This is a genomic window from Vibrio sp. TRT 29B02 (genome assembly GCF_050113655.1).
Taxonomy (GTDB): domain Bacteria; phylum Pseudomonadota; class Gammaproteobacteria; order Enterobacterales; family Vibrionaceae; genus Vibrio.
Genome location: NZ_JBNJOJ010000011.1, coordinates 57,672 through 112,857 on the forward strand (window position 1 = coordinate 57,672; position 55,186 = coordinate 112,857).

Sequence of the window (55,186 nt, forward strand, 5' to 3'; positions counted from 1 at the left end):
CTTTAAACGCCCCGCATCCTTATCGGATCATGGATTATATGAGCCTCCCGTTTTCGACTTCCATTAATTATAGAGATGGTGCCTTGGCCTTAATGTCTGCTATTAAGGCAGGGTATCCACTGGACTCTTTGGAAATCATGCTAATGATTTGGGAGCGTGATAACACATTCCCTCAATTTACCGAAGTCGCAAACATGTTAGGGTTGGGCGCATTCTTCCTTAACTTATGTCCACTTATCTTTAACATCCAAAAAGCTCCGATGTTTACGTTTGAATCGAGTGCATGTAATGAGGTTAGAGCATTCGATATTCAAAGCGGAGTCGACACTAGTTTTGTTCAGACACCGTCACCGTTTTCATATTTCCATATCGAAGATGCTGGTGGTCTTACTCTGCATGATCCAGTAAGTGGCTATCATGAGTTAGATGGCTTCTATATGAGCGAGAACACTGACACTTGGTTTACTCATAGTCCTCAGTTGCTGGCCGCTCTTGGTTTGGATTCAAGTAAGCCATATCGTGTAATTACTTTTTGTTTTACTGGAAAACCTATCGATACCATTGCCAATGATACGTTGGTGAAATACGACTTCTATTTGCAAGATGGCTTGGAAATAGGAGAGCTGTTGGAGCGCTACTGTGCTTGGCATACAGGTAAGCTAGCTTTCTCAGAGAAGAAAGACGAAGGTTATGTTCATACTCAAGATAACAAGATGCTCAATTCTGAAGAGATTGATAACGAACACAACCTGCAGCTACTTCGCCACGCCATTAACTACCTTTGTTACTTGAACTTTGCAGAGTTCCGCAAGCGCGAAGTCAAACATCGTTCAATTGCTCTTGATGGCATCATGAAAAAGAGTGAGAAAAAGCGACGTAAAGAAGGTAAGAACTTAGCTGGGAAGTCCGATTCAATCGTAATTTCAAGTACCAACAATGTCTTTTCTGGTAGTGGTGCCTCTGGTGTCATAGGTTACAAGGTAACGCCTCACTTTCGTCGTGGGTTCCTGCGCAATCAACGTTACGGTAGTGGGGATAATGTTCATCATCGCCCTAAATACATTGCTCCGACAATTGTTGGCCAGCATGGGGGGGATGAAACACCTGTTCGCCCAAAACCATACAAAGTGAAGTAGGTTAAGGTAGGGGCTTATGAAGTCGACCCTAGTTAAATACTCTATCCGTATCGATTTATGATAAGCAATATCGTGGTGAGCTTATATCACTAACCAAGTGACGAGGGAAATTCAGACTATGGCAACACTCCATTTAACTCTAAAAAAGAAGTGGTTTGAACTCATCAAGTCAGGACATAAAACCGAGGAGTATAGAGATATCAAACCTTATTGGGATCGCCGTTTAATGGCGGGGAAGTCATTCGATACCATTACTTTCAAAAATGGATATGCGAAGAACGCTCCAACTTTCACCATCGAGCTTAAAGAGATTGTTAGTGGTCTTGGGGTTGTAGAGTGGGGAGCGCCGGAAAATCAGCCCGTTTATATTTTGAAACTCGGTTCAATTGTTAAGTAGAGGCCCAATTATGCTTAATAGTGACTTTTATGAAATGGTGCGTACCTATGCTTATACATCTGTAGCTTTGGGGAAGAAGCCAGTGCCAAAATTCATCCGAAAGTTAGTAGCCAAGACGATGCTACATCGTGCTTGGTTACAAGGTCATACTGGCAGCTTTTTGTTGTCTGTATTGGATAGAAGCTAGGTATGGGAGTTGAGTTTTGAGTCAACCAAGGCTTAATGGGGGGATAGCCCTCTGTCCAAAACACAATAAGATTCATTAGATGTAGAGCATGCGATGAAAAAGAACACACACCAACCAATAGTAGCATTTTCGACGATATTCACATTGGCCGCAATTCTTATGGTGTGGGATGGAGTTGTCCTTATAGGCAGAGAAATGTTCATATTTGCGTTTGTTGTTGGAATGCTGAGTTGTTCAGCTGCGGTCACGATTAGGTTACGTAAAGGATATGTATTAAAAAAAGAAGGTGCGAGCTTCTACGTAGTGAGAGCAGGAGCGATGATTTTGGCTATACCGCTTTTTGTTAGTCTAATTGAAGCTGAACCTAATGCCTCAATACTAATTGAATCGAACATATTCCCAATATCGGTCTTGGTAATTGTGATTGTTCTCATATCTTCGCTTGCGTTGGTTTTAACTGAACGCGATATCCAATCTGAGGTAAAGGGTCGTGATTAAATACATACTAGAAGATTTCGACTATGAAAATCAGTGCTGGGTTCTTGTGGCTATGGCCAAAGATAAAAATGTTCTTTCCTCTGACGAAGTTCAAGAACTAGTAGGAGAAGGTTACGACAGTCAAAACAATACGCGCATAAGAAGAATCTTTGTGAGTGAGTGACGTTACTCGATGCGCTTTACTAACAGGGCGCATCCGGTAAGTTTTCTTACTCAAGGGGAAAAGCCAGATGATCACTAGCGGGTACACGTTGGAGGTAATTTGTGACTGTGCCAAGTGCAAAGGCGCTGACAATTATCACGTAATTGAAAGGGCAGAATACATGGGGCAAACGTACTCAGAGTGTGCGGCACAAGCCCGTCAAGACGGTTGGACTCTTTCACGTTGCAAACGCTATTGCTCAGCACCGAATCATGGCAAGGCGATTAAAGAATAAATTTTGGAGACACGAGAATGATCAAAGGAACGCTATTTGAGTAAGCGTAGCGCGTTCGTCCTGTTCTGGAAAGCTTCAGCCAATTTTGGAGTTTTTCAGAGTAGATTACAGTAGTAATTATGAAACTCACGTTTTTCTGGAAAACCTGCGAATCGTCGGCTTGACCTACCTTTCCAGTCATCTTCCAGATAAGGATATGAAGGGTAGAACGTTATGGGCAAACAATTAAACAAAGACATTGCTAAGTTTAACGCCCTTACTGTTGCCTCATTGCTGCTTGAAAAAGTCGATATTGATGAGGAGTTAGGCGACTTTCTGGACAGAGAAGATTTAGCTGAATTTGTACCACTCATTCAAGACGAAATGAAGCGCTTAACTAAATCTATCGTTAACAGGGCTGAGAGTCTAAACGCTAAATATAAAGGCAAGATACCAGACTTTGCTAACGCTTCGCTTGAAACAGAAGCGATTCAAGATATTTGCGAAAAAATGTATTAGGGGAAAAGAAGGTCTTATGAAAAAGCAACTAAGCATAGCGCTATCTGTAGGTTTCTTTGTTTTGTCTTTAATTCTTAAGGACACTTCCATTATGGGAGCATTGCTAATGTGTGTAGGTGCAACAGGGTTGCTATATGACGGATTAACAAAGTATGGGGAATAGAAGTCTATGGATATCGAGCAAATCAAAGCAGATGCGCCAGAAGATGCGGCCTATTGGTCGCCTGTTGTCGAGCAATACTTCAACCGTCAATTTATGAGTCTCGCCCCTGCTTTCAAAGACATACTGATCCAAGTTGAAAAGCAGTTTCGCGGTGAGCTTATCTCACTAAACAAACAACGAGGGTAGTTCGTAGCACTTAATGGACTACTTAACAGGCTATCTTGATGGTTGTGATGACAAACAAAGTGGCCGCTTGTCACCTTCAAAAGATTACGACAATTCAGATAGTTTGGACGGTTGGCTAGATGCGGCAGTCGAAGCCACTGATAAAGCAAATTAAGGGGAATAGATGCTAATTATTGAGGCTGTACGCATCCAAGAATATGACGATGATGTGCATATATCTGGCTTGGGCTTTAGCGCACCAAACACACTGTGCGGAATCACTGATGCTGGCAGTAAAGAGCCAACGGACGAAACTCCAAACTGCCACGACTGCGTTGAGGTTTATGAGTCGATAAAAAACCATCGACCACGCTTTAAATTCAAAAAATAAGGGAATAGATATGGTTCGCAAGCATTTCAGTGCTAGCTAACCTGTTTTGACTAGCGAATGTTAGTTTTTCTGGAAAACCTGCATATCATTGGCCTTGCCTACCTTTCCAGTGATAGTCCAAATCAGGACATAAAGACGGTCTCAATCAATCAGCCTGTTCGCACTCAGGCTGATTGAGGCATTTAAGGGGAAGGTTATCTAGCTTAGACTTCTTCGCATTTGAGCAATTCTTTGTCAATAAACCCTTTTACTTGTTCGCTCTTGTGGGTGATGGTATTCACTCTATAGGAAAAAACGTACCAATCGCGCCCTCGGTCTGCTTGCAAAGACCATCCGAAGAGTTTATTTCCATCCCCCTTATGCAAATAGAACACTGCGCTGCTGTTCGTGCTTGGTTCCTCCCTAAACGTCACATACGTTTTTTCTGTCCAGCAAACAACAGGGACTTTGTGGGCAGGAACAATGCTCTTTATGTATAGAGCACCCTCTGACTCAAAAGGTTTCCAGCCAAAAAACATGAAGATGGGGGCAATAGTTCCAGCTGTCGCAATGCCTTTCGACAACATAGTAAGTATATATACGAGCCCCCTGTAGCATTTACTAAGCCAGTGAATGAAACGGTTGCTGTCTAAGAAAATGTGTCTGTTTGGGTCAAGATTCAACCACAGGGTAGGGCGGTCCAAATACCTGATAAGGGTAATTGCAGTGGTGCAAACTAAGTGTGCAAGGTCAGCGATCAATTTCATTTTATTCCCCTAAAATTACTTTCAACTGCATGATGACGCTGTATCTAACCTAATAGCTCGCACAGGCAATCATCACGGCTAACAGCACTAACTAGGTGTGTTAGCAGAAGGATTCAAATATCACGAGCTAATTTCTTAGCCGTGACTCAAATTTCAGTCGACTGATCATCCTAAATGTCAGCCGCCTCCTTGAAGGTAATCCGCTAGGACGGAATAAAATAAAAAGGTCTCTAGTCAAATATCTAGAAGACCTTTTTATATTAGCTATATTTTTGGAAGACTTTCAATTGATAACTGGTCATACCACGTTTATTTTAACCAGCTAGAATTTGGTTATTTATGAAAAAGGTGTCTTGCAAGTACGCTTAAGTTCAGTAAACTTGAACGTGATTAGGTCATTAACCCTCGCGTTACTGGACAGTCATACCGCTATGTTTCGGTAGCCCGCTCACCCTATCTTTGGATTGAAGATATTGTGGCCAAATAAGCATATCAATCAGCGACAACTTTATATTCCATACAAGTAATCCCAACATTCGGGTCACATGTATAGAGAAATCGGGTGAGACTATATTTGTGATGAATTGAATAAATAGGATTCAGTATGAAGGATGTATCCCAACACCTCCGCGATTACGTTACCAATCAACAAGCCTTTGAGGATCTTAAAGAGTGGTTTAGAGACTATCTCAATGAGCAGTTCGATCTTGCTGTTGGTGAGCGTAAGATTAATCATAAAACGGCAGCATTACTCGGTTTTGACAATTATAATCAATGTAAAGCTTATCTAGATGGTCAGACGGATTATGATACTAAGAGACTTAGTATTGAGGACACTGTCAAATCGCTAGGCCTGTTATACGCCGTTACTCAGACCCAAATAATTGAAGCCTCTAGTCCCCAGCATAAACTTGAGTTACTCACCAATTACGTTTCTACAGTTGTGGCAAAGGTACACTCGATAGAACCCCAAGAGCTTAATCATGCGCAGGTTTTTGACGTACTTACAGCCTTGCGCATTGACGGTCTTGAAACTGATATGGCTAGTGACCATTGGAGCGTAAACGATCTTTTAGATTTTATAGGCACAACAGGGCTTCCTGTCATTACCGAGAGCGATGATGATCTCTGGTTCTGCACTTCGGATATTGCAGTACATCACCAGCGCATCAAAGGGAATATGTACGCAACAGTTTCGGCGTTCAACCGTTCGGAGCTTGATGAGCATGATATGGCGGTAATGGTTAGGCAGATAAACTCGCTATGGCAAGACTTCGATTGTCGGGACAAGTACGATAGCGAAAATTTAAGTAGCGAGTTTGTAGGTAACTGGACGTGGCCAAAGCGCAATAACCAGACGATCAGCTATTCATCGTCATTTCGTGGGAAGCTAGATTTTTCACCTGAGATAAGGACAATCACAGTGATTAACCCACGCCATCAAACCATCGAAAACGAGTCAGTGGTCTATCGAGGACTGAGCACCCTGTATGAACTAACGGAGTGCTCTCACATAGAGTCGCTTACTTTAGATGTAGGACTGTCGTTTTGTTTTGATGGAGAGGCAAAATTGAAACAAAGTCGAGCACCAGTGTTCTTATTCAACGACGAGCCCATTATCGGAAGTGCGATACTAATGCGCAGTGATGACGATGGGGATTTGATTGATTCTACGACCGACGATTTGAACTTAATTCGTAGTCTGGTTCGCTTCCCATAACCATGTGAACAGTTTCCATTAATAAGTGCATTTCAGATTTATCGGAAATGTACTTATTTTATATTTTATGGTAAATGGAATTTATGTTTAATCGTGAGATTTTTAACTGGATACTCCTGCGTAAGTCATTGTAATTTAACATAATAATGATAATACGCACTGATATTGTAGGTGCAATTTAGCAATGTCCGGTTTGAGCAATTTAAAAATGTCCTCTCGAATCAGCGTATCGTTCACTAAAACCTCGGTGCGTTTTTACCTCTTCAATTACATCCTCTCCTGCATATATAAGCGCTACTCTTTTCGGTAGTTGCGACATTAACCAAACTCTTTAGTGTAGATACTGTTAACACATTTTCTAGATCGCGGTTCAGAACTGAGCTAAGAGGTTTAATTAGCATGTTGACGTTAAGAGCTGGCAGCGTTGACAACACTTGAAAACTGGCTTCATAACGTTACAGTCAAAAAACGCCGCCTAGTTGAGACATTTTTTATAACAAGCATGAACCTTAGTTAGATTATGATGAACCCCAATCACGAATACGTAAATTATGGAAATTCTTGAAATGCAAGTTAACCATGCAAAAAGACCCCAGCGGCAACTGAGGTCATTTTGCAACAAACTACCTATGGAGGGTATATGTTAGAAACAATAATTGCGGTCCTACACCTAATCATTGCGGTAGTACAACTACTTGAAATCATAACGAGGTAAGTAATCATACGGCCACTGGCTCCTGCAAGAGTAGTGGCCTTCTCAGTTAGTTATCATGTTATATAACTAACCAAGTATATCATATTCGCTGATTCCAACATTTGAAAGGTATAGTAGTAAAAATTCTATTTCCCTCCCCCTTTCGTCGTCACCCAGCCCCTCCATTTTCTTCCTCGCAGCCTCCGCAATGGCGTAGCATGATGAGGGGATGATTTCTTTTCTGGCTGTGGAGGATTACTTAAACCAGTAGGACATTTTTAGTGGGATTGGCAATTGGAACATACTGAGGCTGCTAGCTAGCATTCGGTCGCTATGCCAATACCTAAAAAACCTGCTAGATCTTGTGCCTGTTTTTCATCAATCAAGTCAAGCCAATAGTTTGTGCCGTTGTATGTCATTGTTAGCCTATAGCACTCTGATGCAATGTCGCATATCGTGAATGTTGGCTCGGCATCTTCTTCTAAACTAATGCACCCAGCTTGGCCTAGATTAAGCGTCCAAATTGGCATGACAGCATTAGGTTTTATCAACAATATACTTTGGCAGTCTTGCCCTTTGAGGAATAATGTAATTCGCTCAAGACCAACATCATCAAAAGCCTTCTTGTCCTGCACTTTAGCCGAGGCTCTGGCAAACTCAGTGTCACTCATCTCTCCAAGAGCTTTAATCGTTTTATCTAATCTGTTTGGATCGAAGGTATCAATTAGTTTGTCTATCTTTTTGTCATCCATTTGCATTAGTCCCATCTAGGTTGTGAGCAGTACAATTACATCATCATTTTACTTCATCAAGACAGTGCTTTGAACATGTAGCATTTTGCTACATGTTAGCTTGGAAAACTCGTATCATTTGATTCTGGCCAGACGCAAAAGGCAATTAATGATCGCTTTCAGTTCTTCATTACTCACTCTTCGTTTGATGTCCAGCCATCTGCTCCTGATTATTGCTCACTTAAATCACTGTTTGTAAGGCCTGCAAACGGTCTCAATCACCGGTGCGTTCTTTGCCGTAATGGTATTTGAAATACTTTGCGTACATTTTTGGTCGTATTGGTCGATAAATGTAAATAGAGTAACGGTGGTATCGATACTTGTCCTTACTTCCTCTATTGCTAACACGCGCTTTGCTAATGGTTTAGCATTCGTGATTTGAATGTCATTAACCGAACTATGGCTCGCACAACCCGTTACAGCCAAAGCAATTACGATAGTGGTGTATCTATTCATGATTAATTAGCTCCTTACTTACGATTTCTAGGCCACGGCGTTTGAAGCGCACCTCCCTACTCCCTAACTCATACGCATATGCCCAGCATGTTTTAGGAATGCGTTCAAACAGCGTCTCTGGGAATGGATTCTTAGCCCTTTCGATACCGTGCTTCATCTCGTCGTGATAACCCAGCCGTTGCGCCTCCTGTGTGAATACTTTGAATACATGCAATAGCGATGCTTGATTCATCATCGCGTGGTACTGACCACCAATGTACGCTCCTGATTTAATGCATCGCCATAACGGATATCGAGTAGCTGATGCGAATAGGATCAACTCATACTGTGCTGACTGTTTCAGTTCATTAATATCCAGCTGTATTGCTTCGCAATGGTTTGGCGCTCTTCTTAATAAAAGAGGTTCGTATTTATACTGAGTATTAGGCATGACTTTCATATTCACCCTTAAACAAAAAGTGCATAATTAAATTGAAAGAATAACTTAATTATACACACTTTAATATCCAGTCATTGTTTTACTGAAAAACCCCATTTGTTTTCGGGGCTTCCTCAATCACTCAAATATTATTTATTTTTGTCTCCTTTCAATACCCATAAAGGATAAGCAAAAGCCCTTGGGACAAGATACGAAAGCAGAGCAAAAACAATGACGTCCGTCCCTACCAAAAACGGAGTTTCAATAAACGTTTCTGTAATGACCTTTAGCAGAGTTTCTATAGGGGCTTGTGTCAGATCTACATTTAGGTATCTCGCTCCCTGAGCATACTTGTCAGTCACATTCTTGCTAACAACGTTAAACCATAATGCCAACTGCTGAACTATGTATGCTCCGATACCACCCGCGAACATGCCTATCGCGTTACTCGCCTTTTCGTTGAAGTAGCTTTCCGCTATCTTAGCCGCAGCCAGTGTGAATATACTCATAACCACAAATATTCCCACAGAAAACTGCCAAATAGTTGAGTTGGCAAAAATAGTAATCACGCATGCAACAAACCACACTGCTTCAAATGAACCTCTAATATCTGAAAAACTCATTTTACTAATTTTAATAATTGGTTTCATAAACATTCTCCTTATTTAATCATATTATAAACCTTTTATTTTCCTGACTTATGTCAGACTATTGATAATATCAAAATATAATTTACATTTCAAGAGGAATATTATTGACAGATGATTTTAGTTGTTATTCTAATATATTTTAATGAGAGCGTTTGATTTATTCTTGTATATTTTACCGTATATATTGCGTGACTATATCGAGAAAGTTACGTAGTGGTTTTACTGTAAAATCTGCGCAATAGTAATAACTCTCTGAATGTAGCTGGTGGATAAGTAGGTGCGAGCCAATAGCCACTCTCCAGCATTAGCTGAGTGCGATAACTGCGTAGGAATGATTGCTGTATATCCATACATACCCATGCTATACTTAATATACGTCTGAGAACTCGAATTCTCCGACGTATTGATTTCCAAGGTATGAAAACTATGACTGAATTAATTACATCTGTTACGCATGACTTTGAATCTATAGGGCCAGACGAGTTTGCGGTACGCTTGTCAGAAGCCAGACGCAAAGGGGCGAACGTGGAAAATCACCCTTTAGTTCTATCGGCCATTCATCACTACCAGCAAGAGTTTTTCAAGCGCTCAGGGAGCTTAAGGCCAAGCAGCCTTAAGAGACTTCAATTTGCTTGGTCTGGCTTCGTTGCATGGTGTGCTAAGCATAAGCTGTGTGAACTTCCAAGCTCCCACCAAACTGTCGAACGCTATTTGATCGATGAATCCAATAGGTTACGCCGTAACTCTTTAAAGGTTCAGTTATGGGCGATATCTAAGACGCATAAAATCTCTGGCTGTCCTGACCCCACTATACACGCCAATGTAAAAGCTCAGCTAGCGCAAATCATTAATTCGAAGGTTGCAAGCCGTGAGTTCATAAAACAGGCTCCGGCATTTCGTGATAATGACTTGGCCAAGTTAACTGAGCTATGGGGACACGAGAAAGCGACGTTAACTCAATTGCGCGATCTTGTTACTTTGTCGGTTTGCTATGACTCAATGTTGCGTAAAGAAAACATCGAGAGACTGTTACTTGAAGATGTCGTGTTCATGCCTGATGGTTCTGCGGTCATTCATGTATACATCACAAAAACCAACAAAACAGGTGAGGTTGAGTATCGATATCTCACACCAGACACAGTTACCCTCATTAAGCGCTATCTAAGAAAGCCTACCGTATCTAATGAGAAGAAAGCCTACCTCATTCAACGAACTAAGTTATCGAGCGCGGAGGTTAAAGGGAAGTCTTTTGGTGAAGCGGCGCAGAAACCTGTTTCTGAAAAAATGATAATTAGGACATTTGAACGAGCCGCAAAAATACTCGGCACGACCAGTGATAGATTGTTCACAGGTCATAGTGCCCGAGTTGGTGCAACTCAAGACCTACTTTCCGAAGGATGGTCAACTGCCCAGATTCAGCAAGCTGCGGGTTGGAGTTCAGAAGAAATGGTGCTGCGGTATGGTGGTTTGGTGATGGCGTCAGACTCGGTAATGGCACAACGTTACAACAAGAAAAAGCGTTAGGAGCACGGATGGTCTCAATTCGTCATAGGTATAACAACGGCAATGTGATACTCAATGCTAAAGGATTGGCTTTCGAAACTAGTGCGCTATGCCAAGACTCCTTACCAGCCAAAGTTAAGGACGGTCAGCTGTTGTATAAAAGGTTTGGTGGGTTCTTTGATGTTGATTGCGTTATGAGCTACGTTCAGAAAGTTAAACTGGTCAATATCAACGGTTTTACGAAAGATGAGGATGGAATTACGGGCTGGATTGAAATACCCCCATTGCATTATGTAGTCGGAGTATTCATGCACGATCGTTACTATGTTCTGCTTAGAAATGGCATACCGGTTAGCCATCCTTTGCAACCGGCATCGTCGTAGGGTTTATCTACTGGTGTCGGTGGACATTAAAGTTTGAAACTTTTCTACTTCCGAAGTGCGTTACTATCGTGGCTAGCAGAACCCAATGTTGACAATAAAGATCAATACTTAGACTCAATCAACGCGGCTATCCAACGAAAGTGGACAAAAGTGTTTTAGGTCTGTCGTTCTAAAACACTTGTTCCAGATTAGAAAAAGTATCTTGATACCTTAAATGCTTGTTATGTATTTTGTTCCCTCAAATGCAACAAGGAACATGCAACGTAATAAACAAGACTAATAGACTTGAGACTGTTTAACTCACTGCCATATTTGTCTGAGCTACCATGAACAATCAAATGACGATTCAAAAAACGTTTATCTTCATCTGTTGGTTCATTAATGGTTTCAGTCACTTTGCTCTTTACAGCAAGTGGTTTTAAAACCATTTCATGGAAAACTTCCAAACCATCAACTTGTTCTATAACCTTATTAAATGCAGGCTGTTTATTAACCTTTGCATATAAACCTACCCCATAAAGGTCTCTTCCAATCCCTTCAGACAAAGCTAGAAATGTTGGTATTGAGCAATAATATAACTCGGCGTCATGAGCCTTAAAAGCATCGTCTATTTGCGCAGATCTATTGGGAAATTCTTCAATTAAAAACCGTCTGATCTTGCAAGCGTAATTTCTTGTATATGATGTCAGATAACTATCTTGGCTTTCTTCAGATTTATTAATAAGAGCAGAACGCTTCTCTTGGAAATGATCAGTATCATCGTCAAGAAAGTAAATGAACCATCCCCGCTCCATCAATTCAATAGTAGCTTCAGCTATGTCATTAGGAAGGTCATTGACGAAATAGTTCATTTCATTATGGAGCTGTTTTAGACCCTCTATGAACTCAGGGTCGCTCATTACTTCATTCAAGCCATGAGCAAAAGCACTTAGTTTTTGCATTAAATCACTCATTAATTACTCCTCTGCCAATGAAATACATAACGCTTGTTAGACGACAAATTGTCGTCTTTCATCTTTCGGCAGTGCAATCATTCTCATATTAACTCAACTTATAATCAATAAGTTATGACACATGACAGGAAGTTAGGCTGCAAAATGTCGCCTAATTACGAGAATGAACAGTTATCGACTCAATCGAATAAGTTTTAGTCGGGTAAACGCACGCCCTCACAATTATGTAGAGTACTTAATCTAAATGTTTTTGGGGCAAAACCTTCTTAGAGTAAAAGCCAAACTACGACAAAAAACATCGAAAAGTTACGAACTTTAATGTCCACCGACAACTATAGAGGGGTCTATCGGCTGGTGGGAATATCCGCAATCGTTAAAGCCACTCTAGCTTTGAGTACTGCTACTAAGGTTTGAGCGTCCTTAAGGGCGTCTACAGGATCACGTTTCTTAGTCGCTTCAAACTGCTCTCTGAGCCAGAACGAGGTCGATGGGTCATTCGCCAACGCCTGCTCTCGCTCGCCAACTTTTACTTCCCCACCTACCGAGCATAATTCATTCGTTTTCATCTATTTGCCTTTATTCGTTTTTAATCTTTCAATCGTGGTTTCAGCAACATCTCTTAATGTTTTATCAAAAAAACATCCTGTATTGCTGACAGCTACGGTTTAGTATGCAAGTCTACCAATTCAGAAATGTACTGCTTACCAGCGTCGCTATCGAGAAACTTCTCTTGCTGCTCCATGTATTGGTGCCGAACTTCTATTGGGTCAAAATTGGTATCATGCATTTTGTTGTAGTCTTTAACAGCTTCTTCTAAAGCAGCATCCCATTCTTGATATGGGGCACCGCAACCATGCAATGCGGTGAATTGTTGATCCGCTGCTTTTACCGCTTTTATGACCTGTGTGTAGTCTGGCTCGGTTTTTTGCTCAGCTGACAATTGGGAAAGCTTATGGCCATCATCAAGTTCTGGGCATTCTGGGTCTAGTATTTTGGCTATGCTGTCGTTGATGCACATCAGCGTTGCAAATGAGTTGTTCTCGGTAAGGTTAATTCCAACTAAAGCTCCAGTACCGTGCCCGTCTTCCACAACACCACTCTCTGATTTTACGATTGCGCTGTGTAGTTCCTTCCACTTAATGTCTTTACCAGCGACGATGCCACTTGATAGTTGGCCATGCAGCCCTATTGCGTTAAGTCCGAGCTTAAACATCTCACTGCAAGCTAGCTGTGCTGCCTGCTTTAGCGACAATTCACAGTCTGCTGGCCCTGAAAGATAGACTGGCTGGTTATCAAGTAGCACGGCGGCATTGTCCGACGTCATAACGCTTAACGTCGGTTTGTAGGTTCCAAAGGTGAGAGTTGAAATTTTAAGTAAGTGTGATAGCTGAGTTTGGTAGGTATTCATGACGTGCTCCATTGCGATAGTCACCAAAAGATCGCTCCCTTGGTTGATTTAATGTTAACTGACCAGATAATACTAGCACACCAATGATTAAATATTCAACATCCTAAATCGCATTACCTTTAAAGAAAAAAGACCATCTGTTGATGGTCTCTTTAGTATTCTGTATATCGTCTTGGTTATCTAGGTATGTAGACAGCTACTTTCATAATTCGCGCTGTAATGGTTCCTGTTTTACTGGTGCTACGGCAGTCACCTCTACTGCGTCTTGCCGATTCATAATGCACGGTTTTGTCTGGTGCAGTTATTCGGCCATTAGCTTCTGCTGTGCCATAGATGGTCGCACTGTATGGGTAGGTTCCGCAGCTATAAGGACTATCGTATTTAGTAATAGTGAAAGCTCGCTGGTATCCAATCGGGCTAGTTACAACCGAGCTACCAAATGTGATAGTAGCATTTGTCATTACCTTCACATAGGCCGATGGAATGGTATAGGCGGTCGTTCCCGTCGAGTTGCTATACAGCGTTTTCCAGTAGTAAGATTTCGGTGGCTCACCTCCACCTACTGAACCACCGTTTCCAACTGCCTTTTTAATTTCAGCACAAAGTGTCTTGTATGCAGGGTGTTCACAGTTAATCGGTTTCAACGAGTTATCAGGTTTTTGCAGCCCATTCCCCAAGTCCGGTCGAGTGCCACTATCACGTTTTTGCACTGAATCATCGTGATTGACAAATGCTCTAGGCGTATAGACCTTGTCTCTTACTGTCGAGTAATCGGCGAACTCGCTGTTCTGTTTTGGGCGTTTCTGAATGGTAGCACGAGGTGGCTTAATATCTGCCTCGCTAGTGCCGTCGTTATTTGCTGGGCTAGCTTGAGCTACCGACGATAAACCAATAGCGCAAGCAAGAATAGTGAATGCAAGCCTCATAAAGCCTCTGCTCCCTAAAAGTGGTGAAAGTTTCTAAGCCATACAAAGTTACATACGAACATTATTATTATACATCACCTGTACCAATGCAAGCGCAACCATATCCACGTTACATTTAGAGTACAAACTAACATATGTCATTTAAAGAAAAAGGGGCGCTGTAACCCCTTCAATTTCATAACCATTCCACTCGTTATACGTACAGAATTTTCTTTTTTCTTTTTTTTATTTTTTCTCGCGCGCTGCGCGGGTCATCCACGGAATCTGAGGGGGACGACGGGCATTCCTACCCTTGTTAGTTTGTACTCTAATGCGCGAGTTTTTCGGAAAAACCTATTATGTGCGTCGCGTTAGGTACGTGACAATGTCACTCAGTATCGAGTCGTCAATAATAAGACTGAGATACACAGCACGTTCAATTTGTTCCGCTTTTTCTGGCTTATCGCTGAAATACACCACCAGCAAATTCATTAAAGCACTTTGATCGATTTCAACTCGGTAGTAAGCAATTAGATCTGCCATTATTGCCCTAACCGCTTTTTCTCCAATGACAGGTTTCGTACAATCTCTTTGCAACTTAGTAAACTCAGATACTAACGTTGCTTGTGGCTGAGCTTGACTCTGCAGCAATGTCGCGAACCTACTAATCAATTTTTCACTGGTAAGGTTTGTGATGATACAAGAATTTCCAGTCTCACTATCTGTTACCGTAACCACTCCGTTATTGATCTCGACACCGAGTTTACGTTCGGGTTGACGCGCATTTACTTCATGGTCGTTTTCAATGATGCTCATTAGCTTCGCAGACAATTCATTCCAATGAGTCGGCGCATCATGATTTGGTGATACTCCTGCAAATTGGAACACAAGATGGCGAATTGCTTTAATGTACAATTCGTTTGCTTCTGCCCGAACACAGATTAGGTATCCAAATAGCTCAATCTTAATTTCATGCGGGTTATCCAAATGAAATTCGACACCTTCTCGATGCTTCTTCCCAGCTTTTTGCACAACTTTTAAAAATTCGACTGTCTCCATACCCAGATAATTATGTAGGAACTGATTCAGACCAGTGGTCATTTCAGAGTCACCAGAGTTCTTAGTTTTCAACTCTTTGTTTGCTCTAAGTTTCAGGTATAGAACTACGAGCGTTGCATCTAGAGTCAGTAAGTTCTGCGGTAACGCGAGCAGTGATTTTGAGTTGATGATTGAGTTGAATAGTTCATCATCCCACTCTATGACAAATATATTTGCATCATAGAAAGCTGTTTTGGCTTCCTCGTCTGTGTTTGGCAGAGTGTTTAAAATTGCATCACAATTAAACACTCTGCGTCGGATGCTGGCCGCTTCTTCAGTATCTGTCTCGCCAGTTATATCAGTGATATTTCCGATAAAGTCGTACACAGTGTCGCGGGTAACGTCTAGTGCTTCGCGTATACTCATCGCTGTACCTACGTTTCTTGGTTTTTGTAAGGCTTGGCGAAGTGCGCTAATTGAAAGCACAGTCTTGTTCGGCGGGGTACTTATTCGGTTGTGGTTGTAATACGGCAGTCGATATCTGTGATATGCGTAGGTTAAGTACACTGCTGCTAGAATTACCACTGCATCTTTTACCGCGACAATTCGTTTATTGGAGGTTTTGATCGTTACCCAATCAGTCGGACTTACTCGTTGTACGTCATTTGTTTTTTCACTTGATCTCGCAAAGCTGAGGAACTTAGTCACTTCCGCAGATGTGACAGGCATTGTTGCAGTGATTGATTTGCTATACCCCATGCCTTTAGCAGCTTCGTTTTCCTTTACTACTATGTTTGGTTTTGTAGTATCAACCCTTTCTTCTGGCTGGTGAGGGATATTGCCTGACAGAGCTTTGTAATCTAGCGAATAGCATGTTGCCCATTTATGTGCTTGATTTTGTTCTGAGCGGAAAGGGATTTTTTTTATGAATCTAGATAGTGGTTCTTTTGTAAACGCTCGTCTCAGATAGTTATCTCCAGACTTGCCTATCCTGTTTAGGATCTCATCGAGTTCGATCACTGAGTGGGGTTCAGTATTTTGATGAAGCTCATTGAGTTCCAATAGCAACTTCTTTTGTGCTTTTACACGATTGAACTGTGTTAGAACTTCCTCACTGATTGGTGATGGCCTATCGTGAGTGAAATAGAACGATGCTCTTGATGTTCTTTCAATGTTTATCATGTGATGTATAAAAAAGTTGCTACTAAAAATTATTGATGCTTGATTTTACGCTGCAACGTCATTCTAGACAAACATTCCATACCAAACAACAAGATCTTTCGATCTATTATCAATAATAAAGATCTTATTTTCTATTATATTTCTATTAATGTTCTATTGATCTTATCTTCTATAATAGAACATTAATATTATACTAACTTACTGGTTTTAAAGAACATTTTAGCTATCATATTGCGGTGTACCATTGCTCTTTTTAGCTGTACCATCGCATAAATTCACCGTACCATTGCGATCTATCTACCGTACCATTGCGATCTTTTTAGTGTACCGTTGCGTTTTCCATCTGTACCGTTGCCTTTAGATCACACGTTATCCTCTATTATCAGCCTACTTATACAGTTTTTTCCACAGGCTTTATTTGGTTATTCACAAGCTACTTCAGTGTTTACCCACTAAATCGGTGGATAGTTTATTAATAGTTGTGATCCTTCACGTAATGCTCTCATAATACGGTATAATATTCTCAAATATTGAGAAGGATTAAATTTAATCCTTTATTTAGATGGTACAGAAGGTGGTATTAATGGTATTCAGCCTTGAAAAGTTCGTTGCTCTCTATTTTGAGGGTGATATCAGTCGGTATGCAGAGTTCTGCGGTGTCAATTATAAAAGCTGCTCTCGTCATATAAACGATCCTAGAATGCATGTTGAAGTGACGCCACATGGTATTCGCCGCTTTAAGCTTGAGCAAGAGTTACCAGCTCGCGCTTATGATGTGCGGTACGATCATTTCAATCCTCATTTTATCAAATTCTCTTTTTGTGGTGTTAGTTACTCTCTATTGCAATCTGGTAGCAGTTATCTGTTAAAGAGTCTTGAACTCGACGAGGGCTCATTGCCACTAGAACTAGTAGTCCAGCAACCTGATTCATGCTCATTTACTTCATTTGTATTCCGTGTGTCTGCGAATAAGTCCCCTATCCTTGAGGTAATTACCGACGTGCATGGTTCGTTCGTAATTTTAGACAAGCCTTCTGACTATATATTTTGGAAAGGTGGGGTGATGGTTCCTGAACTCAAGGCTGTTGACTTTAATGAGGCAATCCGAGTTTGTTTGTCTAAAGGTGTCCAGCTGCGATTAAATAACACCCTTATTTTTGATGGAGGGGTATTGTTCTAGTTTTATAGAAAAACATCCGAGTTAACTGTACCGTTGCGTTTTTTGGTACAGTTACTCATGTGTATCATATTTGTATACTTGGAGTGTCTCTAATATAGCTGTCCTTTCTACTCTCTTTTTGTTTCGGTTTGGCTGGATTCCGTTGAGCAAATTCAGTTCTGATAGCTGCCTGTACTCGATCAAGTCTTTGTCCTGCATTATAAGAAGAGGTATCACAGCTCGTACAGGATTTAACTGTTGGCGTTTGCCTCCCTCTTCTATTGTTACTCTATAGCGAGGGTTAACTTTGGCTGGAACCAGACGATAGAATTTCTCGTGATTACCCAACCTATTCTCATCTCTGTTGTTTAAGTCGGTTACATTCAATTCTGGATTTCTCGCGGCTATGGTGTCGTTAGTCGTATGAATTAGCCTAACAACATCATCTCGATTAAGAATCTTTTGTGTGTATCCATTTACTAGCCATGAGAAATGAACTCGTTGAGTGTTGAGTGGAGCTAAGGGAATTAACCTTGTAATGCTCTTTGGAACCACGTCAGGTAGTAGTTTCCGGTAAAAATGGCGGGAGCGTTTCATTGCGTCTGGATACAAGAACGCCAAATCCTCTCCAATTGATTTCTTTTGCTGATTGATACTTTCCACCAGCTGCACTATTTCCTCTCTCCTTCCCTGTACAACGGCATGTAAGTGAATTACTCCTACCGTGCGTCTAGCTGCGATCTGTGAAATAGTTAAATTTGTTGAGGGGCTTTTCTCGTGTCGAGGTTGGAAGCGTAGCTGGGAAAGGTACTGCTCAAAAGCAGCAACTCCCTCGCTTCGGATAAGATTAATTTCTTCAACGTCCTCAAAAACAGAGTCCTTACCTTCGCTATCGACAAATGCAAGAGGCAAGCTAGCGACGTCACAATGATGCCGCTGGCAGTTTCTAAGTAGAGATATGAGCTTTTCTAACTGGTCTTTGAGTCCGCATATACGGTCATAGACTAAGTCTGGTGTTAACTCAATATTTCGAAGATTTTGACTGGTACTTGTTTTTTCCATAGTGTCGGTTTTATATTTTGAAGCTTACTTACATGGCTCGCGTATATACCTGCGTTATTAGCAATATGTTCTGCAATACTTTCAGCAGCTTTGAAGCTTAGATACTGCGCCATTGTATACGTTCCATCGATATTAAACTTAGGGTTTATGTATTCAATTGTACTTGTCCCTTTGTCATCTAGCTCATCACTTACCCTATGGACGACCACCCCGCTGTTTGTTGCAACTTTGATATGGTCGCCCTCTATATCAACGTAGAACTCCTTCCGGCGGTTACTGGCATCATGGAAGCCACTTACTTTTAGTTTTGGGGCCGTCATGGATAGAGCATTATGGATTGTCTGCCAATGTTGCTTGAAACTATCCATAGCAAGACGTTGGCGTTTCTCTTTTTGCGCTTCCGAAATTGCATTGGTTGTCTGGCTATAGTCTTTCACATTTACTGATTTAGCCGCTCTTGTTCTTACGTTGCTATGTTGCTTTTTCGTACCTTCAAATGTGGGCTTAGTTTTTTCACACCATTTCTTATAAGCAATGATGTCGTTTGCATCACAATCCAACTGAGCAGATTTATGTGTAATTGAGCGGTATAATCCTTCGAGCAGAGATACACCGTATAGCTCCGCAACCTTATTTTTCTGATAAGGACTTGGACTATAATGCGATTCCGTAATAGGTTCCCACTTATCAGCTTCTACCAAAACTTCGATGTCAATTAAAGGAAGTACAGCGTCTAGCTCTTCATAGTGGTTTTTGACACCAAAGAGATCACACAATCTGCCCTCTTCACCATCGCTTAACAGTGTCGAGAACGGTTGAACTCCATTTGCTCGCAGAAACTCAACAAAGCAGTTCGTAGCTCCAAGGTTAACGGCGCAGAAAATAGTCCATTCCGCTTCGCTTTTAAGTTTGATGCGCCACATTGGTTGGTTTATTTGGAATAGCCCTTTATTGAGCAATACTCGTGGTTGTGTGCCATCAAATGTAACCTTGGCATATCCGCCCTTTTGCATTTCAAAAGCTATCTGGGACTGGCCGTCAGAATTGGTTCTGTTTGCTACTACATCAGTGCGTTCTGCTTCTGAAATTTTGGCCACGCTGACATTACGTTTCTCTATGTCTTTCACGAGATACTCTAGGTTTCTCAATCCAGTTTCGACGAAACGTAATTCGCGGTATTTTTCTCCATCAGCAGTGCCGTGTGTAAATGGTGCTTTGAATCGTCTCCATGTATAAGCCGAAACTCCGTAAAGCGTATTGATTGCATCTCGCCAAATTCCTTTACTAAGAAGTTCTGGTGAGGTTGATTCAATAGTTTTGAATAGACTAGTAAATTCGTCTATACAGTAGTCTTCTTCTCGCTTGTTTATTTCTAACCAAGTTTGCTTGCTTTTAGAATCAATTCTAAAAATGGCCGCATTTCCGGCTTCAGTTTCTAAGAACCGGTAGACTTCTTTTCGTCTTGGATAAGATGCGATGTTCGTAAACTTTGAATCTACTGTAAGTACGGCTTTCTTTGCCTTGTTCGGATGCTCGCCATTGGTGATTAGGTAGATATAGCTACCGGACGATTTAGTGGCTTTCGAATCGTTACCGTCGTACTTTAAAATTATCATGATTCACCTTGTTCAGATTCGTTTGGTGATAAGTTGTTTTTCTTCATCACGGACATAATATACGTTGAAGAACTGTCCGTTAGGCTGTTAATTCCAGCCTTATCTTTGGTCATAGCGACCCCTGCCCGATGAGCAAGTTCGCTGTCTATTTTTAGCAGAGATAGTGTTTTTACTCGGATTTTAGCTACTTCTTCACTTGTTTCGTAATCTTTAGTGCGCTCAAACGCTTGAGTAGAACGATATGGGGCGAAAGCTGCTAGTCCACACCCTACCATTAAGCTTGAAAGGCGTTTTAAATAGTTGTCGTCATTTACATCGTAATGTCGAACAATTGTGTATGCTTTGGCTAGCGTATAAACCCCAAGGGCTGTGAAAAATACGTAACTCAGGATGGTCCAGTTTGATGATGTGCTTAACCACTCTTCCACTGTTAGCCAGTAGAGATCTACATGCAGTTGTTGAATATCAGTTACTGCTAACGCCAGAATATATTTGAGTTCGTTTCCAAAGCCATAACTCAGCACCATGCAGACAGCAATAGAAGCTAGAATCCAATTGGATTTACTCATCACTTTTTTAATAAAACCAGTCATCTTCAATCTCCTATTATTTAGACTTTACTGCCTATAAGCAGGAAAGGCTGCGGCTTTTAATATACTGAGAGTTTCACTTACGCTCTGCTTATAGCCCTGACTGTTTAGCGTTAGTTGCGACACAGCTATTGCTAGTAGCTTGTAGCGATACTCAGGATAGAATGTTACGGAGTAACTTTTTTCTAGACCTCGCCTACTGTGATTCTCGCTACTAAGAATTATGTTCATCGTTTCGTTAGTATTAATGTTGATAAACATAGCTTCGGCGTACTTGCCGTTTTCTGTATTTCCTTTAATGGAGGCTTTGTGCTTTAGCCCCATTAGCGCTTGACAGAGAGCGGTTAGTCCATGCTCTTCCAAGCGCATTTCCTTCTTGTTACTGTAATTCGGCTTTCCATCTAACAATTTCGAAAGTGTCACAATAACAGTGTGAAGAGGTTTATTCTTTCTATTTATCGTGATGCGCTGCAATTGCAATACAGCGTCTTGGGTGTAGACCTCGACCACTTCGCCGAAAGGCGACTCTTGATTGCTCATATCATGTTATCCAAATAGTGCTGCTGCCATTTTATGTTTATTTTGCATTACACTACTACTTAGTTTTTCCTTGATAGGCTTATCGGCCAAATACCGAAGAGTTGAGCATTGAGATATATCTAAGCTCGACTTCGCGCGAGTTAGCGCCACGTAGAGCAAGCTAGCTTCTTGCTGTAGTAGTTTTCCTGAGCTGCGTGAAATAAACTTATCAAAGTCAGGCCCTATCACTACGTTGTCATGTTCAATTCCTTTTGTTGAATGAGCGGTAGCGAATATGTACTGAGCCGATTCTTTTGGTGTCTCTGCCGCTTGGCTGATGACTGTTCTCATCTTATCAAATCCATATAGCTCAATCGAATTGATAAACGATTTAAACTCTCCACCTTGAGTAGATCTTGCGTGTTCTTCAAACTCTTGCCAGTTGTTGAACACACGAAGAGCGCCTCGAAGTACTTTATTTCCGTTTCTAAGTTCTTGGGCGTCATCAATGAGCTTTAATGATTCCTCTGCTTTCTTTAACAGTTTGCACTTGTAGCCTGCCTCGAATTTTTCAATAAGCGAAGACATTAGCTCTGCATTTGTTCTAAAAAGCATGAGCGATTGGTCATGCGGTTCATGGTTAGCAGATGAATGAATGACGGATTTTTTGTCTGGATTGCCTTTAAACTGAGGATTCGTTCCATAGTATTTTTCAATGAGAGCATTAGCAACGTTAGCAATAGGTTGCCCAAAACGATAACATGTAGTCAGTCGCGTGGTAACGTTATTGCTTTTGATATAGCTTTCCATGACGTTGACAGCATTTCGCCATTCGTAGATGGACTGATACTTGTCACCAACAATAACACCTTTAGCATTGAGTAGTTCAAACATTTGTTTGACTACAGGAACAGTATCTTGTCCCTCATCCAACACTACTACATCGTAGTCTATCGTTACCTCGCCAGCTTCCAGAAGTAGAACAAACTCCTTCAAGTATACGTCGTGAGTTATCGGGCATGACGACTCTCTGTCCGTCATTATTGCCCACAGAATTTTGCAGTTTCGTACAAGTTCTTCTTTCAGACTGTATTCATGGACATTGAGTATGTTTGTCATGTTTAGTGCCATGAACTCGGATATAGAACTTGCATCCGACACGCAATACTTATTGATGATTTTTAGTACTTTTTCAGAAAAAGTGGCACTTCCCATGCTATCTATTTTACTTGGAAGCTTAAGAATATTTTGAACTACTCGTATTGTAAGCGGAGTGTTTAGACGCTCTTCGCGATATGGCTTTGTGTGTTTTCGAGCAAACGAGTGCGAAGTTGTTACGTCGCAGTTGTTTGGAAATGCATCTTTCATTTCTTCTACGATGATTGAGTTGTATGCAAGCACTAATACTCTTAGTTGAGCGCATAGATTTGAAACAATCGCATTACAGGTAAATGTTTTACTGGCCCCCGCACCAGCATCAATGACAAGCAACTTGTTTTCGGGCAGATTAACAAATGCGCTAAGTGATTCCATTTGCTCGGGTGATAGTTTATAGCCTTTGAAGTTCATCAGTACCTACCAGTTTTTATCGGTTTCTACTGCCTGAACAGTAGGCTGCTACACTGTAGCAGGTGTTGTATTTCTATTGCCTGCTACACTGTAGCAGGTATGGGACTTTGTCAGGCTGCTACACTGTAGCAGCTCATATACGTTTACACCGCCGAAAGAATTTCGCTACCATCATCGATGACAATACCAGCTGTCTCTTCATAGATTCTCTCTAGCTTATTCTTTATCGTATCTTTCACTTTTGGATCATTAATAGCTTCTTTTGTTAACTCCACCAGCTCATTCTTTCGTAGCTTCATTTCAGTAGCATTGTTATTTAACTGAGCCTTCACTACGGCATCTTGAATACTGATAGCACGACCTATGTAGTCAGCATTCTCATCAATTGTATCTGGCGTAACTTGCGAGTTGGGAACTTGGCGTTCTGGTTCTAGTTCGGTCTCTTCTCGGGGAGGGGAGCTAGGCTCACTAATAGTGCCGATATATCCATTTATCTCAGCATGAGTGTCTTCTGGACTCGCGCCATGTATTAAGTCATATAGCTCATTGTGGCAAAGGTCGCGTATTATCATGCTCTCCAAGCGTTTTCTTGGGCTTGTGACCCAAGTGTGGTCAAGCTGTTTTAGAGAGTCATCTACGCTACTCAAACTCCTAATAGACGTAACGTCGCTACGGTTTGGGTCTAAGAATTGCACTGTGACAGAAACAGCCAACTCATTTTCAATATCAGTCTCCCAAAGCTTAGTGTAAATCTTGTCTTGCGTTACGTTTGGAACGCTAACACTGAATCGTCCTTTTACTGCACTCCATTCACCAGATTCTGTAATGCTGACCTTTGCAACTTCATTGGAGTTTGAAAGTGCTAGTCGGTACACACTACCCGTATGGTCCAATCGGCCATAATTGTCGATGTAAGACTGCGATAGCATATACTCGGGGTTGATACCCCACGCATCTCCTTTGCAAAGCAATGCGTAGACCGTACCAACGTCCCCACGAAACTGCATGTTAGTGAACTGGCAGTTTTTTAAAATCTCGGCCAATTTCATCATGGTTTCAATGTATTCTGGGTTCATCCATTTTTTCATAGTCTCACCCTGCCTTTAGGCTAGCAAATGATGGCATTTCGAATTCATCGTTGACGGATTCGTATGCTTGTTTGCTTGATTTATTGGCAATTCTTTGTAGACGTTGCTCCGTTTGCGCCAACCATCGTTCTTCGGCTCGAACTTGAAAAACGGGAACGTCAATTTCTTCCACTTCATCAAAGCCGTCGTAGTGAGCTGTAGATTGCCACATCTCGGTAAGTAGTGTGGCTTGCGTGGCCATGCGAGCAGCACGTTCGATATGCGAAAGCTTGAAAGAGTCGACACGAATACGAACTGGCTTAGAGGCTTCTTCGCCCAATTTTGGAGCATCTTTCTCAATAAAGATAAAAATGAATTTTGTTAGCTCTTGAGCACCGCTTGGGAGGCTTTTCATAATTTCATTGAAGCCTTTCTCGTAGATGCCATTTTGCAGATGGTATGTGTATTTACTCGCATCGCGTTGCAAAGCGTCAAATTCCACTGTGCTCATAAACTTTACATCAGCGATAAAGTTCACGGCCAGATTTAGGACATCAAGTTTACCTTTCCACAACACACGACGCTGGGTTGGATTTCCATCTAGGGCTTCGCTATCAGCATCGTCGAGTTCAGTAAACCAGTCCGCCTCTAAGACCTCATTCCAAAACATGCTAACCTCATACATGTTTCCTTCATGACGAAGGATAGGGCCCGCTTTCTCATGTTGTAGAGCTGCATCCACTATACGTTTAGCGTGAGCATAGATTTCAGGAGAGATGAGAGTTTTATGTTCGCGAATTGCTGTTCGCTCTTCTTCATCAACAAGTAAAGTTTTAAGAACAGGGGCGCCACCATAGACTCGCTTTACTTCTTGAAGAACTTCAGAAGCTGTGTACTCTTCTGTGTCGCTTTTTTTACCACCAACGTTGAACATTTTATTGAAGATTTGAGGGCATGACTCTTTGTATTCTTCGAGCACACTAGCATACTCAGTTTTCTCCAGTTGTGAGTACATATCTTCAACAGCCGCATTTTCATTTAGCTTGTGCTCTGCAGATTGCTCGCTCAGAGTTTTATTGAAAAACTTCACAGCGTCATCTTTGACCTTTTTGGATAGCTCATCACTCACCCAAGTTTTGGGTAGGCGATCTAATTTATGTGCATCTTCCAATAGCTCCCAAGCTGAACGAAGAGAGGGCATCATAGTGTTCAGCATATCCACTTTGGCCTTCGTCGTGCTTTTTAGGAAGGCCGTCATACTGTTTAGGCTGCCTTTAATCTGACTTTCGAAAGAGGTTAGCAAAAATTGGATACGGTCTTTTTGAGCGCTCTCGGGCTCCTGATGGGGAATTTCTGTAAGCACCTCATTCAGAAAACGTTGAGATAGACGCTTGATTCCTGCCTTTGTTGGGGCGCCTGTTTGGAACTTAACAGGCAGTTGCTCGTAACTCTCAATTTTCGTTTGGTCGGAGACCAGTGATGAATTGTGCTTCTTAATCAGGGCCACACAATCTTTCTTGAGCGAGGTGTGCAGTCGATTGTGTTTACTTACGAATGAACGCAATGAATCCATTGAGTCGAAATAAAGCGGGTTGTCTTTATGGATTGCATCATGGTTGCCACTTACCATGTAGACTTGATTAAAATTTGCTTCTTCCAATAACAGGCAGTGCAAAAGACGACCATCAACCATGCCTTGCGTTTCTTTGTGCTGGCCACGTTGATCTACTGTAAAGAACTCATAGTCAGTGCCGCTTTTTAAAGCAGGAGTGATAGAGCTTTTAGAGTGCGCCGGAATTAAACGATACTCTTTGTCGCTAAGTGGTGCGATAAATCCTGTAGAGGTGGATACAATTGGTTTAACTGATAGTTCTTGTTGAACTTGGCTCGCAGAACGACGGTTAATACACTTGTTGATAGCATTCATGGTTAATTGCCTCTTTGTTAACTGACAAATTAACTATAGCACACTTAATTTAATATTTGCAATACATGCAGAGTTTTTTAGTAAATGCTTGCTTTTTTTATGCATTCAGTTATTTTTACAGCATTGAAAGATTATAGCAGCATTGTTTTTTTAAATATCAAAAGGTCAGTTATGAACGCGAGAGAAACGAATTCACATTTTTTGGAACTGCAAGACAGAGGACGCAGCTATCTCGCGTCATCAAAACACACCATTGAAAAACCGGAGCGAGTATTTCGAAAAGGCGAGGTTCATGACTACTTAAGCATTGACCCTCGAACCGCTAAGAAACATGCTAATAACATCGGTATTGATGATATCTCTGAGCTGTCGCTCACCCAAATCCGCTCCATCAGAGACGCATTACCGGAGCAACTTCGTGTTGCGCCTAAATTTGTTCGTGGCGACAAGAAACACTGTCAAGTTATTGCGGTACAAGCTCAAAAGGGCGGTGTTGGCAAGTCAACCACCAGCACTGCAACAGCATCAGGCCTCGCAACAGAGTTTCATCAAGACTATCGAGTGGGGATTGTGGACCTTGACGCTCAGTACAATGCTTCTTCTTTCTGGGTTCATGACCTACACCTAGATAAACATATTTCGGCAGGTGAGTTGATTGTTGGCAAGTATGAATTAGAAGAGGGGGAAACTGAAAAACAGTTCTTCTCTAGTTGTTTTCTCCAGACGCAGATTCCAAACCTACGTATTTTACCAGCATCACAACTCCATCGTGGTTATGAGTTTGAGTTTCATAAGCAATTATTAGACGTTGACCCGCAAGAGCCGTACCGTCGTCTTAAGCATATTATTGATACGGTGTCTGATGAGTTTGATATTATCATCATTGATACTCCCCCAAGTTCTGGTTTTGTTACTCTTAATGCTTACTACGCAGCAACATCAATAATTTTCCCTGTTTGTTTTAATGAGATTGATGTTGAAGCTACTTGTAGTTACTTCGATTTCATTCCTTCATTGTGGAGTATGATGGAAGGCCTAGGCCATCAAGGTTACGACTTTGCGAAAATTCTCGTGTGTAATTATGACGACAACTCTATATCCGAGTTGGCCATTAAGAATCGTTTCATCGAAAAATTCGGCTACTTTACTTACAACACCGAGTTCTATAAGAGTGAGGCCATTAAGGTTTGCCACAATATGAACTCAACCATTTTTGAAATGTCGGCCAGTCAATACCCTAACACCAAGAAAACATTCACCCGCTGTAAGCAAAATGTTTCTCAGATTCTTTCGCAGATTCACCATGACATCGTCACGTCATGGGAGCGTCGTGAACGTGGTGAGGTGTAGTAATGGCTAAGCGAGCAGCTAGGGATACTAACCACTTTGGACAGGTAGTCAGCAAGGAAAAGCAGCAATCTGATGCAATGAGCGAGGTGAGAGTCACTTTTGAGCGAGCAAAGAATGCGTTGTCTGCCGCAGAGAACTCAGGCCTCTCATATAAGGAAATCATTAACTCACTACCAGAAGACCAAAAAGCTCTATTTGATCGAGAGATTGAGAGTGGTGCTTCAACTATCTGGCTTCCTCTTGGTCGAGAATTTCGAATGATTGCGTTCGATCTCTATGAGATTGAACCTCATGAGATAGCGACCCGAACAAGGCTCCATGAAGCAAACATTCGCTTAAATAAGTACTTTAGTGCGTTTGATATTGCTAAGTGTAAGGAAATGCTAAGGCTTTCCGATCCGAACTCAGAAAAAAAGGATATTTACGCTAATACAACTCCCGCTTTGGCCACGGTATCGAGTGATGGTGTATTGGATATTTTTGATGGTTTACGCCGACGTTATGGTGCTATGGACACTTGCGTACTGAAGGTCTACGCAACGAAAGAGTCCCTTACGCACTTTCATGCTCAGCTAGCTTCAGATAAAAACAATGACCATTTGACCAATGGGTTTCTTGATAGGCGAAAAGTCATACTAGATCGAGTGCATGCAATTACTGCGCAGCGTGAGCTTAACAATGAAGCTCCTTTGTCAGATGTTGCGATGGCTGAAGCCTTGAATATTAACCGCGCACTGCTTCAAGCGTACAATAATTCCGCTATCATTCCAGATGAGATCCTAGTGGCGTTTCCAAGCCCTACCTCTTTAGGCCGTCCTACAATTGTGAAGCTGACTTCTCTGTTTGCTGAAGGGGGAGTCCTACACAATAACGATGAACTCTTGAAAAGCTGCATTGCGGGTATCAAAGAAATGGTTTCTGAACTTGATACAAGCGTTTCATCTGATGCGGCTAACAAGAGTGCTATGGGGATTATTACTGCAAAGATAAATGAGTATCACATTAAGCTAAACGGACCTAAGCAACCAGCTAAGAAAACGTCATTTGAGCACGGCTCTATCACTCTTAGTGCAAATGGTGAGGTATCCGTGTCGATGGCTACCTTGACGAAAGACAGTCTTACCGCCTTGGTCGAAGAGTTAAATAAACTGCTAGTTAAGTAGGTAGGTGTTGTTTTGCTGAAAAACAATAAGCTTAATCGTGAAAAAATCGAGCAAGAAGCACGACTGATCTTGCATGTTGCTTTTCACGTTGCCGGTTCTTATTCGCACTCTGATAAGTTGAGGCAGTTGCCATCGAGCCCCAACTTATCGTTTGAGTTTCTTTGGGATGGCAAGAAACACAGTGAAACGCAAATCCAAGGTGATCGAGTCTATATCCGTTTTGCGTTTCAGGATTTATTTCGTTTCCAGAAAGGAGACTTGTTTTACTATTCTGAATCAACAGAGCTAGCGCGGAAAGCAATTCCTTGTGGCTATGTAAGTGCTAGGGCTGCACTATGTGCGTTGATTTCCCATGAAGTCGCCCATGCCGCTCTTTTTGTGACTGAGCAGGAGTATGGCAAGCGTCCTCATAATAAAGCATGGCTTGATCTTACAATCTACCTTAGAGAAAGGTTGCTACCAGTCTTTGATTACAGCGCAGAGCGTTCCTACCTCGATTTCATTGATGGTGATGATGTTCTGAATTTCGATTGGGAGTTGCTTATGAGCTATATCCGAAACTTTGACAGTATGATGGCCACAAAGCCGAAGAAGCAAGGTATACGCTTTCATTTCCGACTTGTTGGCGCAATTATAGAGCGCTTGATAAGTAATGGGGAACAAAAAGGGCTTGTTATTTTGACAGATAAGCTATTTAAAGCGGCGCTGTAGCACTGAAATGACTCACCTTTAATTGATTCGAATGCTTGTCATGACATAAATCGTAATCAAAGTGGTACGATGAGGGCGGTTTATGTCTCTAGATTTGATCTTGATCTACTCTCAACTTCCTCTCATTGCTCACCGTTTTCAATACGATTAAACTTACGCAGAATTAACACTACCGTTTTGCGACTTGCTTAGACTACTGATCTATTGGTCTTGTTCGTTTATCTCATTTTTGAGATTGCTTTGTGCTGATGAAGTTGATCATTTAATATTAATAATTTCTTCTATAATATCTAAGTTATCTATAATTAAAAAACATGTATTTTAGTAGTTACATTTGGTTGGTTGGCTGTCGAATTTTTTTACTGATTAATCCAAGCACACTCTTTTGTTTTATAAAACATAGAGCTGAGTCGTTTGATACCGCACAGATATAGAGGTGCTGATGAAAAACCCTGACAACTTACAGACTGATAAAAACAGTTTTTTTGCTGGCCAGTTTTCTCAATTTTTAGATCAAGAAGCGAGATTGCATATCCGCGACAAGTTCTTGTCTGGCCAAAGTACACATGAATCTAAAGACCTAGCGCATTCATTGGCTGCAATGATACGTAAGGACCCAATGAATTTTACGGCTTCCTTGTTTAACGGTAATCACTACGATCAATCCGCAAATGCCAAGAGTCGCTTTATTGATATTGCAGTTAAAACTTTGCCGCCGTTCACTAGCATTAAGGGTAACTACTCTGGGCAGAACCATAAGCAACTAGACTCTCAAGTGAATTGGGATTTTTCTGCTTCTGTAAATAGTAAGATTGCTGCACTGGTAACGGATTACCTCATGAATCGAGAAAGTCAGGAGGTCAATGAGCAAGAGCTAGAGCGTTTTATTGAAAAACATATTGTTGAACCTATTGAGCAGTACCAACAGATGCAACAGGACGTACCAGCGAGACTAATCGCTCTCCATGAAGTACAGAACTCTCTGATGAAGAATGTTGAGGGTGATTTTGCGGTAAGATATAACGACGCTTTGTCTACTGACTCTATGGATCTTAACTCTGTGAAGTTTATTGAGGTTGATGCTAAAGAGCATGGCATATCTGTTCCTAATGAGTTTGCTCAGCTAAAATCGGGTCTTAGTGAGTTGCAAGAAATGGGACTGAGCGATGAAGCTGGGCGTTTGTCTCTTCCTAGCACCTCTCAGGAGCTACAGCATGTATTTGATAGAGAAGGGGTGGATATGTCATCACCTGAACTCTCTTCGCAAGTACAGGGCCATCTAGAGCGTTTTAAAGCCATTACAGATAAAGGGATTGATCTATCCCAGAGTTCAATGAACTTCCACCAGCCATAATAAAGCCGCCTAGCGGCTTTTTTTATACTTGCTAGGTTTAATTCTAATGATTGTGGAGAGTTTCTTTAGGTATGGAGCTAGGCATGCGGAGTAGGTTATAAAATCGTAGATATTTGAGTGACGTATTGTTTGCATGGAATGCCACTTCTCTCTTAGCGATGGGCAAGTTAGTGCGCTAATTACTGATTGATACTGTCCACGAGTAAAGCACCCCATCTTGTTATAAGCGTTTCTTTCTACGATAGTCAGGAACCTTCCGTCATCGACGTCAGTTGTGTGTTGAAGCCTGAAGTCAAGCTCAGGATATTGATTCGCCAGTGCTTCTATCTGCCGTTGCATTTCTATGAATTCACGATCGACATAAAACTCCGTTACGGTTGCGTTTTTCAATGGAGAGTCTGGAAACATGTGCGGATTAAAGTGCTCAAAGAATCGGGAAACAATGGTTCTGTGCTTTCCTTCTGTGACGAAATATTTATCCTCAACCTTCACAAAAGACACGCCGCTTTTAGGCTCTGTATCAACGTAGTAAATCGGGTCTTCATCAAGTTCCCATAACGCTCGATTTAGCCTCTTTAACCACCTACCATTAAGACAGTCAGACCAAGTCGCGTCATCGCCGTAGATCTGATTGATACCAGCAATTTGATCCATAGGAATTGAAGCGGTATAGACTTTACTTTCGTCAGTTAAGTGTAATCCCTTATTTCTAAGGTAATTGTGAAAGTTGTATAGAGTGTCGTTACTAAAGGGGGCAGGGGATTCGATGTTAAGCTCTTGCAGGTTAGTTCTGATCGGCGAATACTGCTCTAAGTATAAGGCTATGCTGCTCTGCAGCTCTGTAAGTCTGCTCTTTAACTCGACAGGGTCATGACGGCTGGGAAAGTAAAGTTGCTCTCTCTCTAGCTCTTTAAGCTGCATTCTTGTTTGTTTGTACTGCTCGACGCTACCTATCATGCGAACCCTCTGCCGCTCATAATTTCGTACTGTGTTGGTTGGTGGCTCTCTTGCTTAGTTTCAATCTTGTTTTTTAGAAAAACCTCGACCGTTATGATTAGCCCATCTAGTTTGATGTTAGCCTGTTGTGGAATCGCCATCATTTTCCTCAGAGACTTTGTGTTATGACTATAGGAGGCCGTCAGGCAAGTACTGTTTAGCCGTTTCTTGATTCATTAGAAGTGCTTCGGTTGAGCCTACAAACGATGTCTCTACGAAACCGAGATGTCGCCATACAGCTTTATTGTCCGTAGGATTCAGCTGTACGCCTACAATCAGAGAACCATGCTTGTACAAAAGGTGATTATTGGCAGCTTTAATCAGCTCTCTAATCTTACCTTTGCCGCGAGACTCTTCAGATAAGCCAGCAAATGTGATGATCGCCATATTCTCTGTACCCATCAATTGCTCTACTGCTATTCCACCTTTGTCTTCCGGCAAAGAGAAAGTCCAGCATAGCGCAGGTTTAGCAAAGTCAGCAGGCTCTACGTTGTGGTTTTCTTTAACTTGCGAAGACTCATTGTAGAACTCTCCAATAGTTACCCTAGCTTGCCTATATTTGTCAAAATCACTATTCGCGTTGGAGATGATTACGTCATTCATAATATTTTTGTCACTATTGTTTATGCTTGGACTCGATGTAATTGTTCATATCAAACCCAGTAAAGGTTTCAGTCAGACAGTCGCTAGAGCGAGCCTCTGCGATGCTTTCGTAGCTGCTTCGAGAATGCGCTTTCGAGTAATAAGTTGTGCCATACCTGATACCTTCTTCTGTGCTAATACTTCCCTGCATTTTGGCTACTCTAGCTCCAGTTGGACGCCAGTGCTTTTGTCCATAGTCGTTTATCACGCTGCATATTTGCAACGTCGACAACCTTTACAGTTACAGGGGTTCCTTTTTCTATGGTCTCGTACTTCTTGCATTGTTTTATATTGTATAGCCTTCCTGAAGCGGTCTCTATAGATAAGTTAAGCGCTTCTGCCAATGTCGCGGCTGTGAAAAATGTACCTCTTTCCATCATGAAAATGGCGACTTCTTCTGTAGTCATGCTTACGCCCATCCCAGCAATTTTGCAGGTTGCAGTATAACCCATTTGGGTTATACTGCAACCTAATTCGTTAACGTTTATAATTCACTCTTGAGTTATAAGAAGCGAGGTGGGCCTACTTTGGGTAAAGAAATTACCGAAGAAGAAAAGCGGTTGAATGAGTTGGCTAATCAAGAGATCAAGGTTGCCATTAAAACTGAAATGGATTCTCATGGCGTTACTGTCAAAGATGTGGCTGCTCGGTTAACTAAGCTGGGGAGACCCGTGTCAGAGCAGGGGTTACGAAACGCAATTAGCAAAGGAACCCACAAGACTACATGGTATTGGGACTTGATGAGAGTCATTAGGCAGGACGAATGACTTAACATCAGGTTAATGGGAAATTCTCATCAAAAAGACTAATTATTTCGACCTTGAAAAGATGGTGAAGTCGAACCATTGAAATTTACAGTGATTCTTAACGTGGGAAACATCAAATGAACGAACAGAAACAATTGGCATTTATTGGCTTTTCTAGGACTAGTGATATCACTCAAGTAAAGCAGCTTTCGATTAGCATTAAGTGCGATGCTGACCTAAACAGCGCTAAGAACATAGTAACAACGTTTCTAAGCGCGATGATTCGGAGTTAGTCAAAGTGTTAGTTTGCAAGAACAAAATTTCTGGCATGGATGAAGCAAAGAACTCGACGCAAGTGATAAAACTGTCTGAATTGCGAGAATATCTGAATCGAACGGGGTGGTCAGAATCACCGCATGTTGCTAATCATTTTGTCAGAAACAACACCAGAGGAGTAGTTGCTATTGATTCAAGATCTAACGAAGCATTCATAGTGGAAAATATAGGTAGTGTTCCGTGGTCACGTATATCTGACATTGAGCAATTTGAGCAAGACCTTGCCTATTTACAGTAATGGAAATTAGATAGTTATTCTTCCCGCTATTATCAATAGCATTCTCTAGGTACTAAAAAGCCGCCCTAAGATTAGAGGCGGCTTTTTAGTGTTGATGGTCACTTCTGGATGAAAATGTCAGTTAACAACTCAGAGGCACGGAGGCAAATGACCACCAACGTTTTAAGCTTACACGAAAGACTTTCTTCCCGTCAATCGATCAACGTTTAATTGGACGTCTATTGACCAGTTGTATCATATAAGTTCTAGCATTAAGTTGGCGGTCTGCTTGGCATCTAGTTTTCTAATAATTGAAGCTGATTGAATGTTGAATCCATTGTTGAAGTAGCTGGCCAACTCAACCAGTGCTTGTTCGTTATCGAATATGTAATCCCGTTCTGTTTTACTGAAAAACTCTTTAATGAACTCTTCGAAACTACTTGTAGCCAGAGAATAGAAGTTCACAATAAATTCAGCCTCTTTGCTCGAAGGGGTGTCTTTCGCTGAATCTAGCATTACCTTAACTTCATCAATTTTTGATTTTAACGTATGGATAGTTAGATATGATTGGCTTAAAAGCTCCTTAGTCTTACGTCTGTCTTCGTTTCTTAGTTGGCGTATTTTCAATGCATGCTTAGCTTTATCGCTTCTGTGCTGCTTCATCGTTAGAAGTTCCCCGCGATCTGCTGCAGCGCATAATTGCCGATGACTCATGCTGTGGTACTGGAAGGCTCTCAATTGGTTAAGAACGTTAGTGCGGTATAAAATCCGTTTGTGGTCCCGATAGTAAGAGGGCGCAATCGTTATACCGCCATATTGATTCATTTGTCTAATTACCTCTCCACCAGCGTAAAAACGAGTGGTTCTTCGATACTCAAGTCTTCTTTTCTGCCAGTCATAATAGTTGCTTAGTGCTCGCTCCCATCCGTCTAAATCGAACCAATATAGTCTGCAGATCTCCGAATCTATGTAGATCGCGTCCAAAGGCAAGTCATCGAAACAGTGCTCATCGTGAACGGGAGTTGGATTGAGATGCTCTATTCCATTTGCTGGACGTAACATAGGAGTTATTGACTTATGGGCTTGCGTCAGTTCAGACGTTACCCTTGGCGCATAGAACCGTAGGCGCGTAGTTGTTGGTATACCATTTTTCCGAACTCTTTTTGTTGTCTCCTTTAGATGCTTTGACAATCTAGAGCGTGGCTGTTTGTTGGGTAAACTGTCTAGATGATAGATCTCTAAGCATCGAAGTTTGACCTCAATCCCTTTCGTGTTGCTGTTTAGGGCAGTCAGCTTGCGATCTATTGATTGCTGCAGCTCCTGTTCAGATAACATCAAAGCGGGGTCTAGTAAGCGTTCAAGTTTTGCGCTTACATAGCCTTTGCATTGCTCTTCTATCTCATCTCTCACCGCCTCAAAGCGTTCAGGGGGGTACGAGCGGTTGATAGCCTTTATCGTAATCTTAGTTAATGTGATACTCGGCTCTTTGCGACCAACTAGCATGCTTGCATTAAACGTCACATTGAGAGCAAGCTTGTTCTGGTCGTACATTTCTGATTCACAGCTATCGGAACTGAAAACATTTAGAGGCTCATAACCAAAAACATCATTGATGGTTTCGTCTATATAGCTATTCTCTGTAAATTCAGGGCTCATCGTATTGATAGCAAAAGCTTCTTTTACAGGTGTGCTTTTCAGTGTTGTGTTGTACCCAACTTCTGTATTTAGCTTGGGGTAGGGTATTCTTTTGAATTGATTGAACACTTCGTCGTAGATCGCGACAGGTGCGTAAGGCAGTAAAGCTACGCCATCGATGGCCCATAAATATGATAAGAGAATTGCATCTTCTTTTGTCACGATATCGTAGAGCGGGTGGACTATTTGACTACCATACATTTCCAGAAACAGCGACTTGGTTTTTGGATTCATGTGAGGGTCATTTTCAATGTCTTTATAGCCTTCGAACTCTCGAACATTGCCCCACTTATTTTCTATCGAGGTGTAATAAGAATCGGCACTAAGCTGACATAGTAAACGGTATAGTTTGGCCACCAATTGGGGTTTAAGTGTATTACTTTGTAGCATGACGCGATTCAGATATGGATCAATGCTACGAGCGTGAAACCCTCGCGCCTCTTCGTTTATAGAAAGGCGATACATATAGTCACGGATTCGAAGTGCTTTATCTAAATGCAGGCTAGACCATCGCACTTTTTTTGAAAAACTGGCACCGCTTTTATTCTCGGTCACAACTGTGCAGAAACTGCAGCCCATACGATTAGGGTTTGAAGAGCCGCACATTGAGTTAGTTTCAACGGTATCTTGGCTTACGTTAAACGAGCATGTTTCAGGCGTAGTTGCATCACCGTAAATCTCAATCAGCAAGCCACTATGCTCTTCGAAGTAAGGAATTCCGCCGCCATTGATAGAAATGAGTGGATTGCTACCGGCTATCTTGAGAGCATCAAAAACTTCATTTGCGTTCCAGTCTCGAATTGGGGCGTAACTAACAAGTAACTCTCCCTTACTAATGAGTTGTTTTACATCATCACAGTTTCGGTTGTATATCCTTTGCTTTTTCATATTCACACTACGTCGAGAACCTTCGTCTTTTCGACTGCCAACAATATTTATGATTGGTGCGTTTAATCGAGCTTGGTCTTTAGCAAATTGTTTACGGGCTGGTGTGAGTTTAAAAAGGTCGGTACAGTCTCCGTTTCTTGTTGCGTTGACAAGTAGTTTCCTTGCGCCAATGTAGCGATACAGGAAGCTATTCATTTTGCTTGGCTTAATATGATTGTACGTCAGGTTGATGCCTGTTCGTTTTGCATAGTCTTCTATCCTTGGAATGGTGAAGTTGACGTACATTTTTAGTGGCAACTCTTCGATTCTAGGATCGACTGTGTTTACAATGAGTTCTCTGTCGAAATCCGGCTGACGCTTTTTGCATTGCCTGTATGCTTCTAGAGTGATCGCCAATATAACAGTGGAATCTTTACCCAAGCTCGCAGCAACCACACAAACAGCATTTGTAGACAGCAGTACGTCCACCAGCTGTTCCACTTCTTCAAAAAATCTACGCTTTGCTTGTAGGTATGCTATTTCTTCTTGGTTGGTCACTTGGCTCGTAATATCGATGACATCAATAGCATCACTGAATTGTGACCAAATGCTTTCAGGTTTTGAGTCTATCTGTTGTACTTCCTGATTGTTTCGGATTTTAGGCAAAGCTGCATGTGGCATCTAGCAATCTCTTCACTGTTAACTGACAATTAAATTATAGCACAGTATTGATTTAATTCAAGCCAAGGTCTATTATTATGTAGTCAGTTAACAAGGAGGCATTATGTTCCCGCCAATTACTTTGAGTCTTTACAAGGCTCGTGAAGGCTTTAGGCCAACGTTCGATTGTTTTGAAGGTATCGTTACGATTAAGGACTTCCTTAATGGGTTTGTTCGTGAAGAGAATAGCGACAAGCTACCATTTGATGACAAGTGCCAGCGCAACGTTTCTCTAAATGATTCTCGCGTAAAAGGCATCTATAACTATCTGCCTAGTGACCCGTCAGAAGAGACAGGGTTTACGGGGATTATCATCTTCGTTAATACCGCCAATGTTGTTCAAGAAATTCAGATTGGTTCCGAGGTGGCGGTTGCTTTGGGAATACCAGCTACAGCGTCACGTCATGTAATGGATGGTCAGGGGCGTCATGCTGCTTTTACTAAAAAACTTGCAGTTCTTCAGGAAGAAGGCGATCAGCAAAAAATTGATGAATTTTTGAGACGGACTCTTGGCTTGAAACTGATTGTGACTAATACGCCTCATGTAAAGGACGTTAAGCAGGTCATTCGTAAGTTTTTTGCTGATGTTCATTTAAACCTAAAAAAGCCTCCAACAACTCTATCTCTATTCTTCGCAGATAACCCCTTATCGCGTTTTATGCGTGAATTGAGTATTTCTATCATTGTAAGCGAAAAGCCTCTGTACGAGCGTTTGGTTGTCCACGGCAGGACAGAACGAGGGCATATCACAGACTATGGGCAATTCCGGTCACTGGTTTGCAAAAGCCTTGGGGTAGGTCCAGCGAAGGCTGAGGTCATTCTTGATGACCCTGAAGCCTATCGCAGTTGGTTAGCGATCTTGACTAAACTAATTGGCGCAGCCTATTCCCATATCGACGTGTCGAAAGTCGATACTGATGAGTGGGGTGCATCTCACCAAAAAGCACTTTTTTCAAAAGCTTTATTTACTACTGCATTGGGGATGGCCATAAGAACGATGATTGAAGCGTCCTCCCTAAGCAAGAGAAAAATTGACTACCAGCGGTTTAACGCGCTGTCAGATTTACCCCTAAATAATCTTAGTGACCCACTTTGGATAGAGCGTGGCGTGAGTCATATTGATAGTGATGGGGCAGTAAAAATTGTTCCTAAATGTGCGAAAGAGATTTCCGTGATTCTATGTGAATCTCTTGGCCTTTCCTCTACAAATTTCAATGGGTAGGTGGGGATAAGATGCGTAATAAAACCGTCCGAATAGACTTAACCAAGTATCGCTGCCCAGATGCGATAAGCTTGTTTCGTCGTGGAGTAGCAGAATTCCTCAAATCTAACTGCAGTGAGTTAGAGGTTATAGCTATAGAGCCATCCTTAACTCGCGATATTCCTTACGTGATTAAGCATAATGGTTGGAAACTTCGTCTAGAAACATCTTCTACACGATTGTCAAAAGAGCACTTGAATGAAATGAAAGTTGACCCTGATGATGATACTTATGATGGAGTTAGTGAGCTTTTGTTCTTCAAAATGGCAAGGCTTCATTAGTTTTTAATGAGTGGTTAATGGTTTAAGTGTGTTCTCGTAGTACAAAGTAGGTGTTTATATACTATTATTGTGCTATAGTTAACTTGTCAGTTAACAAGGAGGCGCAGCAATGTCCACGAATTTAGCACCGAAACTTTTTCTTCATCAGGAATCAACGATTGAGCATGACTTTGCAGTTTCTGCTCGCACCTCAATTGCCCGCAAAACAGCTAGCGCGCCATTGAAACAGTTAGTTCAAGAAGGACGAATCTCTAAAGGTAGTTGCCTGAATTTTGGTAAGGGTCGATGTGACCATGACAGCAGTCTATTGCGTGAGATTGCTGGTCACTGCCAAGACTATGATTACACCTATTGTCGCAGTGACATCATTGGGAAACACTTTAAAACTTGCTTTGCTGGTTATGTTCAAAATACTTTACCGCCACAATCTCGAAACGTAGTGTGGTCTCAGTTAGCGAGCGTGACGTCAGAAGATGGGGTGTGCTACGTAGCTTGTCGCAGTGATAAAGATCGCGGCGTGAAGGGGCAGCCATTTGAAGATGGTTTTATCACGTCCATCCACACATTTCAGCGGACTTACAAGGCTGGGGAGCTATTGGCAGAGGCGAAACAGCATTTTGCATACTGCAGAGAGCTAAAAGCATCACAGAGCGGATATCGAATTGTAGAGTGTCGCCACTTACCATTCGGTGATGAAAACGTACTCCAACTTTTCTAATCGTTTTTCTGTAAAACCTACCCGCATTGATCGGGTAGGTCATTCTTTACTCGCATTGAAGGTTATTTATGCAAACTACTATAAGCAACTTAAATCATGGCATTAGACGTACACATGACCGAGCGCTCAATATTATTCACTCCGCATCCAGAAGTTGCGTCAAGCGGCTAAAAAAATCGTCCACGCGAGGGTTAGGTTTTAACAATGAAAGTCGAATAGCAATATTAGAGAGTGTATTGAGCACCGATCTATTAGACGACGCTTATGAAACGTTTTCTACGCTGGGCATTACGCTAAGTGTTTCGGAACAGAAAATAGTGAGCTTTGCGCTAAGGGGGGAGCCAACTATTTCATGTGACGATATGATCGCAGATTCACGAGATCCTCTGGCCGTGGCCAAGGAAGTAATCCTAGCCAATGCATCTCATAAATCTAGTCTTGCCAACGCTTATCGTAATGCTGGTTATACGCGCTCTTTCCTTAATGAGTGCGCGCGACAGGGAGGGTACAATGACTTATCCGACTATGAGTCTAGTATTCAAAAAGAAATGAGTATCTAACAATTAGGCGAAAAAAAGCCTCTAACAACAAAATATAAAGGTTAGAGGCATAATAACGTCAGTTGGCTAGAAAATACCATATCGGTATGCGTTTTATATATTACATGATGACTTATTGTTTGCAAGAGAATCGCCACCCCAAATCGCTTCAAGATTGAAAGTGGAATGTAGGTCACTAAGTTCGTTTAATTTGTAAGGGAGCAGCTTCGGCTTACAGTGTAAGTAGCCTTGATGAAGGTGAGCGTTGTGTCTGAGTAAAAAATCACTCTCTTCTCTTTTCTCGACACCTTCGCATATAGCTTCAATTTGGTATTTCGAGGTCAACTCAATAATGGCAAGAACTATATCTTGTTTCATGCCACTAAGGTGAATATCGCGAATAAATGAACGATCTATTTTTAACTGCTTTAAAGGCAGCTCTAGCACTCGTTGTAAGTTTTGGGAATCTACGCCAAAGTCATCAAGCGACAGTCTTGCACCGCTGTTGAGTAGTGGAGAAAGTGCGCTGAGCATATTCTTGGTTGAATGGGATGAAGGTGATTCGGTCAGTTCAATAGTTAATAGCTTTGCAGGATAGTCGTGCTGTTCCAGCAGACTCTGAATGCCACCGACCACTTCATCGTTTAAGAGTTGTTGTGGTGAGAGATTGAAGTTGATTGGTATGGCTTTATCATTCACGGTCATTAGAGTGACCTCTAGGACTTGCAAGCTTACTATGTGGCCAAGGTCATGCGAGTCTGCAGTCTGGATTAATTGCCGTGCTGTTGTATTGTTCAGTCGTGCAAGAGCTTCTACGCCATGCCAATGCATATCGCGGACATCCACTATAGGCTGTATTGCTGCTTGCATCTCTCTATTGTGAATACTGGTTATGATTTGCTGACGTATATTTCTCATGATTTCATCTGATTTATGATAATGATAGTGGTATAAACTTATAACAGTACGGCGCAAGCGACCAATAAAAGAGGTTAAGGTTTGTTCAACGTGTGACATCGCCCCAAAGTTTACTGACGACTTTTACAAGAAAACCCAATCTTAGTAACAGGACACTCCTTGAATTACTGGAAGTATACGAATAAGGACTGAATTGGTTGAATGACTTTTCGAATGCAGAGACGCTTCATTCAGCAGTTATTAGACCCAAACGCACATACATAAGGGCTCAACGAAGAGGGAACAAGTAGTAGACATGGAAACAATGATTATAACTAAAGCGATCACTATTGCAGTATTTTTGCTAATAGCAGTGTTGGGATTGCTTGGTTCAGTATTTTCCAATGACAGATGTTTTGCTCAATATCTTCAAGGCCTATTTCGTATCGGATTGTTTGGTTCTGTAGTTATGTTATGGCTGGCATCTGTTTAACTTATCGGCCAACGCTCACGATAAATAACCACCATCAAACAGGATTCAAAGGTTGTAGCAAAGGGGGCATTGTGGCGCCAAATTTAATAAAGCCCAAGAGATCAAACGCCAAGCCAATGCGCGAGGCTAGAGAGGGAAAGTCTAATGACTCGAATTGCTTCTGTTAAGACGCTTAATGCTAGCAAAAAAACACGTCTAGCATATGCTTACCGCGCTGCTGAACGTGATTCTATGTCTGGTGATTCTGATTTGGAAAAGCGAGGTGATGATGCTATTGACCAACTTTTAGCGGGTTCAATGCCAAAGTCTGAGCAGCTTGATTGGGCTATTCGAGAACAAACGTGGCGAGAGCTACATAGTTAAAATGGAAGTAGAGCTATCATGCTAAAAATCAGACAAAACAGAGATGCTGCAGAGAGTTTGCTTATGGCCGCATAAACTGAGCTTAAAGACAAGCATCTAGACGAACATTACGACGAAAACTGATAATGAGATAAAAATGAAAAACGAATCACAACTATCCACAGGGCACTTATTTGTGTTGGCATTCGCTCTATTGGGCATACCATTTTTATTCCCTGATTCTCTTATCGCAGCCTTTAGTTATATATCAGGGACCGCCGTTTTGTGTGTCGGTATCCGTTCTTTCTTCAAGAACAGGACAAAGGCTACTATCAATTCACAAGGGAAATAGGTAATGTCAGATATAGATTTACGAAAGCACGTCAAATCATTTCTAGAAACTGGTGATTACACCATGTTCGGTCAAGGCGACGAAAAGGCACTAGAGCCAGCAATTGTGAACTTTTGCCTTGAACACGAAATAGACGAAATCATGGTTAGCAGTATGTCTATTAGTGATTTTTCGAACCAAATTATCGCTGAAATTCAAAGAATTAAATTTACTGATTTTGTAAAAGAACTTAAGCAACTAGTTGATAGTTTCGGTCTTGATTATCGCGGTTCTGCTGACGAACCCGATTACAATCGCCTATTGATTAATCTCAGTTTTGGTTTAGACGATGAGCCACAAGTTGATCGGTTGATTAGGCATGTACGAAACAAGCTAACAAACAACTTTGATAATGATAGCGGTAAGTACCCGCTTGCAGTTTGGAAATCACATGTTGAATCGGCTAAATGTTGGGATGTTGAGTTTGGTTTTTCCCTTACTTGGGAATGCACAGAAGATATCCAGCCATAAGGGGATGCTCGTGAGAATTGATTATGAATATTTGAACAACTTCTTAACTTTGGTTTTGGACAATGGAAAAAGTGACTTCAAACTAAATGCTGCACCGTTTCAAGAGTTGTGGCCAAAGGGCGATGAACAAGCCTTAGATAAATTAGTATTTCATCTTGAGATACTGGCTGACCAAAACTGCCTTGAATCTGCATTAACTAAGAAAGATGGTATTGGTTTTACAAGAACTGGCTCAGGATGGATAGTTTGTATAATACCTTTGCGTCTCACTGCTAATGGACATCAATTTGCATCCGACTTAACCAAACCAACGGTAATCGAACAGCTAAAAACGTCATTTTCAGATGCTGGCCCTAATGAGGTTGTAAAGATCGCATTTGCGTTAGGCAAACAGATACTTGAGAAAAAGTTGAAACAATTAACCGATATTTGAACGACGACTATGGCGATACTCCATCTAAATTGGAACCAGTGAGTCAGCGTGATGATAACGGGAAAGTATCGCTGTGCTTGCTCTGAAGTAACGGAAGCACATGATATGCAAATTGAGCAAGAACGTTTGACACTCATACTTATTACCCTAGAAAAGCCATCAAAATAATGTTGGTAGTTATGGAAAAACTGTATCTCTTAGGTGAACCTGTTTACTTGCACCTTGAACCATTAGGCATAACCTCTTTTCTTTTCGGATTAATGGCTGCCAGTTACTACCTGTCTCGTGGCGTACTATCGATTCGCACCTTATTCCTGTTGTTTGTGATATTGACTGGAGCTGCCATTTTGCCAGATCACTATTTATTACAAACTCATGCAGGTGTACATGATCCATCTGCACACATGGCTTATATTGGCATCACCGTAGCTAGTGGTGTTTTTGTTGTTAAGGCTTGGGTTCAGTATTTTATGCGAATGATAGGTAGGATATCTCGCAGATATCTGAGCGAATAAGAAAACCGCCTTTTTTGGCGGCTTTATCGTTTTTCTGTAAAACTATCTTTCTATATTCTTGGTCAAGAAATGTTCTTTAGGCAGGTTTTTTTCATCCATCTGCTTTTGCATAGGAATTGGTATTCTACCTTGCCCCGTCCACCCTTGACTGTTCCCGTTTTCGTCAATGTAAGTGAACTTAGGCGGCTTGCTTTGTCCTTTAGTCGAACTAGAATCGATTGCTGAAACTAGCTCTCTGGTCGTCACTCCAGCTTCTTTTAACTTAGCAAGTGCATCTTGGATCGCTTTTGCTTTAATCTGCTCTGCCGCCGCCGCTGCTTCTTCAGCTTCGTGAATTTCTAATGCAATATTATTCATCGTCTCGATGTAAGCTTGCATTTGTGTGCTGGTAGTGCCTTCTTTCTTACACAGGCTTCTTAAGGTTCGAGCCTTCATTATTTTGTCTAATGTAGTATCCATTAATTCGTCCTTATCTTTCTATTCATTAAATCAATATAGGCTGAGTCGGTAATATGTGCTGCTACCAATTCGCAGTTAGCTCATGCTGTTTAAATCCACAAACCTGTTGCTATGTTTTTCAAAAGAGTGACAGTTTACGCATAATAGCCAAACTCGTATGACGTAGATTTAAGTTTATGAAATCATAAGCCTGATGTGTACTTTTTTACTCTAGGTATACAAATAAATTTAAAAAAGAAACAAATAGCTTGCTCCAACTCGCAAGTGTGCTATAGTTAACGAGTCAGTTAACAATATTCATCACGGAGAATTTATGAAACGTCTATTCTTGGCTTCGGCTCTAGCGGCGGCATTTTCTGCAAACGCTACTAATCTTGAGGTATCGCTGTTCTATAGCGATGGTTATGTGTCGGATAACAATATCTTAGTCTCAAGCGAAGTTATTGGTTTTTACCGTTCTATCAATGCTGCTAACCATCTATTTAGCGACAACGGTGTAAACCTCACCCTAAAACCCGCAAAAGTTCAAGCGGTGGCAGAAGGGACCTATGCAGCGAACTACAATGTTTGGAACCTTTTAATTGATATGGAATCGGGCTCTTTAGAGTCGCTCACTGATAACGCCGGTCACTTTCAAGTGGGTATTGCTCGTGACACTTACAATGGTAATTCTGGTTACGGTGAGAGCATGACCGAGTTTAAGTACATTGGCTTACGTGGTGGTGGTAATGATTACAAGAAAGTTGCTGTAACGGCTAACGTTCTAAATCGTTATGATGCTAGTGGTTACAAGTACTTTATGGCTCACGAACTGTTGCACACTCTGGGTGGCTCTCACAATGCGTCTGATGCCGCTTTATTCGAATACAATAGCTCTGGCAACAATTACGGCTATGGTGACACTTGTGATGATGCTAGTGCATCATTGATGGATGTTTCTTTCGCGAGTAATAGCTCATCTGTTACTCAAAAGCTGACTGGTGCTACGGGCTGTAATAGCGGCAGTGGTGATATGGTTCGCTTGGTTAATACCTTTGTTTCAGAGGTTCCTAGCCATGCAACCAGCCTAAACATGAACACTCTTGCATTGGTGGTAAGCGAGAATACTACCACCAGCGAATTTGAGTTCACAGTTACTCGCTCTGTTGATACGACAAGCCCTATTACGGCTTACATTCATATCAGTGGTACGGGCGCAACCCTTGGAAATGAACTTCAGCCCGTTGGCGTGTCTTTCTTGGCAAATGAGACATCTAAAACTGTCACAGTACCATTTTCAAGCATCCATCCAATGTTCAATGATGCTGATCCCTATGACGACAAGGTGTATGCAGTCGCGGTTTCTGAAAAAGAGGTTGTAGCTGACCTAGTTGACTTAACTGCAATCAATACAGTATGGACAGGGGACTCAAACTCAGGTTCAGCCTCTAGCACTGGCGGAGAGGGTGGTGGCGGTGGCTCTATTGGGATCTTTGCGTTTATTGCCTTGGCTTTCTTGGGATTAATCCGAAGAGGAAAGTAACCCTCTACCTTGCCTCGCACTACTAACTGACACTCTTTTTAGCCCCTTTGCATGAGGGGCTTTTTCTTGCAAACCACAATTAAAATGCGCTATAATACACATGTCAGTTAACGGAGGCGGTCATGAATTTCTTAGTATCAAATAATCTACTTTCCCCCTTAATTACGGGGCTATTTACTTTGGCAGCAGCACTTATTCCGAGCATTGTTATTTATCTCTTGAGTAAGCGTTTTCTATCAACTAAGCAAACTGACCAAACGTGCTTACATGCGCTAGAAGAGTTAGAGTACACTAAGGCAGTTTTGTCAAAGCTGGACGAAAAGAACGGTGTTTCAGCACGTAAAGCTTCAGAAGAAGTTCGTAAAGAGTTGGGATTAACTTCAAATGGCTTGTTTACTCCCTCAAAGCTTTCAAAAAAGCTTCGCACCTATCGACGCAAAGTTGATAGTTCACTTCCAGTAGTATGATCAGGGCGGCATCGTCGCCCATCGTTTTTCTGTAAAACAGTTTATGGCTCGACGGTTATAACTTACCATAAGAGCAATTGAGCAAAAGCGAGAAATTGAAATGAAAACATCTATTTACAACATTCAAGCGGCAGCGATTGGTACTAAATACTACGAACTAATCGAAGATCAGGTTTCTTCCATTCATGTGGATAACGAAGAGCGTTTAGCTAAAGGGGATTCCGCTCTAACTGAGAGCGAAGCGGTCAGCTCGATAGAAGCCGCTCTAGAGTCTAAAGGTTACAACCTTGACATGGTATTTGAGGCTAAAAACGCATACGAAGATGAACAGTCTCATGAATCGGTAGATTATGGAATTGAGGTCTATGGGCGTCCTGCATTCGATCTCACCTACGAAGTTCGTGATACTATGTACTGCGTGCATGCATGGGGCATTTATCCTGAAAGCAGCGTACTAGCTGGCCAGTCTTGCAAACATTTTGTTGACTCTTTCGAGACAGAAGCCGAGGTACAATCAGCCTTCCCATTGGCCAGAGCAAGTCATCCAATGCTACAACCCCAAAATACATTTGACCATCTACCAGATGGGCCTGATTGTTAAAATCAGGCTTTTTCCACCAGCTATACACGGGTTTCTAGTATGGATAGTCATCACCTAGTGCCAATTAATGGCAATGCACGAAAAGTGACGAGAAAGGCATCAATCCATGATGAGTTTCACTCAAGGTTTCGAGCTAAAAATCTTGGTATTAGTTATTGGTCAAATGCTAAGCCCCACATAGAGACGCCAAACGCTGACAACTTTACCGATCTTACAGGCACCGAATTTGGTCGATTGAAAGTCATTGGTTACTTAGGGCAGAAGAGATGGCAATGTCGTTGTAGTTGCGGTTACTTCGTGAAGCGTAAGAGTGCGGTCATTCTAAAATCTCTAAACGATCCTAGCCAAATGTGTCCCGAGTGCTATGAGCTTTGTGTATTGAAGAGACGAGACATACAACGCAGGACGAGTAAGCCTGCTGATTGGAAATCAATTTAGTACGTAGACATTCTACGAAATCTTCAAGTTAGAGGTGTATCCCTATGGAAATAGTATTGCGCGTTAGAGCAGATGCAGAGCAGTTGATCTATAACTCGGAATTGGCTGATCGAGATGAAGATTGGCTTCTTGAGAATGTTCGAATCAAAATCGATTGCGATTCACTTAAAACGGATTTTCTGCCAGTCAGTGCTATCGATAATTGCCATGGTAGCGGTATAGAAGATTCTCTCAATGGTATTTGGCTATTAACGCCAGAGCGAGAGTATGGATTCTGTGTTAGACCTAATGGTGAGATATATGATTACGTCGCTGACAGGGAAGGGAAAAGCTGCCTGTTTTACCTTAACTCATGACTTTAGAGATAATCGGCCATTGAAGCATTTGTGTAGTGTAATGGTTTATCCACTACTAACTTCTTGTTAACCATATTGAGGTCAACTTAGAATGCAAAATTTAGCGTTACTACTTCTCATTGCAACGTTTATTTTTAGTTTGCTGGCTATAAAGCTAAGGAAAACAGCCTTTAGTCGTATAGCTGTGGTGCTTTTCTTCGCAGCATTTGCGATCATGTTTAGCTCTTAGCTTTTGTCAGTTTTATTGAAAAACCACCAACATTTATGCGGCGGCTCTACTCTTGTATTGCTGCTCTTCCTTGACTATCAGATAATGCTTACCACTGATTGCCCCCTCAATTTTGAAATATAGGTTGACCGATACTTCGCTATATTCGCTTTCAAGCAAAGCAAATGCTTGCTTAGAACCCACATTTATCAGATCTTTTTTAGTGTGTATACCGACTTTCTTTAGCATTCTTTCTATACTCAGGCGCATATTAGGCATATCTTTGATGCGAGTTTGGGCGATAGTGTTCTCTTTTTCTTGTCTGGCTTGCTCGCAGGCTTGCTTTGATGCAGCCAGTAATGCATCAGTGTTATTGAGTAGCTCTGCTGAAATAGGGTAATAACGACTTTTTACTGAGTGCCATCCTTTGGAATTTTCTTTTCGGTAAGTGAGAGGTTCAATTCCTTTAGCATCTAGTTGGTGCTTCTCTTCTTGGCTAACTCTTAGATAAAGATGACCATTCCAATATGCGGCGAATGGGAACCCATTAGAAAAGAAAGTCATTCCTCCAAACATCGAACGCATTTCTTTATTTGGCATATCGATACTATCAAGGATTCGTTGTGCGTCGTGGTTACATCTCATAATTTAACTCTCTATCTAGTAAAATAGCTATTTGTGTATTATATATCACATAACAATTTTGTGATCCATGTTCATTTATTTTCAATAAGACAATTGTTTTTCAATTATTGAAAAGGGCTCCTAAATGCAAGTGGCTAATAGCATTAAAAACCATGCAAACAACCCCGATTTGAGCTACAATTAAATAGTCAGTTAACAAAGGGGTGATTTATGTCATCGTTCAAATTGATTCTTACTAGTCGGGCGACAGCCAGCTTATCTCTATCTGTCGAGTTAACGGATGCAATCTTGACAAGACTAACCGTACTGTTAGAGAGCAAGGGGATTTCTGTTCTAGTTGGTTTGCGCCGCATTCACTTGCGAGCCAAGTATGGGGCGCACCATGAATCATTTGTGAGAGACATTGAGTCAGCCTGTAGCAGTCTATTGGAGGCATAAATATGGATTTCATTAATATTTGGTGCGAAAGCCGAAAGCGTACTGAACAGGAGCTATTTGAGGCAGCTGGCCTATACTGCCAAATCGCTAACGTTGTTTACGCCGCATCGCGAGAGTGTGTACTAAGTCGAAAGTTTGAATATCGTTTTCAAGCAAATCATTCGCAAGTGGTTCGCGATAAAATTAAGCGTGGATTGGATCGTAAAATATCCGGCTGTCATAAGTATGGCCATGATAATGCGCTTGAGCACTTGCATGATGCTATCTTCCAACTCGGTTTTACGAAAAAACCCACCACAAAAGGTTTGTGCCGAGAAATCAATATGTCTGACTACCAGTTACTGTCTGACTTTCATTACTTTATGGCCCAGCACATGTTTGCAAGCCCTTTCATACAAGATCCGTTTGAATTACGAAATTCAGTTTGGGATTTGATTCAGTATTTCCTTTTACTCGACACATTGGAACATGGTTTTGAGAAAGAGTCTTTAAACCGAGTAGCTCATCAGCTACTTTCAAGTCAGAGCGCTGCATTTTTTGAAAACGGGTTTCCGCTGGATTTCTTTGTTCATGATCGCGCGTTCTCATATCCGCACAAAGAGACGGCGATTGCATGCTTCAGAGATTACATTTCTACAGCAATCTTTACTGGTGTAAACGCTTTAATTGAGGCTCAGAATGATGCCCGAGAGTCTAATAAGCTGGTTTTCTCAATAGTTTAATTTCATGAAAGAGGTACTGACGGGGTGCCTCTTTTTTATTTCCACCTTTTTTATTAAAAAGACGACATTTCATAAGGAACTACCATGGCCAAAAAGCTAGAAAAACTCAACAACGATTTTTGGGAAGCTTGTGACCTTGAAGATATTAATCAAGGGGATGTGTTTCGATTGAATAGCACTGCCTACATTGCGAACAGTCCCCCGTCAATCAACAAAGGGGTTCCTACTATTAACGCGCAACCCTATTACTCCGATGCCATCGTGATCCACTTAGGTGATGAACGTAAGCACATCATCATGGCCCAAGATTATGTTGGCAGTGGTGTGACGGAGTTTTCTGATGGAACGTTAATGATAGGGTCACTTGATGGAGGCAATGACGCGATCTATTCCCCACGCCTAACAGTATCGTTACTAGAAGCTTTTTGTGAACAGAATATGGATACCTACAAGCAATTTTTCCACGAACATGAAGCAGCCATAGAGGACGGTCAACACATTCCAATCTCCCGCTTTTGGGAGAGCGAACCCACGCGCTAAATGGCAGTGATACCAACGTTACAAGGAAATTCTCTAATAATTACTCGGCTACTTACTCTTGTTGAAGCTTTTGAAGAAGAATATTATCTAATTGATGCGATTAAGCTAGGCGCTAATATGTAATTCGGAAAAGTCATGGTTGCCAACTTTGTATACAGAGCTTATTAAACAAATGAGTCAGGGTAGTTCGTAACAACCACGCATGCTGAGAGGAAAAAATGCAGAACAAATACACATGGGTAGCCTTTAACCTTATAGCGTCGATAGGTGCTTGTCTTTATGTACTTTTCTTTAAAGAGGTGCCTAGAAGTACGGATGGTAGCTTGAATATCACTAATAGTGCAGCTCTGGTTCTTGTGGCCATATACGGGGGCGTGGTGTTCTGGGTCTACAGAAGCATTATCTATTCAGAAGCATTATCTATTGGCGTACGTGCATTCAAAGTGACGACTCAAATTTTGATAGAGTCGTGAAGGAAGTCACTAGTCAAAGTGAAGAAACCACGCAAGAAGTTAAGTAAGGGCTGAAGGCCATGTATAGCACTCAAGCTGTTGAGAATATTAGAAGGTCATTACTAGAAACTAATGGGGTTAATTTGGCTTTCTGTGTTTGCGATAACAAGAAGCTTGACTCAATTATACTGGCCTATCGCCATGGTGATATTTCTCTTGAAAACGCGGCTAAGCAGGCTCTATCAACCATTATCGAACAATTCCATGTGCAAGAAGGAGAAGTTCGTGTCTAATTCAAAATTTGCAATTGGTCAGAGAGCGTTTGTTTCATCCCTTAACCCTAACCATAGCATTACCAAGAGGCAAGTTTTTTTAGGGAGAGTGGTAACGGTTATTAATGTTAGTGAGCAGAAAAATGGCTTTAGATATTTCATTCAACTCGCTACTGATAAGCGTTTTACGATGTTCATTTTAGAAAGGCATTTGGAGCATTTAAGCGATCAAGAGCTTCATCCTAGAGATAGAGCAAATTTGCGGGTTAAACATGCTAACGAAATCCCTCTGTTTGATAAGAAACGATTGCCGCTACCAGACCAAGAGCAAATGTTATGGGATGCTTACATGATTCTTGACCACGGCGGTTATGATGAACGCTTATCAATGCTAGAAAAGCTTGAAAATTATTTTGAAAGAGTTGGCAAGCCAACCAAAGATAATTAAGTGTATTGACGGAATAAGAAATTTCAGAACATTTAACGGAAAACGTCACTCTCATAGAATGGCGTTTTTTTCTAATAGGTGTGAGGCTAGCTTACTTTCGAAAGGTTTTATTGTAAAACATCACAAGGCGAATATCGAAAGACAACAAAGTTTGATACCACGTTTTCCCTGCGGGGGGGGAGTCGACGATTAGGAAAATATTGATCTTTAAGAACATACCAATGTTTTTCCGTCGAACGCCCCCTTTTTGATAAAGAGTTTAATTAGAGTGTTCTAAGCACTTGCTCTTTTAATCCGTTCTCGTACTGCTTCAATGGGTAAATGAACATGTTTGGTTGAAGCTTAGATTGAATCATCCCTGCATCAAGGTAGAACTGTTCTCGTCCTTCTCTTGACTGCAAGAATAGTGCATATACGCCTACGTCTCTTGATGCCAAGAAAGCCTGACGAATCGCCCGACCAAGAAGCCACTTGCCTAGACCTTGACCTTGCGCGCTTTGACATACAGCTATCTTGCTTAACAAGATACAAGGTACAGTCCTGTAGGGACATTTCCTTCGTTCACTATTGGTGAGGTGTGCTTTCTCAAACGAGCTACTGGCCAGAGTAAAATAACCAATAACTCGTTTGGGTTCACTTTTGTTCTCAGGCTCTACAATACATAGGTGCGGAATGGCTATTTTCCTCGCACTCTCTTTGTGCATCGAATTGTTGAGGTAATCATTCAATACCTCAACGCCACAATTGAACTGTGAAAAGTCGTAGTTTGCTTCTGGGTCGAAACGTTCGACCGTTACTTTTTGATCTTGACCGTCCAAGATTCCTCCAAAGACATACCAATGATTTCCTGCATTAGTTCGTTTGGATCTGCTGGGTTCTCAAGGGCGTCCATTACAGACTCCCATTGGCTTGCTTCCACCTGTAGACGCTTATGTTCGTCTACAACCTCTTGAGCCTTTGATACCGCAGTTTCAGACACAAATTTACTTACAGTAGTGTTAGACAGTATTGCCGCCTCTTCCAAAGTGTTTTTCTCACTCTCAGAAAGGCGAAACTCAACTCTCTCTTTTTTTAGTGCGCTCATTTTTTCTCCTCGCGCATGTGCGCTCGGCTACCTCTCACTCGATGAATAACAGCTTGCAATTAGGGTTCGCAAGCCAACTCCAATAAAAAATTAAATAGTATAGATAGTATCTTATATGTACGGGTTTTAACCGGACAGGTTAATATTCGTATGGATTGACGTTAGTGTCAACTGGTTTGTCCGTTATTTTGCCGTACATGTCAATTTTAGCTTGTAACGGGAGAGCTGCATTCCTCAAGTTAGTATAGAAACAGCACACGCACTACGCTTGGATGTTTGGAGTTGTGCCTGTTTATCAACGCATTGATTCAAAAGGCCAGATAGAGGAAATGTGTACTCGAAATTATGTGCCAGTATGGACAGGGCAATTAGCTCGCTTCCTGTATCGAATTTTCGCGTTGCCAATTGAGTTTATTGGTCAAGGTGAGCGCTTCGTGCAGCATTGGTTCAAAATCACCGGAACGATCAAGTAACGAGAGGGAAAGAACGCTATGAAAACACAGCTTTTTTATAGTAAACCGATAGGAATTAAGAACAATTAAAACAGCCCTTTATGACCAACAACCAAATTTATGATTAAGGAATGATTTGGGCTACTACAAATACCAGAGTAGCAATCGCAAGCACTAAACTTGTCAGTTGCTCAATAACGGTTTTTCTACTCTTGGCAATTATGAGTTCTGTGTAGCGTTCCAGAACCAAAGCGATAGATTTTGCGGTTTGGTCGATCAATGCCATTAATGGCAGAGTAAAGCAGTAAGGCTTTTTCATAGTAATTTTCTATAACTATAAAAATAATTCCACCAGCACTGCAATAGGACTAAGTATATTTTTCAGAAAAAGTAGAGCAAGCGTACTTCACTTGCTCTTAACGCAGCTTACTTGCTTCTTATAGTCTTTTGGATGGCCTCATTGACCTGTTCCTCTATTCCTTTTCGGAAATTGGGTACTATGCGCTCGATACGATCTAAATGTCGCAATGCGCTTGCTCCTGCTAAGGATGCTAATAGTAGATGCAAGCTCTCATTGTCATGCTGGCAAGTGATGAGTTCACTCTCCGGCTCTTGATAAAAAAATGCGGTATTCTCGTACAACTCCACTCGTAACATGGTAAGAGCTTCATTCACGCTAGGATCAATGAAATGCTTATGCTGCATTGTAGTTGTAACAGCGTTTAGATACTCCTTAACGCATGTTTCGATTAATCGCATATTCTTATGCCGAGTAGAACGGAGAGCCTCTATTTTATCGAGAATCTCCATGATCGTTTTTACAGGATGGTTAAAGAAGCTTGGGCACCGTTCAGTCGTTATTAGCCCCCTTTGACCTCGTCTGTATTGCAGCGCCAACTTAAACCGTTCTTTGGCCATCTGCATTCTATTGGCGTCATTTGACTTTCGGTAATCTAAGTAACGTAACAATTGCTTAGTGGCCTGTATGTGCCAAAAAAGCCGGTTTTCAGCAGGAAAATAACCAACACCAGTCGGCATTAACTCAAAGCCATTTCGTTTATTGTTGGTTTCTAGCGTTCTCGCGCAGCCGTCGTTGCTATACCATGCTCGACTGAGCATGAAAGGCTTGATCTGGCACCACATGAACTTGTCCGGTTCAAGCATTCCTCCGAGTTGTTGTTTGTTGTATTGCTCCTTTTCCCATTCCGAGCTTAAAGGGTGTAGCGCCCCTGTCACCTCAAGTGACTTGGAATATATATAGATCACAAAAGACCTCCAGTGTTCTGACATTTTCACTGACAGTATAACGCCTCATTCCATTGTGTGCTATAGTTAAGTAGTCATTTAATCAAAAATAACGGGAAGGGCAACTTCCAATCAATACATCTCTATTGAGTGTTTTGTTATTAGAAAGTATCAAAGATTTCACCTCCAGACTACTAGTGTGAGGCCTAATATATTGTCTGGTATATGGTTAATGTCAGAGAGAAATAAAATTTATTTCAATAAGTGATTGCGAGTTGGATTTTTGTGTGCCATTATTAAGTTGTCATTTAGTTGTAAGTAATTGAATCTATTTTGTTGTGAGGGCTTTTACTGTAAAACTATGATGTATATGTATTGGAACTGTATCAGCGGGGTTATTTTTGATGTCAAAGGTATTTGCTGTAAAGAAATTAGATGGCTCTATTGAAGTTAGTGTATTCGAGAGTCAGAAAAAGTTTTCCGCTGAGCACTCTTGGGTTGATAATGACTTTACGGAAGTGCTGCTTTCTAAACACGCAGACATCAACGCTCGCTATGCTACTAATCACGCCTTAGCTGAAGCAATTGACTTGGCCGCTCCTTCGCCTCGATCGCCTGATTCTTTTAGGGTTCATATTGGCTTCACTGCACTAGAACACTTGACGCTGGTGTTGTTGTTTAGAAAGTTACTCTCAGAGAAAGGCTCGTATGCGAAAATGGAGGTGCTAGAAAGCGTTCCAGTCGAGCTATTTAGTAACGAGGGTTATTTGGAGCTAATTAAAGAGCGTGAACAAAGAGTCACGAAAAAAACTCGTCAAAAAGGGCTACAAGCTGCAGACGATAGCCAGCAGCAAAATTTGCCTTTGGACACAGCCAAACTAGTTAACGCGCTTGAGAGTGAACTAGCGGAAATTAAAGTACAACAGTCTGACGCGATGAAGCGCAATGCACCGCTTGAAGCAGTGGAGCACTCGTGTGAGGTGAAGGCGTATACCAAATTATTGAGACTAATCCGTACTGGCCAGTTTCATGTAACCGAATAACTGACGAAAGGCAACGAGCTAAGCCGCTGTGATAACTGACATACTCCGATTTGCTTAGCACTACCGTTGTCGCCTCTGTAGCCCCCTTTCTAATTGATTGGGGGCTTTCTTTTACTTGTTAGTTTGTGCTAAAATTAAACTGTCAGTTAATAATAGAGGTTTCTTATTATGGGTTCTATACATTCCATTTCTGTTCCTTCAATGATAGCGAAGCTCAAAGAGCAAAATCTTGATTTTGAGTGGTATCCAACAACAGAACAAATTCTTAATATCGTGAAATGGTCTATACGTCGTGACTTTCGTGTTGATGATAATAAAGAGCCTGCTTGTTCAATTTTAGATATCGGGGCAGGGGATGGAGCCGCACTCAAATTCTTAACTTCAGGCCCACGTTACGCAATAGAGAAAAGTCGCCCCCTTGTTGAATC

Annotated in this window: 67 protein-coding genes (2 of these 67 only partly in view); 39 read left to right on the plus strand and 28 right to left on the minus strand. The window is 41.5% G+C overall.

The window, feature by feature from the left end; translation table 11 throughout:
* The 8 genes from ACQEXT_RS08725 to ACQEXT_RS08760 form a co-directional block, all read left to right on the plus strand.
* Positions 1-1,136 carry the 3' portion of a hypothetical protein gene (locus ACQEXT_RS08725; protein ID WP_426951570.1) on the plus strand. It extends 205 nt beyond the left edge of the window, so 1,136 of the gene's 1,341 nt are visible here — the last part of the coding sequence; the start codon falls outside the window, past its left edge; it ends in the stop codon at positions 1,134-1,136.
* Between the two features lie 118 nt (positions 1,137-1,254).
* Positions 1,255-1,533 carry a hypothetical protein gene (locus tag ACQEXT_RS08730; protein ID WP_426951571.1) on the plus strand — a complete coding sequence of 93 codons (279 nt, stop codon included), beginning with the start codon at positions 1,255-1,257 and terminating at the stop codon, positions 1,531-1,533.
* Positions 1,534-1,813: 280 nt separating this feature from the next.
* Complete coding sequence (locus ACQEXT_RS08735) at positions 1,814-2,218, plus strand: hypothetical protein (RefSeq protein WP_426951572.1); 405 nt, start codon at positions 1,814-1,816, stop codon at positions 2,216-2,218.
* A 230-nt stretch (positions 2,219-2,448) separates the two neighbouring features.
* Entirely contained in the window at positions 2,449-2,655 is a 207-nt protein-coding gene (locus tag ACQEXT_RS08740) for a hypothetical protein (protein ID WP_426951573.1), read from the plus strand.
* Between the two features lie 213 nt (positions 2,656-2,868).
* The gene (locus ACQEXT_RS08745) at positions 2,869-3,153 is read left to right on the plus strand and encodes a hypothetical protein (protein WP_426951574.1); all 285 of its coding nucleotides are present in this window, start codon (positions 2,869-2,871) and stop codon (positions 3,151-3,153) included.
* Between the two features lie 169 nt (positions 3,154-3,322).
* Positions 3,323-3,502 carry a hypothetical protein gene (locus ACQEXT_RS08750; RefSeq protein ID WP_426951575.1) on the plus strand — a complete coding sequence of 60 codons (180 nt, stop codon included), beginning with the start codon at positions 3,323-3,325 and terminating at the stop codon, positions 3,500-3,502.
* Positions 3,503-3,515: 13 nt separating this feature from the next.
* Positions 3,516-3,656: a hypothetical protein gene (locus tag ACQEXT_RS08755; RefSeq protein ID WP_426951577.1), complete on the plus strand. Its 141-nt coding sequence runs from the start codon at positions 3,516-3,518 to the stop codon at positions 3,654-3,656.
* A gap of 9 nt (positions 3,657-3,665) precedes the next feature.
* Positions 3,666-3,872 (plus strand): hypothetical protein, encoded by a 207-nt coding sequence (locus ACQEXT_RS08760; protein ID WP_426951578.1) that lies wholly within the window; start codon positions 3,666-3,668, stop codon positions 3,870-3,872.
* Between the two features lie 203 nt (positions 3,873-4,075).
* On the opposite strand, the gene ACQEXT_RS08765 is transcribed toward ACQEXT_RS08760, so the two are convergent.
* Positions 4,076-4,618, minus strand: a complete 543-nt coding sequence (locus ACQEXT_RS08765; RefSeq protein WP_426951579.1) for a hypothetical protein — start codon at positions 4,616-4,618, stop codon at positions 4,076-4,078.
* Between the two features lie 604 nt (positions 4,619-5,222).
* Between ACQEXT_RS08765 and ACQEXT_RS08770 the strand changes: the two genes are divergently transcribed.
* Positions 5,223-6,338 carry a hypothetical protein gene (locus tag ACQEXT_RS08770; RefSeq protein WP_426951580.1) on the plus strand — a complete coding sequence of 372 codons (1,116 nt, stop codon included), beginning with the start codon at positions 5,223-5,225 and terminating at the stop codon, positions 6,336-6,338.
* A 1,011-nt stretch (positions 6,339-7,349) separates the two neighbouring features.
* Here the strand turns inward: ACQEXT_RS08770 and ACQEXT_RS08775 are convergent.
* The 3 genes from ACQEXT_RS08775 to ACQEXT_RS08785 all read right to left on the minus strand — a co-directional run bounded on the left by ACQEXT_RS08775 (position 7,350) and on the right by ACQEXT_RS08785 (position 9,347).
* Positions 7,350-7,784, minus strand: a complete 435-nt coding sequence (locus tag ACQEXT_RS08775) for a hypothetical protein (RefSeq protein WP_426951582.1) — start codon at positions 7,782-7,784, stop codon at positions 7,350-7,352.
* A gap of 487 nt (positions 7,785-8,271) precedes the next feature.
* Positions 8,272-8,718 carry a hypothetical protein gene (locus tag ACQEXT_RS08780; RefSeq protein ID WP_426951583.1) on the minus strand — a complete coding sequence of 149 codons (447 nt, stop codon included), beginning with the start codon at positions 8,716-8,718 and terminating at the stop codon, positions 8,272-8,274.
* 128 nt (positions 8,719-8,846) lie between these two features.
* Positions 8,847-9,347 (minus strand): hypothetical protein, encoded by a 501-nt coding sequence (locus tag ACQEXT_RS08785; RefSeq protein ID WP_426951584.1) that lies wholly within the window; start codon positions 9,345-9,347, stop codon positions 8,847-8,849.
* A gap of 426 nt (positions 9,348-9,773) precedes the next feature.
* Here ACQEXT_RS08785 and ACQEXT_RS08790 point away from each other — a divergent pair, with 426 nt between their 5' ends.
* Positions 9,774-10,871 carry a tyrosine-type recombinase/integrase gene (locus tag ACQEXT_RS08790; RefSeq protein WP_426951585.1) on the plus strand — a complete coding sequence of 366 codons (1,098 nt, stop codon included), beginning with the start codon at positions 9,774-9,776 and terminating at the stop codon, positions 10,869-10,871.
* 8 nt (positions 10,872-10,879) lie between these two features.
* On the plus strand, positions 10,880-11,233 hold the full coding sequence (locus tag ACQEXT_RS08795; protein WP_426951587.1) for a hypothetical protein: 354 nt from the start codon (positions 10,880-10,882) through the stop codon (positions 11,231-11,233).
* Between the two features lie 221 nt (positions 11,234-11,454).
* Here the strand turns inward: ACQEXT_RS08795 and ACQEXT_RS08800 are convergent, their stop codons facing one another.
* The 5 genes from ACQEXT_RS08800 to ACQEXT_RS08820 form a co-directional block, all read right to left on the minus strand.
* Positions 11,455-12,186, minus strand: a complete 732-nt coding sequence (locus ACQEXT_RS08800; protein ID WP_426951588.1) for a hypothetical protein — start codon at positions 12,184-12,186, stop codon at positions 11,455-11,457.
* A 344-nt stretch (positions 12,187-12,530) separates the two neighbouring features.
* Complete coding sequence (locus ACQEXT_RS08805; RefSeq protein ID WP_426951590.1) at positions 12,531-12,752, minus strand: hypothetical protein; 222 nt, start codon at positions 12,750-12,752, stop codon at positions 12,531-12,533.
* Between the two features lie 92 nt (positions 12,753-12,844).
* A complete protein-coding gene (locus ACQEXT_RS08810) occupies positions 12,845-13,594 on the minus strand; it encodes a hypothetical protein (RefSeq protein ID WP_426951592.1) in 750 nt (249 codons plus the stop codon).
* Between the two features lie 176 nt (positions 13,595-13,770).
* Positions 13,771-14,520 (minus strand): hypothetical protein, encoded by a 750-nt coding sequence (locus ACQEXT_RS08815; protein ID WP_426951593.1) that lies wholly within the window; start codon positions 14,518-14,520, stop codon positions 13,771-13,773.
* Between the two features lie 336 nt (positions 14,521-14,856).
* Positions 14,857-16,719, minus strand: coding sequence for a replication initiator protein RctB domain-containing protein (locus ACQEXT_RS08820; protein WP_426951595.1), 1,863 nt, complete (start codon positions 16,717-16,719; stop codon positions 14,857-14,859).
* Between the two features lie 583 nt (positions 16,720-17,302).
* Between ACQEXT_RS08820 and ACQEXT_RS08825 the strand changes: the two genes are divergently transcribed.
* Complete coding sequence (locus ACQEXT_RS08825; protein WP_426951597.1) at positions 17,303-17,899, plus strand: hypothetical protein; 597 nt, start codon at positions 17,303-17,305, stop codon at positions 17,897-17,899.
* Between the two features lie 51 nt (positions 17,900-17,950).
* Here ACQEXT_RS08825 and ACQEXT_RS08830 read toward each other — a convergent pair whose 3' ends face one another.
* The 7 genes from ACQEXT_RS08830 to ACQEXT_RS08860 form a co-directional block, all read right to left on the minus strand.
* Complete coding sequence (locus ACQEXT_RS08830; RefSeq protein ID WP_426951598.1) at positions 17,951-18,940, minus strand: hypothetical protein; 990 nt, start codon at positions 18,938-18,940, stop codon at positions 17,951-17,953.
* Positions 18,895-20,556: a hypothetical protein gene (locus ACQEXT_RS08835; RefSeq protein ID WP_426951600.1), complete on the minus strand. Its 1,662-nt coding sequence runs from the start codon at positions 20,554-20,556 to the stop codon at positions 18,895-18,897. The genes ACQEXT_RS08830 and ACQEXT_RS08835 overlap by 46 nt, the downstream gene beginning before the upstream one ends.
* The gene (locus tag ACQEXT_RS08840; protein ID WP_426951601.1) at positions 20,553-21,149 is read right to left on the minus strand and encodes a hypothetical protein; all 597 of its coding nucleotides are present in this window, start codon (positions 21,147-21,149) and stop codon (positions 20,553-20,555) included. The genes ACQEXT_RS08835 and ACQEXT_RS08840 overlap by 4 nt, the downstream gene beginning before the upstream one ends.
* A 24-nt stretch (positions 21,150-21,173) precedes the next feature.
* Complete coding sequence (locus ACQEXT_RS08845; protein WP_426951603.1) at positions 21,174-21,686, minus strand: hypothetical protein; 513 nt, start codon at positions 21,684-21,686, stop codon at positions 21,174-21,176.
* A gap of 6 nt (positions 21,687-21,692) precedes the next feature.
* A complete protein-coding gene (locus tag ACQEXT_RS08850) occupies positions 21,693-23,234 on the minus strand; it encodes a UvrD-helicase domain-containing protein (protein WP_426951605.1) in 1,542 nt (513 codons plus the stop codon).
* 143 nt (positions 23,235-23,377) lie between these two features.
* Positions 23,378-24,322: a hypothetical protein gene (locus tag ACQEXT_RS08855; protein ID WP_426951606.1), complete on the minus strand. Its 945-nt coding sequence runs from the start codon at positions 24,320-24,322 to the stop codon at positions 23,378-23,380.
* Between the two features lie 4 nt (positions 24,323-24,326).
* Positions 24,327-26,228, minus strand: a complete 1,902-nt coding sequence (locus ACQEXT_RS08860; RefSeq protein WP_426951608.1) for a PD-(D/E)XK nuclease-like domain-containing protein — start codon at positions 26,226-26,228, stop codon at positions 24,327-24,329.
* 171 nt (positions 26,229-26,399) lie between these two features.
* Between ACQEXT_RS08860 and ACQEXT_RS08865 the strand changes: the two genes are divergently transcribed.
* The 4 genes from ACQEXT_RS08865 (at position 26,400) to ACQEXT_RS08880 (ending at position 30,806) form a co-directional block, all read left to right on the plus strand.
* Positions 26,400-27,578 carry a ParA family protein gene (locus tag ACQEXT_RS08865; protein WP_426951610.1) on the plus strand — a complete coding sequence of 393 codons (1,179 nt, stop codon included), beginning with the start codon at positions 26,400-26,402 and terminating at the stop codon, positions 27,576-27,578.
* 2 nt (positions 27,579-27,580) lie between these two features.
* Positions 27,581-28,741 (plus strand): hypothetical protein, encoded by a 1,161-nt coding sequence (locus ACQEXT_RS08870; RefSeq protein ID WP_426951612.1) that lies wholly within the window; start codon positions 27,581-27,583, stop codon positions 28,739-28,741.
* A 12-nt stretch (positions 28,742-28,753) separates the two neighbouring features.
* Complete coding sequence (locus ACQEXT_RS08875; protein ID WP_426951613.1) at positions 28,754-29,452, plus strand: hypothetical protein; 699 nt, start codon at positions 28,754-28,756, stop codon at positions 29,450-29,452.
* A gap of 442 nt (positions 29,453-29,894) precedes the next feature.
* Positions 29,895-30,806 (plus strand): hypothetical protein, encoded by a 912-nt coding sequence (locus ACQEXT_RS08880; RefSeq protein WP_426951615.1) that lies wholly within the window; start codon positions 29,895-29,897, stop codon positions 30,804-30,806.
* Positions 30,807-30,815: 9 nt separating this feature from the next.
* Here the strand turns inward: ACQEXT_RS08880 and ACQEXT_RS08885 are convergent, their stop codons facing one another.
* From ACQEXT_RS08885 to ACQEXT_RS08900, 4 genes are all read right to left on the minus strand, one after another.
* On the minus strand, positions 30,816-31,763 hold the full coding sequence (locus ACQEXT_RS08885) for a hypothetical protein (protein WP_426951617.1): 948 nt from the start codon (positions 31,761-31,763) through the stop codon (positions 30,816-30,818).
* Between the two features lie 168 nt (positions 31,764-31,931).
* Positions 31,932-32,405 carry a hypothetical protein gene (locus ACQEXT_RS08890; protein WP_426951619.1) on the minus strand — a complete coding sequence of 158 codons (474 nt, stop codon included), beginning with the start codon at positions 32,403-32,405 and terminating at the stop codon, positions 31,932-31,934.
* A 13-nt stretch (positions 32,406-32,418) separates the two neighbouring features.
* Positions 32,419-32,595, minus strand: a complete 177-nt coding sequence (locus ACQEXT_RS08895; RefSeq protein ID WP_426951621.1) for a hypothetical protein — start codon at positions 32,593-32,595, stop codon at positions 32,419-32,421.
* Positions 32,596-32,605: 10 nt separating this feature from the next.
* Positions 32,606-32,851: a hypothetical protein gene (locus ACQEXT_RS08900; RefSeq protein WP_426951622.1), complete on the minus strand. Its 246-nt coding sequence runs from the start codon at positions 32,849-32,851 to the stop codon at positions 32,606-32,608.
* A 120-nt stretch (positions 32,852-32,971) separates the two neighbouring features.
* Here ACQEXT_RS08900 and ACQEXT_RS08905 point away from each other — a divergent pair, with 120 nt between their 5' ends.
* The gene (locus ACQEXT_RS08905; protein WP_426951624.1) at positions 32,972-33,211 is read left to right on the plus strand and encodes a DUF6471 domain-containing protein; all 240 of its coding nucleotides are present in this window, start codon (positions 32,972-32,974) and stop codon (positions 33,209-33,211) included.
* Positions 33,212-33,998: 787 nt separating this feature from the next.
* On the opposite strand, the gene ACQEXT_RS08910 is transcribed toward ACQEXT_RS08905, so the two are convergent.
* Complete coding sequence (locus ACQEXT_RS08910; RefSeq protein ID WP_426951625.1) at positions 33,999-36,863, minus strand: hypothetical protein; 2,865 nt, start codon at positions 36,861-36,863, stop codon at positions 33,999-34,001.
* Between the two features lie 226 nt (positions 36,864-37,089).
* Between ACQEXT_RS08910 and ACQEXT_RS08915 the strand changes: the two genes are divergently transcribed.
* The 4 genes from ACQEXT_RS08915 to ACQEXT_RS08930 all read left to right on the plus strand — a co-directional run bounded on the left by ACQEXT_RS08915 (position 37,090) and on the right by ACQEXT_RS08930 (position 39,845).
* Positions 37,090-38,247 (plus strand): DNA sulfur modification protein DndB, encoded by a 1,158-nt coding sequence (locus ACQEXT_RS08915; RefSeq protein ID WP_426951626.1) that lies wholly within the window; start codon positions 37,090-37,092, stop codon positions 38,245-38,247.
* Between the two features lie 11 nt (positions 38,248-38,258).
* The gene (locus tag ACQEXT_RS08920) at positions 38,259-38,567 is read left to right on the plus strand and encodes a hypothetical protein (RefSeq protein WP_426951628.1); all 309 of its coding nucleotides are present in this window, start codon (positions 38,259-38,261) and stop codon (positions 38,565-38,567) included.
* Positions 38,568-38,676: 109 nt separating this feature from the next.
* Complete coding sequence (locus tag ACQEXT_RS08925) at positions 38,677-39,285, plus strand: hypothetical protein (RefSeq protein WP_426951630.1); 609 nt, start codon at positions 38,677-38,679, stop codon at positions 39,283-39,285.
* Between the two features lie 236 nt (positions 39,286-39,521).
* Positions 39,522-39,845, plus strand: coding sequence for a hypothetical protein (locus ACQEXT_RS08930; protein ID WP_426951631.1), 324 nt, complete (start codon positions 39,522-39,524; stop codon positions 39,843-39,845).
* A 93-nt stretch (positions 39,846-39,938) separates the two neighbouring features.
* On the opposite strand, the gene ACQEXT_RS08935 is transcribed toward ACQEXT_RS08930, so the two are convergent.
* Positions 39,939-40,742 (minus strand): EAL domain-containing protein, encoded by an 804-nt coding sequence (locus ACQEXT_RS08935; protein WP_426951632.1) that lies wholly within the window; start codon positions 40,740-40,742, stop codon positions 39,939-39,941.
* Between the two features lie 295 nt (positions 40,743-41,037).
* Here ACQEXT_RS08935 and ACQEXT_RS08940 point away from each other — a divergent pair, with 295 nt between their 5' ends.
* The 5 genes from ACQEXT_RS08940 to ACQEXT_RS08960 all read left to right on the plus strand — a co-directional run bounded on the left by ACQEXT_RS08940 (position 41,038) and on the right by ACQEXT_RS08960 (position 43,366).
* Complete coding sequence (locus ACQEXT_RS08940) at positions 41,038-41,214, plus strand: hypothetical protein (protein WP_426951633.1); 177 nt, start codon at positions 41,038-41,040, stop codon at positions 41,212-41,214.
* 144 nt (positions 41,215-41,358) lie between these two features.
* Positions 41,359-41,577 carry a hypothetical protein gene (locus tag ACQEXT_RS08945; RefSeq protein WP_426951635.1) on the plus strand — a complete coding sequence of 73 codons (219 nt, stop codon included), beginning with the start codon at positions 41,359-41,361 and terminating at the stop codon, positions 41,575-41,577.
* 334 nt (positions 41,578-41,911) lie between these two features.
* Positions 41,912-42,418, plus strand: a complete 507-nt coding sequence (locus ACQEXT_RS08950; RefSeq protein WP_426951636.1) for a hypothetical protein — start codon at positions 41,912-41,914, stop codon at positions 42,416-42,418.
* Positions 42,419-42,428: 10 nt separating this feature from the next.
* Complete coding sequence (locus tag ACQEXT_RS08955) at positions 42,429-42,851, plus strand: hypothetical protein (RefSeq protein ID WP_426951638.1); 423 nt, start codon at positions 42,429-42,431, stop codon at positions 42,849-42,851.
* 179 nt (positions 42,852-43,030) lie between these two features.
* Complete coding sequence (locus ACQEXT_RS08960; protein ID WP_426951639.1) at positions 43,031-43,366, plus strand: hypothetical protein; 336 nt, start codon at positions 43,031-43,033, stop codon at positions 43,364-43,366.
* Between the two features lie 42 nt (positions 43,367-43,408).
* Here the strand turns inward: ACQEXT_RS08960 and ACQEXT_RS08965 are convergent, their stop codons facing one another.
* Complete coding sequence (locus ACQEXT_RS08965; RefSeq protein WP_426951640.1) at positions 43,409-43,825, minus strand: hypothetical protein; 417 nt, start codon at positions 43,823-43,825, stop codon at positions 43,409-43,411.
* Positions 43,826-44,138: 313 nt separating this feature from the next.
* Between ACQEXT_RS08965 and ACQEXT_RS08970 the strand changes: the two genes are divergently transcribed.
* The 5 genes from ACQEXT_RS08970 to ACQEXT_RS08990 all read left to right on the plus strand — a co-directional run bounded on the left by ACQEXT_RS08970 (position 44,139) and on the right by ACQEXT_RS08990 (position 47,209).
* Positions 44,139-45,347, plus strand: a complete 1,209-nt coding sequence (locus ACQEXT_RS08970; protein ID WP_426951641.1) for a hypothetical protein — start codon at positions 44,139-44,141, stop codon at positions 45,345-45,347.
* Between the two features lie 122 nt (positions 45,348-45,469).
* Positions 45,470-45,814 (plus strand): hypothetical protein, encoded by a 345-nt coding sequence (locus tag ACQEXT_RS08975; protein WP_426951642.1) that lies wholly within the window; start codon positions 45,470-45,472, stop codon positions 45,812-45,814.
* A 100-nt stretch (positions 45,815-45,914) separates the two neighbouring features.
* Positions 45,915-46,415 carry a hypothetical protein gene (locus ACQEXT_RS08980; protein ID WP_426951644.1) on the plus strand — a complete coding sequence of 167 codons (501 nt, stop codon included), beginning with the start codon at positions 45,915-45,917 and terminating at the stop codon, positions 46,413-46,415.
* Between the two features lie 39 nt (positions 46,416-46,454).
* Entirely contained in the window at positions 46,455-46,853 is a 399-nt protein-coding gene (locus ACQEXT_RS08985; RefSeq protein ID WP_426951645.1) for a hypothetical protein, read from the plus strand.
* 44 nt (positions 46,854-46,897) lie between these two features.
* Complete coding sequence (locus ACQEXT_RS08990) at positions 46,898-47,209, plus strand: hypothetical protein (protein WP_426951647.1); 312 nt, start codon at positions 46,898-46,900, stop codon at positions 47,207-47,209.
* Positions 47,210-47,471: 262 nt separating this feature from the next.
* Here the strand turns inward: ACQEXT_RS08990 and ACQEXT_RS08995 are convergent, their stop codons facing one another.
* Complete coding sequence (locus ACQEXT_RS08995) at positions 47,472-48,062, minus strand: TfoX/Sxy family DNA transformation protein (protein WP_426951648.1); 591 nt, start codon at positions 48,060-48,062, stop codon at positions 47,472-47,474.
* Between the two features lie 210 nt (positions 48,063-48,272).
* Between ACQEXT_RS08995 and ACQEXT_RS09000 the strand changes: the two genes are divergently transcribed.
* The 6 genes from ACQEXT_RS09000 (at position 48,273) to ACQEXT_RS09025 (ending at position 50,934) form a co-directional block, all read left to right on the plus strand.
* Complete coding sequence (locus ACQEXT_RS09000; RefSeq protein ID WP_426951650.1) at positions 48,273-48,500, plus strand: hypothetical protein; 228 nt, start codon at positions 48,273-48,275, stop codon at positions 48,498-48,500.
* Between the two features lie 2 nt (positions 48,501-48,502).
* Complete coding sequence (locus ACQEXT_RS09005) at positions 48,503-49,222, plus strand: hypothetical protein (protein WP_426951651.1); 720 nt, start codon at positions 48,503-48,505, stop codon at positions 49,220-49,222.
* Between the two features lie 84 nt (positions 49,223-49,306).
* Positions 49,307-49,762, plus strand: a complete 456-nt coding sequence (locus ACQEXT_RS09010; protein ID WP_426951653.1) for a hypothetical protein — start codon at positions 49,307-49,309, stop codon at positions 49,760-49,762.
* A 218-nt stretch (positions 49,763-49,980) separates the two neighbouring features.
* The gene (locus ACQEXT_RS09015; RefSeq protein ID WP_426951654.1) at positions 49,981-50,235 is read left to right on the plus strand and encodes a hypothetical protein; all 255 of its coding nucleotides are present in this window, start codon (positions 49,981-49,983) and stop codon (positions 50,233-50,235) included.
* Between the two features lie 59 nt (positions 50,236-50,294).
* The gene (locus ACQEXT_RS09020; protein WP_426951656.1) at positions 50,295-50,507 is read left to right on the plus strand and encodes a hypothetical protein; all 213 of its coding nucleotides are present in this window, start codon (positions 50,295-50,297) and stop codon (positions 50,505-50,507) included.
* A complete protein-coding gene (locus ACQEXT_RS09025) occupies positions 50,500-50,934 on the plus strand; it encodes a hypothetical protein (protein ID WP_426951657.1) in 435 nt (144 codons plus the stop codon). Before ACQEXT_RS09020 ends, ACQEXT_RS09025 begins: the two co-directional genes overlap by 8 nt.
* Before the next feature lie 263 nt (positions 50,935-51,197).
* Here the strand turns inward: ACQEXT_RS09025 and ACQEXT_RS09030 are convergent, their stop codons facing one another.
* The 4 genes from ACQEXT_RS09030 to ACQEXT_RS09045 all read right to left on the minus strand — a co-directional run bounded on the left by ACQEXT_RS09030 (position 51,198) and on the right by ACQEXT_RS09045 (position 53,736).
* On the minus strand, positions 51,198-51,752 hold the full coding sequence (locus ACQEXT_RS09030; RefSeq protein ID WP_426951658.1) for a GNAT family N-acetyltransferase: 555 nt from the start codon (positions 51,750-51,752) through the stop codon (positions 51,198-51,200).
* Positions 51,728-52,018 (minus strand): DUF1778 domain-containing protein, encoded by a 291-nt coding sequence (locus tag ACQEXT_RS09035; RefSeq protein WP_426951659.1) that lies wholly within the window; start codon positions 52,016-52,018, stop codon positions 51,728-51,730. The genes ACQEXT_RS09030 and ACQEXT_RS09035 overlap by 25 nt, the downstream gene beginning before the upstream one ends.
* Before the next feature lie 576 nt (positions 52,019-52,594).
* The gene (locus ACQEXT_RS09040; RefSeq protein ID WP_426951660.1) at positions 52,595-52,789 is read right to left on the minus strand and encodes a hypothetical protein; all 195 of its coding nucleotides are present in this window, start codon (positions 52,787-52,789) and stop codon (positions 52,595-52,597) included.
* Positions 52,790-52,896: 107 nt separating this feature from the next.
* Positions 52,897-53,736 (minus strand): hypothetical protein, encoded by an 840-nt coding sequence (locus ACQEXT_RS09045; protein WP_426951661.1) that lies wholly within the window; start codon positions 53,734-53,736, stop codon positions 52,897-52,899.
* A 383-nt stretch (positions 53,737-54,119) separates the two neighbouring features.
* Between ACQEXT_RS09045 and ACQEXT_RS09050 the strand changes: the two genes are divergently transcribed.
* Positions 54,120-54,758 (plus strand): hypothetical protein, encoded by a 639-nt coding sequence (locus tag ACQEXT_RS09050; RefSeq protein ID WP_426951663.1) that lies wholly within the window; start codon positions 54,120-54,122, stop codon positions 54,756-54,758.
* A gap of 168 nt (positions 54,759-54,926) precedes the next feature.
* Positions 54,927-55,186, plus strand: the 5' end (the start) of a protein-coding gene (locus tag ACQEXT_RS09055) for a DUF4942 domain-containing protein (RefSeq protein WP_426951665.1). Its footprint extends 1,378 nt past the window's final position; the window shows 260 of its 1,638 coding nt (coding positions 1-260); it begins with the start codon at positions 54,927-54,929; its stop codon lies off the right edge, out of view.

Bases quoted from the DNA above. Each gene is read 5' to 3' on its own strand.
- ACQEXT_RS08770 (WP_426951580.1), top strand. From the start codon at position 5,223: ATGAAGGATGTATCCCAACACCTCCGCGATTACGTTACCAATCAACAA.
- ACQEXT_RS08870 (WP_426951612.1), top strand. From the start codon at position 27,581: ATGGCTAAGCGAGCAGCTAGGGATACTAACCACTTTGGACAGGTAGTC.
- ACQEXT_RS08960 (WP_426951639.1), top strand. From the start codon at position 43,031: ATGGAAAAACTGTATCTCTTAGGTGAACCTGTTTACTTGCACCTTGAA.
- ACQEXT_RS08845 (WP_426951603.1), bottom strand. From the start codon at position 21,686: ATGAGCAATCAAGAGTCGCCTTTCGGCGAAGTGGTCGAGGTCTACACC.
- ACQEXT_RS08940 (WP_426951633.1), top strand. From the start codon at position 41,038: ATGGAAACAATGATTATAACTAAAGCGATCACTATTGCAGTATTTTTG.
- ACQEXT_RS08810 (WP_426951592.1), bottom strand. From the start codon at position 13,594: ATGAATACCTACCAAACTCAGCTATCACACTTACTTAAAATTTCAACT.
- ACQEXT_RS08890 (WP_426951619.1), bottom strand. From the start codon at position 32,405: ATGAATGACGTAATCATCTCCAACGCGAATAGTGATTTTGACAAATAT.
- ACQEXT_RS08815 (WP_426951593.1), bottom strand. From the start codon at position 14,520: ATGAGGCTTGCATTCACTATTCTTGCTTGCGCTATTGGTTTATCGTCG.
- ACQEXT_RS08950 (WP_426951636.1), top strand. From the start codon at position 41,912: ATGTCAGATATAGATTTACGAAAGCACGTCAAATCATTTCTAGAAACT.
- ACQEXT_RS08765 (WP_426951579.1), bottom strand. From the start codon at position 4,618: ATGAAATTGATCGCTGACCTTGCACACTTAGTTTGCACCACTGCAATT.
- ACQEXT_RS08790 (WP_426951585.1), top strand. From the start codon at position 9,774: ATGACTGAATTAATTACATCTGTTACGCATGACTTTGAATCTATAGGG.
- ACQEXT_RS08970 (WP_426951641.1), top strand. From the start codon at position 44,139: ATGAAACGTCTATTCTTGGCTTCGGCTCTAGCGGCGGCATTTTCTGCA.
- ACQEXT_RS09010 (WP_426951653.1), top strand. From the start codon at position 49,307: ATGGCCAAAAAGCTAGAAAAACTCAACAACGATTTTTGGGAAGCTTGT.
- ACQEXT_RS08920 (WP_426951628.1), top strand. From the start codon at position 38,259: ATGCGTAATAAAACCGTCCGAATAGACTTAACCAAGTATCGCTGCCCA.
- ACQEXT_RS09040 (WP_426951660.1), bottom strand. From the start codon at position 52,789: ATGAAAAAGCCTTACTGCTTTACTCTGCCATTAATGGCATTGATCGAC.
- ACQEXT_RS09000 (WP_426951650.1), top strand. From the start codon at position 48,273: ATGTCATCGTTCAAATTGATTCTTACTAGTCGGGCGACAGCCAGCTTA.
- ACQEXT_RS08985 (WP_426951645.1), top strand. From the start codon at position 46,455: ATGGATAGTCATCACCTAGTGCCAATTAATGGCAATGCACGAAAAGTG.
- ACQEXT_RS08995 (WP_426951648.1), bottom strand. From the start codon at position 48,062: ATGAGATGTAACCACGACGCACAACGAATCCTTGATAGTATCGATATG.
- ACQEXT_RS08735 (WP_426951572.1), top strand. From the start codon at position 1,814: ATGAAAAAGAACACACACCAACCAATAGTAGCATTTTCGACGATATTC.
- ACQEXT_RS08795 (WP_426951587.1), top strand. From the start codon at position 10,880: ATGGTCTCAATTCGTCATAGGTATAACAACGGCAATGTGATACTCAAT.
- ACQEXT_RS08925 (WP_426951630.1), top strand. From the start codon at position 38,677: ATGTCCACGAATTTAGCACCGAAACTTTTTCTTCATCAGGAATCAACG.
- ACQEXT_RS08800 (WP_426951588.1), bottom strand. From the start codon at position 12,186: ATGAGTGATTTAATGCAAAAACTAAGTGCTTTTGCTCATGGCTTGAAT.
- ACQEXT_RS08785 (WP_426951584.1), bottom strand. From the start codon at position 9,347: ATGAAACCAATTATTAAAATTAGTAAAATGAGTTTTTCAGATATTAGA.
- ACQEXT_RS09020 (WP_426951656.1), top strand. From the start codon at position 50,295: ATGTATAGCACTCAAGCTGTTGAGAATATTAGAAGGTCATTACTAGAA.
- ACQEXT_RS08935 (WP_426951632.1), bottom strand. From the start codon at position 40,742: ATGAGAAATATACGTCAGCAAATCATAACCAGTATTCACAATAGAGAG.
- ACQEXT_RS08865 (WP_426951610.1), top strand. From the start codon at position 26,400: ATGAACGCGAGAGAAACGAATTCACATTTTTTGGAACTGCAAGACAGA.
- ACQEXT_RS08730 (WP_426951571.1), top strand. From the start codon at position 1,255: ATGGCAACACTCCATTTAACTCTAAAAAAGAAGTGGTTTGAACTCATC.
- ACQEXT_RS08990 (WP_426951647.1), top strand. From the start codon at position 46,898: ATGGAAATAGTATTGCGCGTTAGAGCAGATGCAGAGCAGTTGATCTAT.
- ACQEXT_RS08745 (WP_426951574.1), top strand. From the start codon at position 2,869: ATGGGCAAACAATTAAACAAAGACATTGCTAAGTTTAACGCCCTTACT.
- ACQEXT_RS08975 (WP_426951642.1), top strand. From the start codon at position 45,470: ATGAATTTCTTAGTATCAAATAATCTACTTTCCCCCTTAATTACGGGG.
- ACQEXT_RS08830 (WP_426951598.1), bottom strand. From the start codon at position 18,940: ATGGAAAAAACAAGTACCAGTCAAAATCTTCGAAATATTGAGTTAACA.
- ACQEXT_RS08840 (WP_426951601.1), bottom strand. From the start codon at position 21,149: ATGACTGGTTTTATTAAAAAAGTGATGAGTAAATCCAATTGGATTCTA.
- ACQEXT_RS08825 (WP_426951597.1), top strand. From the start codon at position 17,303: ATGGTATTCAGCCTTGAAAAGTTCGTTGCTCTCTATTTTGAGGGTGAT.
- ACQEXT_RS08980 (WP_426951644.1), top strand. From the start codon at position 45,915: ATGAAAACATCTATTTACAACATTCAAGCGGCAGCGATTGGTACTAAA.
- ACQEXT_RS08855 (WP_426951606.1), bottom strand. From the start codon at position 24,322: ATGAAAAAATGGATGAACCCAGAATACATTGAAACCATGATGAAATTG.
- ACQEXT_RS08915 (WP_426951626.1), top strand. From the start codon at position 37,090: ATGTTCCCGCCAATTACTTTGAGTCTTTACAAGGCTCGTGAAGGCTTT.
- ACQEXT_RS08820 (WP_426951595.1), bottom strand. From the start codon at position 16,719: ATGATAAACATTGAAAGAACATCAAGAGCATCGTTCTATTTCACTCAC.
- ACQEXT_RS08880 (WP_426951615.1), top strand. From the start codon at position 29,895: ATGAAAAACCCTGACAACTTACAGACTGATAAAAACAGTTTTTTTGCT.
- ACQEXT_RS08775 (WP_426951582.1), bottom strand. From the start codon at position 7,784: ATGGATGACAAAAAGATAGACAAACTAATTGATACCTTCGATCCAAAC.
- ACQEXT_RS08805 (WP_426951590.1), bottom strand. From the start codon at position 12,752: ATGAAAACGAATGAATTATGCTCGGTAGGTGGGGAAGTAAAAGTTGGC.
- ACQEXT_RS08900 (WP_426951622.1), bottom strand. From the start codon at position 32,851: ATGACTACAGAAGAAGTCGCCATTTTCATGATGGAAAGAGGTACATTT.
- ACQEXT_RS08755 (WP_426951577.1), top strand. From the start codon at position 3,516: ATGGACTACTTAACAGGCTATCTTGATGGTTGTGATGACAAACAAAGT.
- ACQEXT_RS08965 (WP_426951640.1), bottom strand. From the start codon at position 43,825: ATGGATACTACATTAGACAAAATAATGAAGGCTCGAACCTTAAGAAGC.
- ACQEXT_RS08780 (WP_426951583.1), bottom strand. From the start codon at position 8,718: ATGAAAGTCATGCCTAATACTCAGTATAAATACGAACCTCTTTTATTA.
- ACQEXT_RS08885 (WP_426951617.1), bottom strand. From the start codon at position 31,763: ATGATAGGTAGCGTCGAGCAGTACAAACAAACAAGAATGCAGCTTAAA.
- ACQEXT_RS08895 (WP_426951621.1), bottom strand. From the start codon at position 32,595: ATGCAGGGAAGTATTAGCACAGAAGAAGGTATCAGGTATGGCACAACT.
- ACQEXT_RS08850 (WP_426951605.1), bottom strand. From the start codon at position 23,234: ATGAACTTCAAAGGCTATAAACTATCACCCGAGCAAATGGAATCACTT.
- ACQEXT_RS08760 (WP_426951578.1), top strand. From the start codon at position 3,666: ATGCTAATTATTGAGGCTGTACGCATCCAAGAATATGACGATGATGTG.
- ACQEXT_RS09035 (WP_426951659.1), bottom strand. From the start codon at position 52,018: ATGAGCGCACTAAAAAAAGAGAGAGTTGAGTTTCGCCTTTCTGAGAGT.
- ACQEXT_RS09050 (WP_426951663.1), top strand. From the start codon at position 54,120: ATGTCAAAGGTATTTGCTGTAAAGAAATTAGATGGCTCTATTGAAGTT.
- ACQEXT_RS09015 (WP_426951654.1), top strand. From the start codon at position 49,981: ATGCAGAACAAATACACATGGGTAGCCTTTAACCTTATAGCGTCGATA.
- ACQEXT_RS09005 (WP_426951651.1), top strand. From the start codon at position 48,503: ATGGATTTCATTAATATTTGGTGCGAAAGCCGAAAGCGTACTGAACAG.
- ACQEXT_RS08750 (WP_426951575.1), top strand. From the start codon at position 3,323: ATGGATATCGAGCAAATCAAAGCAGATGCGCCAGAAGATGCGGCCTAT.
- ACQEXT_RS08945 (WP_426951635.1), top strand. From the start codon at position 41,359: ATGACTCGAATTGCTTCTGTTAAGACGCTTAATGCTAGCAAAAAAACA.
- ACQEXT_RS08740 (WP_426951573.1), top strand. From the start codon at position 2,449: ATGATCACTAGCGGGTACACGTTGGAGGTAATTTGTGACTGTGCCAAG.
- ACQEXT_RS08835 (WP_426951600.1), bottom strand. From the start codon at position 20,556: ATGATAATTTTAAAGTACGACGGTAACGATTCGAAAGCCACTAAATCG.
- ACQEXT_RS08860 (WP_426951608.1), bottom strand. From the start codon at position 26,228: ATGAATGCTATCAACAAGTGTATTAACCGTCGTTCTGCGAGCCAAGTT.